54 protein-coding genes and 2 riboswitches (2 of these 56 cut by a window edge) are annotated in these 57,671 nt (G+C 34.1%); of the genes, 11 read left to right on the top strand and 43 right to left on the bottom strand.

Features of this window, described 5'->3' with window-relative positions; translation table 11 throughout:
* Together BN863_RS02015 and BN863_RS02010 are read right to left on the bottom strand one after the other, a co-directional pair.
* Positions 1-550 carry the 5' portion of a DUF547 domain-containing protein gene (locus BN863_RS02015; RefSeq protein WP_051774432.1) on the bottom strand. The gene continues 140 nt to the left of window position 1, outside the view, so only the first 550 of its 690 coding nucleotides appear in the window; it begins with the start codon at positions 548-550; the stop codon falls past the left edge of the window.
* Positions 551-730: 180 nt separating this feature from the next.
* Positions 731-1,549: an SdiA-regulated domain-containing protein gene (locus BN863_RS02010; protein ID WP_038526863.1), complete on the bottom strand. Its 819-nt coding sequence runs from the start codon at positions 1,547-1,549 to the stop codon at positions 731-733.
* A 315-nt stretch (positions 1,550-1,864) separates the two neighbouring features.
* On the opposite strand from BN863_RS02010, the gene BN863_RS02005 reads away from it, so the two are divergent.
* Both BN863_RS02005 and BN863_RS02000 read left to right on the top strand, forming a co-directional pair.
* Positions 1,865-3,019, top strand: coding sequence for a BamA/TamA family outer membrane protein (locus BN863_RS02005; RefSeq protein ID WP_084817448.1), 1,155 nt, complete (start codon positions 1,865-1,867; stop codon positions 3,017-3,019).
* A gap of 148 nt (positions 3,020-3,167) precedes the next feature.
* The gene (locus BN863_RS02000; protein ID WP_148304556.1) at positions 3,168-4,052 is read left to right on the top strand and encodes a hypothetical protein; all 885 of its coding nucleotides are present in this window, start codon (positions 3,168-3,170) and stop codon (positions 4,050-4,052) included.
* Between the two features lie 85 nt (positions 4,053-4,137).
* Here the strand turns inward: BN863_RS02000 and gldC are convergent, their stop codons facing one another.
* Positions 4,138-4,473, bottom strand: a complete 336-nt coding sequence (gldC, locus tag BN863_RS01995; RefSeq protein ID WP_038526858.1) for a gliding motility protein GldC — start codon at positions 4,471-4,473, stop codon at positions 4,138-4,140.
* Positions 4,473-5,438 (bottom strand): gliding motility lipoprotein GldB, encoded by a 966-nt coding sequence (gene gldB / locus BN863_RS01990; protein WP_038526855.1) that lies wholly within the window; start codon positions 5,436-5,438, stop codon positions 4,473-4,475. Before gldB ends, gldC begins: the two co-directional genes overlap by 1 nt.
* Positions 5,439-5,530: 92 nt before the next feature.
* Here gldB and nadE point away from each other — a divergent pair, with 92 nt between their 5' ends.
* Both nadE and BN863_RS01980 read left to right on the top strand, forming a co-directional pair.
* Entirely contained in the window at positions 5,531-6,319 is a 789-nt protein-coding gene (gene nadE, locus BN863_RS01985; protein WP_038526853.1) for an NAD(+) synthase, read from the top strand.
* Between the two features lie 102 nt (positions 6,320-6,421).
* Positions 6,422-7,048 carry a response regulator gene (locus tag BN863_RS01980; RefSeq protein ID WP_038526850.1) on the top strand — a complete coding sequence of 209 codons (627 nt, stop codon included), beginning with the start codon at positions 6,422-6,424 and terminating at the stop codon, positions 7,046-7,048.
* On the opposite strand, the gene dnaG is transcribed toward BN863_RS01980, so the two are convergent.
* On the bottom strand, positions 7,043-9,061 hold the full coding sequence (gene dnaG / locus BN863_RS01975; protein ID WP_038526849.1) for a DNA primase: 2,019 nt from the start codon (positions 9,059-9,061) through the stop codon (positions 7,043-7,045). The genes BN863_RS01980 and dnaG overlap by 6 nt on opposite strands.
* A 272-nt stretch (positions 9,062-9,333) precedes the next feature.
* Here dnaG and BN863_RS01970 point away from each other — a divergent pair, with 272 nt between their 5' ends.
* The gene (locus BN863_RS01970; RefSeq protein ID WP_038526846.1) at positions 9,334-11,145 is read left to right on the top strand and encodes a Xaa-Pro dipeptidyl-peptidase; all 1,812 of its coding nucleotides are present in this window, start codon (positions 9,334-9,336) and stop codon (positions 11,143-11,145) included.
* A gap of 61 nt (positions 11,146-11,206) precedes the next feature.
* Here BN863_RS01970 and BN863_RS01965 read toward each other — a convergent pair whose 3' ends face one another.
* The 12 genes from BN863_RS01965 to rsgA form a co-directional block, all read right to left on the bottom strand.
* Positions 11,207-12,304: a hypothetical protein gene (locus BN863_RS01965; RefSeq protein ID WP_038526843.1), complete on the bottom strand. Its 1,098-nt coding sequence runs from the start codon at positions 12,302-12,304 to the stop codon at positions 11,207-11,209.
* A gap of 43 nt (positions 12,305-12,347) precedes the next feature.
* Positions 12,348-13,076: a hypothetical protein gene (locus tag BN863_RS01960; protein WP_038526840.1), complete on the bottom strand. Its 729-nt coding sequence runs from the start codon at positions 13,074-13,076 to the stop codon at positions 12,348-12,350.
* Positions 13,063-13,638: an RNA polymerase sigma factor gene (locus BN863_RS01955; protein WP_242404063.1), complete on the bottom strand. Its 576-nt coding sequence runs from the start codon at positions 13,636-13,638 to the stop codon at positions 13,063-13,065. Before BN863_RS01955 ends, BN863_RS01960 begins: the two co-directional genes overlap by 14 nt.
* 54 nt (positions 13,639-13,692) lie before the next feature.
* Positions 13,693-14,670, bottom strand: coding sequence for a polyprenyl synthetase family protein (locus BN863_RS01950; RefSeq protein WP_038526837.1), 978 nt, complete (start codon positions 14,668-14,670; stop codon positions 13,693-13,695).
* Positions 14,671-14,872: 202 nt separating this feature from the next.
* On the bottom strand, positions 14,873-15,307 hold the full coding sequence (locus BN863_RS01945) for a HEPN domain-containing protein (RefSeq protein WP_148304554.1): 435 nt from the start codon (positions 15,305-15,307) through the stop codon (positions 14,873-14,875).
* Entirely contained in the window at positions 15,252-16,100 is an 849-nt protein-coding gene (locus tag BN863_RS01940; RefSeq protein ID WP_038526831.1) for an ApeA N-terminal domain 1-containing protein, read from the bottom strand. The genes BN863_RS01945 and BN863_RS01940 overlap by 56 nt, the downstream gene beginning before the upstream one ends.
* 60 nt (positions 16,101-16,160) lie before the next feature.
* On the bottom strand, positions 16,161-17,201 hold the full coding sequence (gene rlmN, locus BN863_RS01935) for a 23S rRNA (adenine(2503)-C(2))-methyltransferase RlmN (protein ID WP_038526829.1): 1,041 nt from the start codon (positions 17,199-17,201) through the stop codon (positions 16,161-16,163).
* Between the two features lie 112 nt (positions 17,202-17,313).
* Positions 17,314-18,363 (bottom strand): tRNA preQ1(34) S-adenosylmethionine ribosyltransferase-isomerase QueA, encoded by a 1,050-nt coding sequence (gene queA, locus BN863_RS01930; protein ID WP_038526826.1) that lies wholly within the window; start codon positions 18,361-18,363, stop codon positions 17,314-17,316.
* A gap of 172 nt (positions 18,364-18,535) precedes the next feature.
* Positions 18,536-19,771: a 3-phosphoshikimate 1-carboxyvinyltransferase gene (locus BN863_RS01925; RefSeq protein WP_038526823.1), complete on the bottom strand. Its 1,236-nt coding sequence runs from the start codon at positions 19,769-19,771 to the stop codon at positions 18,536-18,538.
* Positions 19,772-19,777: 6 nt separating this feature from the next.
* Positions 19,778-20,104: a nucleotide pyrophosphohydrolase gene (locus tag BN863_RS01920; protein WP_038526821.1), complete on the bottom strand. Its 327-nt coding sequence runs from the start codon at positions 20,102-20,104 to the stop codon at positions 19,778-19,780.
* A 43-nt stretch (positions 20,105-20,147) separates the two neighbouring features.
* Positions 20,148-20,600 carry a D-aminoacyl-tRNA deacylase gene (gene dtd, locus BN863_RS01915; RefSeq protein WP_038526818.1) on the bottom strand — a complete coding sequence of 151 codons (453 nt, stop codon included), beginning with the start codon at positions 20,598-20,600 and terminating at the stop codon, positions 20,148-20,150.
* The gene (rsgA, locus tag BN863_RS01910; protein WP_038526815.1) at positions 20,600-21,562 is read right to left on the bottom strand and encodes a ribosome small subunit-dependent GTPase A; all 963 of its coding nucleotides are present in this window, start codon (positions 21,560-21,562) and stop codon (positions 20,600-20,602) included. Before rsgA ends, dtd begins: the two co-directional genes overlap by 1 nt.
* 97 nt (positions 21,563-21,659) lie before the next feature.
* Between rsgA and BN863_RS01905 the strand changes: the two genes are divergently transcribed.
* Positions 21,660-22,109 carry a hypothetical protein gene (locus BN863_RS01905; protein ID WP_038526812.1) on the top strand — a complete coding sequence of 150 codons (450 nt, stop codon included), beginning with the start codon at positions 21,660-21,662 and terminating at the stop codon, positions 22,107-22,109.
* Between the two features lie 57 nt (positions 22,110-22,166).
* Here BN863_RS01905 and BN863_RS01900 read toward each other — a convergent pair whose 3' ends face one another.
* Genes BN863_RS01900 through BN863_RS01885 form a run of 4 tightly spaced genes read right to left on the bottom strand, consistent with a single transcriptional unit; the run spans position 22,167 to position 26,100 of the window.
* Positions 22,167-23,249, bottom strand: a complete 1,083-nt coding sequence (locus BN863_RS01900) for a bifunctional 3-deoxy-7-phosphoheptulonate synthase/chorismate mutase type II (protein WP_038526810.1) — start codon at positions 23,247-23,249, stop codon at positions 22,167-22,169.
* Positions 23,250-23,263: 14 nt separating this feature from the next.
* The gene (locus BN863_RS01895) at positions 23,264-24,115 is read right to left on the bottom strand and encodes a prephenate dehydrogenase (RefSeq protein WP_038526808.1); all 852 of its coding nucleotides are present in this window, start codon (positions 24,113-24,115) and stop codon (positions 23,264-23,266) included.
* A 6-nt stretch (positions 24,116-24,121) separates the two neighbouring features.
* On the bottom strand, positions 24,122-25,276 hold the full coding sequence (locus tag BN863_RS01890) for a pyridoxal phosphate-dependent aminotransferase (RefSeq protein ID WP_038526806.1): 1,155 nt from the start codon (positions 25,274-25,276) through the stop codon (positions 24,122-24,124).
* The gene (locus BN863_RS01885) at positions 25,273-26,100 is read right to left on the bottom strand and encodes a prephenate dehydratase (RefSeq protein ID WP_038526804.1); all 828 of its coding nucleotides are present in this window, start codon (positions 26,098-26,100) and stop codon (positions 25,273-25,275) included. The genes BN863_RS01890 and BN863_RS01885 overlap by 4 nt, the downstream gene beginning before the upstream one ends.
* A 289-nt stretch (positions 26,101-26,389) precedes the next feature.
* On the opposite strand from BN863_RS01885, the gene gldA reads away from it, so the two are divergent.
* A complete protein-coding gene (gene gldA / locus BN863_RS01880) occupies positions 26,390-27,286 on the top strand; it encodes a gliding motility-associated ABC transporter ATP-binding subunit GldA (protein ID WP_038526802.1) in 897 nt (298 codons plus the stop codon).
* Here the strand turns inward: gldA and BN863_RS01875 are convergent, their stop codons facing one another.
* From BN863_RS01875 to BN863_RS01795, 17 genes are all read right to left on the bottom strand, one after another.
* A complete protein-coding gene (locus BN863_RS01875) occupies positions 27,287-28,042 on the bottom strand; it encodes a head GIN domain-containing protein (protein ID WP_242404062.1) in 756 nt (251 codons plus the stop codon). It lies immediately after the preceding gene.
* Positions 28,043-29,134, bottom strand: coding sequence for an acyloxyacyl hydrolase (locus BN863_RS01870; protein ID WP_038526799.1), 1,092 nt, complete (start codon positions 29,132-29,134; stop codon positions 28,043-28,045).
* Positions 29,135-29,167: 33 nt separating this feature from the next.
* Positions 29,168-30,124, bottom strand: a complete 957-nt coding sequence (gene metF / locus BN863_RS01865) for a methylenetetrahydrofolate reductase [NAD(P)H] (RefSeq protein ID WP_038526797.1) — start codon at positions 30,122-30,124, stop codon at positions 29,168-29,170.
* The gene (locus BN863_RS01860; RefSeq protein WP_038526794.1) at positions 30,124-30,366 is read right to left on the bottom strand and encodes a hypothetical protein; all 243 of its coding nucleotides are present in this window, start codon (positions 30,364-30,366) and stop codon (positions 30,124-30,126) included. Before BN863_RS01860 ends, metF begins: the two co-directional genes overlap by 1 nt.
* A gap of 13 nt (positions 30,367-30,379) precedes the next feature.
* Positions 30,380-33,061 carry a methionine synthase gene (gene metH, locus BN863_RS01855; protein WP_038526791.1) on the bottom strand — a complete coding sequence of 894 codons (2,682 nt, stop codon included), beginning with the start codon at positions 33,059-33,061 and terminating at the stop codon, positions 30,380-30,382.
* A gap of 25 nt (positions 33,062-33,086) precedes the next feature.
* Positions 33,087-34,088, bottom strand: coding sequence for a homocysteine S-methyltransferase family protein (locus BN863_RS01850; protein WP_038526788.1), 1,002 nt, complete (start codon positions 34,086-34,088; stop codon positions 33,087-33,089).
* A 50-nt stretch (positions 34,089-34,138) separates the two neighbouring features.
* Positions 34,139-34,256, bottom strand: a riboswitch (SAM riboswitch).
* A gap of 77 nt (positions 34,257-34,333) precedes the next feature.
* On the bottom strand, positions 34,334-35,227 hold the full coding sequence (gene cysM / locus BN863_RS01845; protein WP_084817447.1) for a cysteine synthase CysM: 894 nt from the start codon (positions 35,225-35,227) through the stop codon (positions 34,334-34,336).
* Entirely contained in the window at positions 35,220-35,987 is a 768-nt protein-coding gene (epsC, locus tag BN863_RS01840; protein ID WP_038526786.1) for a serine O-acetyltransferase EpsC, read from the bottom strand. The genes cysM and epsC overlap by 8 nt, the downstream gene beginning before the upstream one ends.
* 91 nt (positions 35,988-36,078) lie before the next feature.
* Positions 36,079-37,131, bottom strand: a complete 1,053-nt coding sequence (locus BN863_RS01835) for an NAD(P)/FAD-dependent oxidoreductase (RefSeq protein ID WP_038526783.1) — start codon at positions 37,129-37,131, stop codon at positions 36,079-36,081.
* Positions 37,132-37,171: 40 nt separating this feature from the next.
* Positions 37,172-37,951, bottom strand: coding sequence for a uroporphyrinogen-III C-methyltransferase (gene cobA / locus BN863_RS01830; protein ID WP_038526780.1), 780 nt, complete (start codon positions 37,949-37,951; stop codon positions 37,172-37,174).
* Positions 37,938-40,046, bottom strand: coding sequence for a HEPN domain-containing protein (locus BN863_RS01825; protein ID WP_038526777.1), 2,109 nt, complete (start codon positions 40,044-40,046; stop codon positions 37,938-37,940). Before BN863_RS01825 ends, cobA begins: the two co-directional genes overlap by 14 nt.
* 13 nt (positions 40,047-40,059) lie before the next feature.
* Entirely contained in the window at positions 40,060-40,686 is a 627-nt protein-coding gene (locus BN863_RS01820; protein ID WP_038526775.1) for a phosphoadenosine phosphosulfate reductase domain-containing protein, read from the bottom strand.
* 110 nt (positions 40,687-40,796) lie between these two features.
* Positions 40,797-41,204, bottom strand: coding sequence for an RrF2 family transcriptional regulator (locus BN863_RS01815; protein WP_038526772.1), 408 nt, complete (start codon positions 41,202-41,204; stop codon positions 40,797-40,799).
* A gap of 26 nt (positions 41,205-41,230) precedes the next feature.
* Positions 41,231-42,397 (bottom strand): trans-sulfuration enzyme family protein, encoded by a 1,167-nt coding sequence (locus BN863_RS01810; RefSeq protein WP_038526769.1) that lies wholly within the window; start codon positions 42,395-42,397, stop codon positions 41,231-41,233.
* A 4-nt stretch (positions 42,398-42,401) separates the two neighbouring features.
* A complete protein-coding gene (thrA, locus tag BN863_RS01805) occupies positions 42,402-45,803 on the bottom strand; it encodes a bifunctional aspartate kinase/homoserine dehydrogenase I (protein ID WP_038526766.1) in 3,402 nt (1,133 codons plus the stop codon).
* A gap of 52 nt (positions 45,804-45,855) precedes the next feature.
* Positions 45,856-47,139 (bottom strand): O-acetylhomoserine aminocarboxypropyltransferase/cysteine synthase family protein, encoded by a 1,284-nt coding sequence (locus BN863_RS01800; protein WP_038533011.1) that lies wholly within the window; start codon positions 47,137-47,139, stop codon positions 45,856-45,858.
* Between the two features lie 120 nt (positions 47,140-47,259).
* Positions 47,260-47,383, bottom strand: a riboswitch (SAM riboswitch).
* A 93-nt stretch (positions 47,384-47,476) separates the two neighbouring features.
* Positions 47,477-49,024, bottom strand: a complete 1,548-nt coding sequence (locus tag BN863_RS01795; RefSeq protein WP_038526763.1) for a hypothetical protein — start codon at positions 49,022-49,024, stop codon at positions 47,477-47,479.
* A gap of 148 nt (positions 49,025-49,172) precedes the next feature.
* Between BN863_RS01795 and BN863_RS01790 the strand changes: the two genes are divergently transcribed.
* The 4 genes from BN863_RS01790 to leuB all read left to right on the top strand — a co-directional run bounded on the left by BN863_RS01790 (position 49,173) and on the right by leuB (position 53,557).
* On the top strand, positions 49,173-50,348 hold the full coding sequence (locus BN863_RS01790) for a 2-isopropylmalate synthase (protein ID WP_084817446.1): 1,176 nt from the start codon (positions 49,173-49,175) through the stop codon (positions 50,346-50,348).
* Positions 50,349-50,408: 60 nt separating this feature from the next.
* Entirely contained in the window at positions 50,409-51,791 is a 1,383-nt protein-coding gene (gene leuC / locus BN863_RS01785) for a 3-isopropylmalate dehydratase large subunit (protein WP_038526760.1), read from the top strand.
* A complete protein-coding gene (leuD, locus tag BN863_RS01780) occupies positions 51,792-52,376 on the top strand; it encodes a 3-isopropylmalate dehydratase small subunit (RefSeq protein ID WP_038526757.1) in 585 nt (194 codons plus the stop codon).
* Between the two features lie 62 nt (positions 52,377-52,438).
* Positions 52,439-53,557: a 3-isopropylmalate dehydrogenase gene (gene leuB, locus BN863_RS01775; protein WP_038526754.1), complete on the top strand. Its 1,119-nt coding sequence runs from the start codon at positions 52,439-52,441 to the stop codon at positions 53,555-53,557.
* Between the two features lie 85 nt (positions 53,558-53,642).
* Here leuB and azu read toward each other — a convergent pair whose 3' ends face one another.
* The 5 genes in view from azu to BN863_RS01750 are tightly spaced (at most 44 nt apart) and all read right to left on the bottom strand, a layout consistent with a single transcriptional unit that may run on beyond the window.
* The gene (gene azu / locus BN863_RS01770) at positions 53,643-54,194 is read right to left on the bottom strand and encodes an azurin (RefSeq protein WP_038526752.1); all 552 of its coding nucleotides are present in this window, start codon (positions 54,192-54,194) and stop codon (positions 53,643-53,645) included.
* Between the two features lie 22 nt (positions 54,195-54,216).
* Positions 54,217-55,494 (bottom strand): argininosuccinate lyase, encoded by a 1,278-nt coding sequence (gene argH, locus BN863_RS01765; RefSeq protein WP_038526749.1) that lies wholly within the window; start codon positions 55,492-55,494, stop codon positions 54,217-54,219.
* A 44-nt stretch (positions 55,495-55,538) separates the two neighbouring features.
* Entirely contained in the window at positions 55,539-56,603 is a 1,065-nt protein-coding gene (locus BN863_RS01760; protein WP_038526746.1) for a M20 family metallo-hydrolase, read from the bottom strand.
* On the bottom strand, positions 56,603-57,379 hold the full coding sequence (gene argB, locus BN863_RS01755; RefSeq protein WP_038526744.1) for an acetylglutamate kinase: 777 nt from the start codon (positions 57,377-57,379) through the stop codon (positions 56,603-56,605). Before argB ends, BN863_RS01760 begins: the two co-directional genes overlap by 1 nt.
* Position 57,380: 1 nt before the next feature.
* Positions 57,381-57,671, bottom strand: partial view of an N-acetylornithine carbamoyltransferase gene (locus tag BN863_RS01750; protein WP_038526741.1) — the 3' end only. 645 nt of this gene lie beyond the right edge of the window; 291 of the gene's 936 nt are visible here — the last part of the coding sequence; the start codon falls outside the window, past its right edge — the gene reads right to left on this strand; its stop codon occupies positions 57,381-57,383.

Raw genomic sequence — 57,671 nt, 5'->3', positions numbered from 1 at the left:
ATAATTTAGACGTGTGCACCGTATTTGTGTTGATATTTACAGATGTTTCTGAAGATAAAAAAGAATACATGGCTTCCTTTAATTGTTCATCTAAGGCATCTAAAGTATAAAAAGCAATAGGTGGACAACTTTTAGCTCCACAATTTAAAGCAAAATGAATACGATAATCTATGGTACTAACAGCCAACTTTTTTACGATACGCGATGCAAAAGGATTCCGAAAATAGCCTAAACTTTGTTTCCATCGGTAGCGTCTTAAAATGCCATGTTCAATATCATCTAAACTAAAATAAGTTTGCGCTATATTAATGTCCTTGTTTCTAAATATTGCTTTGCCTAATGTGGAATCGCGACTAAATAAAATCTGAAAATACGCATTATAAATATTGATCCAAAACGTGTTCTTTTCACTGTCAGTAATTAATTCTGAATACAACTCAGCCATGGATAGCATACCTAAAGTTTCCTCTAACTCACGACTTTCTTTTTTCAGTTTAACTTGTAATAGTAACGCTCCAGATATCGTGAGTAAACGATTTGAATTTTCCATGGATTTAAGTCTATCTATTTCCGATAATTAATCAAAGAAAAGATGCATCACTTATGTAACGTTTTTAAGCCACACTTTTGTAGAATAAGAAACACATGTTTACATATCAAAAATGTTAAAATTCTAAAATGACTCATCTTTTCAGATTAGTCGGAAAGAACCTTAAAACTAAACAGGAACTTAATTTAAATAATCGAATTTTAAAATATTACCTTTTCCTTTCCTGCCTTCGTTAGAGATATATAAATCTCCATTTTCTGTAAAAAAGATACCTTCTGGTTGTGTAAATTTAGGATAGTCTAAGGAACATTTATTTAGAATATTGCCTTCTAGACTCATTTCAATCATCAACTTCCCTACGGTCGATATAACAAATAACGTATTCGTCTTCGGATGAATGGCTAGACCACTAGGCGCAAAATCATGTTTCTTATCATTAAATTTAAAATGATCTTTTTCAATTGTAAATGCAGGTGTTTTATCTAAAGTTTTTGTTTCTAGATCAAATTCATAGATTACATTTTTATCGGCTTTGTCAATTTCTAGTTCTTCTTTACAAGCTACCAACAACCGATTTCCAGTTGTATCGAAAAACAAACCTTCGGTATCTGCTTTTTTATTTAAAAACGTATCGTACTCTTCTACTTCCGGATCTGTTCTAAAATTAGTAATCTGATAAATTGTTCCATTAGATTTCAAAACATAAACTTCATCGTCTTTAACAGCTATATCTTCATAATCGCCATCTTTTCCAAATTTATAACTATGCTCCAATGTGTTTGTTTCTAAATTATATTCGTAGAGCTTACCTTCTTCATCATTCACACTCAATATATTCGGAAAATTCAGGACTGAAATTCCAGAAATCTCGACTAATTTTTTCGGCATTTCCCATTCCTGAGAAGGTTCTTTTAAATTATAAATTGAACAAGTCTCCTGTTCAGGGTTCGGATTTTTACAAGTCCAAAAACATAAAAGAAGCAAAATTTTTTTAAACATACTATCGTGTTTACTCTTTAAAACATATGTGAATTTAGTGTTTTCTATTGAAACAGAAAGAATACGTTGCTTAGAACATGTAATCTTAAAAATAAAGTATCTAGAATACAAATTCAAAAACAGAAAACATGGAAACTTTAGAAAAACAACATATTAAAAGTATTATTATTGCACTTGCATCTGGGAATTCTATCTAAGGCTACTTTTTAATAGTATCGAATCAGATATAAAAAAAAGACCTTAATCAACTGGAAATTAAACGGTAATGCTTAACTTAATTATTATTTAACTGCCACTAGGCATTAAATCTAAACCATGAAAACCTCTAAAATAATTTTGCTTTTAGGGCTAATACTTTGTAGCACGTCTGGTTATTCTCAATTGGACAAAATTAAAGCAGCAATGGACAAACGTAAAGCTAGAAAAGCTGCAGCTATTGAAGCTAATGATCCTTTTTTAAGTATTCTAGCAGGTCCTGGTTATACACCCGAAAACGGATTACTACTAGGAGGCGGATTTTTATATACGTTTAAAACCAATAAAGAAGACAGTTTAATTCAACGCTCTTCTATTCCTATAAACACATTTTTTAGTACGAAAGGAAATTTTCAAGTCAGTACAGCTTTGCAATCGTTTTGGCTAGAAGACAAACTCAGATTGAATGCACGTTTTGTATACTCTAATGCCGAAGATCAATACTACGGTGTGGGTTTCGATAATGCAGAAAACACAGTACAGAGTGACTCTACAACGACTTATAATAGAAAATTAATTTCGTTTAAACCAACTGTTTTAACGCGAATACGAGAAAATCTGTATTTAGGTGTTGGAGTAGATGTTAATAATACTAAAGTTACCAATTCTAACCCTGTAATGGATCAAGACCCTGATTATTTGAAATTTGGTCCCGAGAACTTTAATAGCGGATTGTTATTCTCTTTAAATTACGACAGCAGAGACATCACTGTAAATGCGTGGAAAGGATGGTATGCTAAACTATTAACAGGTTTTTATGGCAATTATTTGGGTAGCGATAACGACTACCAAGTATACGAATTCGATATAAGAACCTATTTTCAAATCTATCGTCCAGGAAACATTTTGGCATTTAAATTATATGGCCGCATCACCGAAGGCGATACACCTTATCAGGAATTAACGGCGCTAGGAGGAACAAATGCTCTTAGAGGGTATATTACAGGTCAATATAGAGACGAGGCTGGAATATATTTTATTTCGGAATGGCGACACACCTTTGAAAAACAAGACAAGTCTTTAAGCAAACACGGTATGACGCTCTGGATAGCATCTGGAACCATGGCATCAAGTGTTAGTGAAATGAATCAATGGGTGCCTAACGGAGGTATTGGCTACCGTTTTGAAGTACAACCACGAATGAATGTTAGAATTGACTTTGGTATAGGAAGAGAATCTTCTGGATTATATTTCAATTTCACCGAAGCTTTTTAACGCATTATTTTTATATTGGCATAATATTTTTCTTTAAAACAAATTAATTTATAAAGCTTTAAAGATTATAAAAACCATAGAAACATGTGCTTTGGCTCATTTTTTGTAAAGCACCATAAAGAGTAAAACAAATTAAAAACTATAACTCATGAAAAAAATAGTTTCAATCTCATGCTTGGCATTAGCATTCACACTATTTAATTGTGGATCGACTACTTCAAGTACTTCAGATTATAATGTACCTCCACCGAATGTCACGGTTAACAATGCACCAACTTCTAACACAGTTACAACTACAACTACCGTTGAAGCCAATAGCACAGACATTAGTGATAATTTAGACCTTGAAGCCGTAGCTTCTGTTTTTGGAGAATCGAAAGATTTAGAAGATTTTGAAAAACGCCTTAACAATCCGGATACTCAAATTTCTAATTTAGATTTAAATGAAGATGGAAATGTAGATTACTTACGTGTTGTTAGTGTAGATAAAGGCGACGAAAAGATTGTAACCATACAATCTGTACTAGCAAAAGACGAGTATCAAGATGTTGCAACGATTGATGTAAAAAAAGAAAACAACTCGGTACAAGTTATTGGTGACCAAGATATTTATGGACCAGATTATTATCTTTATCCAACATTTGTTGCCACGCCATTAATTATGGATTGGTTTTGGGGACCTTATTTCTCACCATGGTTTTCTCCGTTTTATTGGGGATACTACCCACCTTATTTCCGACCTTGGAGACCATTTCCTCCGCACATTTATCATAACAACATTCACGGTCATATAAACCATAACAACCATTATCACCATAATAATTACAATCATCACAATAGCGATCATGTTAATCATCAATTAAAGAGAAACGATCATTTCTCTAATAATGGAAAAACGTTCCAAACACGTAATCCAGGCTCGTATAACAAGCATACGTTAGACATGAATCGTGGGTGGATCTTTTACCCGTTCAAATTTTGGAGGATCCTGGAGGGATTCCACGGAGGCGGTGGATTCCATGGGTGGTTTTAGAAGATAATAAAACACCTTTTACACATAAAAAAAGCGAAGATTTCATAGAAACCTTCGCTTTTTTTTATGGACCGATAATAAGTGATTACTCTTTATTCAACTCTAATTTTTCAGCAAAATAATCGCAGAAATCTTTCATTGTTGCAGTCATTTTTTCATCCTGAGTAGCGCGTTTAAACGTATCGCTCATGGCTACTAAAGTTTGATGAAAAAATACTTTCATTTCGTCTACAGGCATATCTTTAGTCCATAAATCTATTCGTAAAGATTCTTGCGCCTTGCTATCCCAAACAGAAAGCATCATCGCTTTAGCCTCTTCATTTTGTATTCCACCATCCTCAGCAGTCCAATTTAATTGTTCTGGAACACGGTTTTCGTCTAATTCAACAGTTAATTGAATTGTTGATTTAATCTTTGCCATTATTTTTTTGGTTTAAATTTTGAATGATTAAAAATATCTTCAGAACTCATGTTTAACATGGTTTTAAAAGATACATTCGTATTGTTTTCCATATACGCTTTAACAATTTGCCAACCCATATACGCTCCTACTCCTCCTGGCGAAGCGTTATCGATTTCAGCTAAATAAAACTTTGAAAAAGGTGCCGGATTAATAAAACGTCCAGGTAATTTAGAATCTGTACTATATAACAGTTCGCGATCTACAAAATATTGCCAAATATAAGCTTCGTTAGATACTACCCATTGATATTGTTCTTCTGTATATTCAATTTTTTCAGCATCTGTTTTAAACGGAATCATGAGGTCTTTAAAATATAATTTTTTACCAGCAGAAATCATTTCATCTAAAAGCGTCTTATTTTTAGTAGGTAAGATGTAGCGGTCTGCATAGGCTTCTGCTAAATCGACTACAATAAAAGCTTTATTAAAACTCGATTTAATATAATCTTGAACCCCTAAATAAAACTCATGATCAGGCCCTAAGTAAGTATCTAGAGCAATTAAATCTATAGAATCTGTAACGATAACTTTATTTCGGTAGTCTACATAAGACGTTGTTGTAATAACGCGTGGTGCTTGAAATTCTGGATAATGGTATTTTAAATGCTGAAATAAAGATGTTATTTCAACTTCTAGTTCTTCTGTAGTAGGAAAAGCTGCTACCACAGCCTCAGATAATTCTTGTTGTAAAGTGTCCTGAATTTTTTCCATCCAAAAAGCATCTGGATACGATTTTGAAAACATAAACGGATATGTAGCTTTTAATCCGTTTAAATCTGTAACAGTTGCTTTAGAAAATTCCACATCGAAACGCTCTATATTCACAGGCATTTCAATATTTGAAATTTCATCGGTTACTTTACTATCATTTTTACAAGAAACTGCTGTGATTATTATTAAAAGGAAAAAACTTAGATACTTCATAAAAAACTAGATGCCGTTAATTTTTATTACTTAAACGTTTCGTTTATTTTTGTTAGGCAAAGGTAAGATTCTTTGTATAAAATCCTTGAAAAATGCAAACAGAAAAAATTGTAGATCACATCGTTAATTGGTTAAAAGATTATGCCCAAAACGCCAAAGTTAAAGGTTTTGTAATTGGAATTTCTGGCGGAATTGATTCTGCCGTAACCTCTACATTATGTGCGCTTACAGGCTTAGATGTATTATGTGTAGAGATGCCAATTCATCAAGCACCTAGCCATGTTTCGAGAGCTGTAGAACATATTAAACAACTTAGCGAAAGATTTGACAATGTAAGAGACACACGCGTAGACTTAACACCCGTTTTTGAAGAGTTTAAAACAGAAGTCTCTTTAGAAGGTGCAGATGCTACCGTGGCCATGGCACTTGCCAATACCAGAGCGCGTTTACGTATGTCTACTTTATATTACTATGCAGGATTACAAGGATTACTAGTTGCAGGAACAGGAAATAAAGTTGAAGATTTTGGCGTTGGGTTTTACACCAAATACGGAGATGGTGGTGTCGATTTAAGTCCGATTGCCGATTTAATGAAATCTGAAGTCTATGCACTAGCTAAAGTTTTAAATGTTCCGGCCTCAATTATTGAAGCAGCACCTAGCGATGGTTTATTTGGAGATGCAAGAAGCGATGAAGACCAAATAGGAGCATCTTATCCGGAATTAGAATGGGCAATGACCATGTCTGACCAAGGTAAAACTGCCGATGATTTTTCTGGACGCGAACAAGAAGTTTTCACGATATACAAGAGATTCAACACCTCTAACAAACATAAGATGGACCCAATACCAGTATGTATTATTCCCGATAATTTAAAGTAAAACAAACCTTATAATAAATACTTTTTTCTATATTTACATTGACTGGATTTCTATATGAAATCTGCTGCCCCAACAGTCGTTAATTTTAAAACCACCTAAATTATGATTAAACTGTTGGTAGCCGACCACCACCCTATTATCCGGAAAGGACTAGAATTATTATTTTTAACATCACCTGTCATCCAAGTTGAAGGTGGTGTAGATGATGGTGAATCTATTTTCGATTTTCTAAAAAATAATACAGTAGACATTTTAATTTCTGAAATCGACCTGCCTAAACTTAACGGTATCACGGCATTAAGACGCTTAAAAAAAGAATATCCAAACGTTAAAGTCTTAATTTTTAGCACGCACCCTGAAGAAGTTTATGCAATGAGCTCTATAAAAGCTGGAGCCTCGGGTTATATTTCTAAAACAGCCAATATTTTAACCCTTCGTGAAGCCATTTTAAAAATTAATCAAGGAGGTATTTATTTAAGTAACGATTTAACACACCGTCTAGCATTTGGAGAACGTGTTAATAGAACAGGATCGTTCTATAAAAAACTATCCACTCGCGAGGTAGAAGTACTAAAATTACTTTCTATTGGGAAGAAAAATAAGGAAATTGCTCAAGAATTAGATATAAACGAGAAAACAGTAAGCACCTACAAAGCACGTTTAATGAAAAAACTAAATGCGTCTAACTTGGTCGATTTGCTTAACCAAGCTAAGCTTTTAGAATCATAACACCCGAGTTAATTTTCGAGACAATAACATTTTAAGACCGTAATAATCCTTGACTTCTTCAAGTATATTTCGGTTTGTGTCATGTTTATTTTCTAAGGTAACCTGCTGAAATTCTTTTACTTTCTGGTCGATTAAAAAACAACGCAAACTTAAAATTGTTTCACTTACAAGCTGTGCTACACCTTCAGTTTTCGATTTAGGGAAGATATTGTTACGTTCCCAATCGTGTAAGGTGTGGCGCTCATCCTCCATTAAAATACTTGTTATTTCTTGAGACAAATGCATGTCTACCGTATTTACAAATTGTTCTAAAACAAAATCTGGATTCTGGTTTAGCTTATCAATAATTGTATAATACAGCGTCTTAAAAGTTTCGTTACCAAACTGCATTTCATCTTCTTGAAGATCTAAAAATATTTTCTCAAACACTTTTGCTTGTTGCACTACGGGCTCCAATTCTAAATCGCCTTTGTCGTTTTCTTTTAAAATTAAATCTTCAAAATCTTCTTCTCTGTTTCCGTAAAGCAACAAGATTTCGATAATTTTTCGTTCTAAAAGATATTGCACATCAACCTTATTATTAGGTTGATCTTCATTTCTAATAACTTCAAAAAAATCTGGTGGTGGCTCTTGGCTACTACCTCCATAGCTACCGCCTCCACCATAACTACCACTGTTACTATTTCCGCCTCCACTAGATGGTTTTTTAGAATCTTTACTTCCCATTTGGGCTAAAGAACTAAACAATACCGATTCGCTAATATCCATTATTCTGGCACATTCTTGCAAATACACTTCTTGTTTAATACGATCTGGGATTTTAGAAATACTCTGTATAATATCGCGAATGGTTTCAGCCTTTTTTATAGGGTCATTTTTAGCGTCTTGAACTAATAATCCAGCCTTAAACTGAATAAAATCTTTTGCATTCTCTTCTAAATAGGTACGTAATTCTTCTTCTGTATTTTGTCTAGCAAAACTATCTGGATCTTCGCCTTGCGGAAAAGAACACACACGAACATTCATACCTTGTTCCAGAATTAAATCAATTCCACGAATAGACGCACGCATACCCGCAGCATCACCATCGAACAACACCGTAATATTTTTTGTCAGTCTATTTATTAATCGAATTTGCTCTGGAGTTAATGCCGTACCAGAAGACGACACCACGTTAGTTATTCCCGTTTGGTGAAACTGAATCACATCGGTATACCCTTCAACTAAAAAGCAATTATCTTCTTTTGCGATACTTTGCTTGGCGTGATAAATTCCGTAAAGGACTTTACTTTTATAATAAATCTCACTTTCTGGCGAGTTCATATATTTCGCAGCCTTCTTATCATTTGTTAAAATACGTCCACCAAATCCTAACACACGACCACTCATACTCTGGATAGGAAACATAACACGACCTTTAAAACGATCGAAATATTTCTCACCTTTCACTATAGTAAGTCCCGTTTTTTCAAGAAACTCTAATTTATAGCCTTTCTTTAAAGCTTCGTCTGAAAACCCTTGCCACTCGTCTAACGAATACCCTAAACCAAATGCCTTAATCGTTTCGGGTGTAAAACCACGTTCTTTAAAATAGCTTAAACCAATTGCCTGACCAGCATCGGTTTTATGCATAACTTTTTGAAAATGGGTATTGGCAAATTCACTAACCAAATACAAACTTTCGCGTGTATCTTGCTTTTCTTTTTCTTCGTTTGTTTGTTCGGTTTCTTCAATTTCAATTCCGTATTTTCTAGCCAAATATTTTATGGCTTCTGGATATGTAAAATGTTCGTGTTCCATTAAAAAGGCCACAACATTTCCTCCTTTTCCGCTTGAAAAATCTTTCCAAATTTGTTTCACTGGAGACACTACAAAACTTGGAGAACGTTCGTCACTAAACGGACTTAGTCCTTTATAATTACTTCCAGCTTTTTTTAATTGTACAAAATCACCAATAACTTCTTCTAATCGTGAAGCTTCAAATACAGTGTCTATAGAGGATTTTGAAATCAAGGAGATCGGGTTTTAAAATTATGAAAATTGAATTACAAAGATATTTTAAAAGATCGATTAAGACAATTATGAAGCCTAGTCTTAATCATTCAATGTTCACAATTAACATATCAATCAACTGTAAACCTAATAAAATTAGATTTTAATATAAAAACTCAAGTCTTATTAGATTTTCCTTAGTAAACAGTACATTTTATATAAAAATCGCACCCCATAATTAAGGACAATGTATTAACTTTATTAGCTAAACATAACCTTTCTAATAGCAACGAATGAAAAATACACTTTTTTCCCTACTCTGTATTTCATTTTTATTAACTCTTAATACCATTGCCCAAGACAAGGCTACACCTATATTTAAAAATGGTGAAGCCCAAATAGTAAAATCTTTTAACAATCCAGAAGATTGGATTAGACATGATCTATGGGTAGAAACAGAATTCGACACCGATGGTGATGGCAAAACAGACCGTATGCACGTTGCTGTTACTCGACCAAAACAAACAGATACCGAAGGTTTAAAACTTCCTATAGTTTATGAGTCTAGTCCATATTATGCTGGTGTAGCTTCGGACGTCCCTGGCTTATTTTGGGATGTAAATCATGAAATTGGAGCTGAGGAAAAACCTCGTGTTCACCCAGAAGTTGTTCGTGTTGGTGAGCGCCCAGTAATTTCTAATTCACAAATTAAAACGTGGGTTCCACGTGGGTATATCGTTGTACATTCATCTTCTCCAGGAACTGGTTTATCGCAAGGTGCTCCTACTGTTGGTGGTGATAATGAATCATTGGCACCAAAAGCAGTAATCGATTGGTTAAACGGCCGCGCCAAAGGTTATACCACCCCAGATGGTACAGAAACTGTAGAGGCATATTGGTCGACTGGAAAAGTAGGGATGACGGGAACATCTTATAATGGAACAATACCTTTGGCTGCAGCAACAACTGGAGTTGATGGTCTAGAAGCGATCATACCTGTAGCTCCAAATACATCGTATTATCACTATTACAGATCTAATGGTTTAGTTCGTTCTCCGGGCGGATATCTTGGTGAAGACATCGATGTTCTATATGATTTTATTCATAGCGGAGATGAATCGAAACGTGCTTACAATAATAAAACCGTTCGTGATACCGAAATGAAAAATGGTATGGATAGACAATCTGGAGATTATAACGATTTTTGGGCTGGTCGAGATTATTTAAACGATATGGAACCTATGAAAGCGGCGTTATTAATGTCGCATGGATTTAATGATTGGAATGTCATGCCAGAACACAGTTATCGGATCTATAAGGCTGCTAAAGAGAAAGGACTTCCAACACAAATTTACTACCACCAATATGGGCACGGTGGACCGCCACCAATAACTATGATGAATCGTTGGTTTACACATTATTTACACGGTATAGATAATGGTGTTGAAAACGATGCAAAAGCTTGGATTGTTAGAGAGGGTGATGCTCCCAGTGAACCAACAGCTTATAAAGACTTTCCTAATCCAAATGCTAAACCCGTTACATTGCACTTACATGCTGGCGGAACTAAGGCAGGTGAATTAAGCACTGTAGAACCAAAAGAAATTATACAAGAAACCCTTATAGACGATGCTAGTTTCTCAGGAAATTCTTTAGCAAACTCAAGCACATCTAATAACAGATTACTATATGTTACACCAAAATTAAAATCGGATGTACATCTTTCTGGTATTGCTAAAATCAACATAAAATTAGCAAGTAATAAACCTGCTGCAAACTTATCGGTTTGGTTAGTATCTTTACCTTGGAACGCCAATAAAAAAGCGCCAATTACCGATAATATTATTACCCGTGGATGGGCAGATCCACAAAATTATAAATCGATTCGTGACAGTGAACCTTTAATTCCTGGCCAATTTTATAATGTTGCTTTCGATTTGCAACCAGATGATCAAATCATAAAAAAGGGGCAGCAAATTGGCCTTATGATTTTTTCTAGTGATAACCAATTTACGTTACTACCAGAACCAGGAACAGAATTAACGGTAGATTTAAACGGAACAACCTTAGAATTGCCCGTTGTTGGAGGTATTAACTCCCTATAAACAACGACTGATTAATAGCGGAAAAGGCTTCAATTTATTTTGAAGCCTTTTTAATTTGTGTTTAATCCATATCGAAACGCAAACCTAACGATATATTGTTCTGATCGAATTGTTGATGTCTAAATATAGGTGATAAATCATATTTAAAATAAACTCCAACACTTCCAAAAGACACATAACTACTAACTCCATAGACAAAGCTATTTACAGCATCGTAATCTTTATATTTCTTTTTCTGATTATGGCCATCTTCATAATATTTTACTTTTTGAAGGGATGCAATATTAAATCCACCGTAACCACCAATTCCGAATTTAAATTTTTTATGTGTTGAGTATCTAAAATAATCATCATATTCTTTCTTTTTTGAAGGTCCGAATTCAAAATGCACTGGAAATACTAAATTTGTTGTTCTAAATTTCGATTTTTTCACATCGAAAGGAAATTCTTCAAAAACAACCTGATCACCATCTTCACGGAAGTACATATTATTTTTTATATCTAATTTATTCCATTGAAACGAGAATCCGTATTTTAAACGCAATGCATTAGAGTTTTCGAACACACGTGTTTTCCATGCCCAACCTAATTCTACAAACCCAGAACCACCAAGTTTATATGGAGAATCACCTAAGTTCTCGTCTTCAATAAGGGCATTATTAAAACCTATTGCAAATACTAAATCGCTAGTTGTTCGCTTATCGTATTTAGGACTAGGTTTAACTCGTGGCCCAATGTAAATTGAGGTATCTTCAATTGTATCTTTACCAAAACTTCTACCAATACGAATAATAATTTGGCCATCATCACTAAAAGTATAGCCTTCGTTATTACGTGCTAACAAATCAATTTTATTATCGATTATCGCAACGCGGTTTTCAATATTTAAGGCACGTTTTTTAGCGATTTCTTTCTTTAAAATTTCACCTTCTTCCATAGTAATATAACCCGAATCGACTTTCTCATTAATGGCTTCGACTTCCTGTTTCAGCAATTCTTTTTCTTCATTGCGCACAGCTTCTTTCTGGGTTTTTAAAACTTCAATTTCATTAACATTTAATGAATCGGTGGTTACCTCAACACTTACTTCCTGAGCTATACCGAGTTGAAAGGTAAAAAATAAAATGAGGGCAAGAATAAATTTAGTAATGATGTTCATACTGTTCGTTTTTTGATTAATGGTTGATTTATGATGAAATATTTTAATTATTACGTTCTACAACAGCGGTTTTCACTTTTTTGAATCCCGATTTCACAGCATCGAAAACAGTCTCTCTAAAACCATGCTCAATATCGTTTTCTACATGCTCTAAAAGTTTTTCTGCATCTACAGTCTGTTGTGCTTGTTTTATAGATTTATCTGCAAGAACATCTTGTTCTGCCTGCTGCAATAAGTTCTCTATATAATCTTCTGTTGCAATAGATTCTTGCGCAACTAAACTTGAATTGTCTTCTATTTCTGACACAGAATCTTGTAAAGCGGACTTCATTTTATTCTGAATTTCAGCCACTTCATTAGTATCAGAATTTAATTTTAATGCCTTTGTGTTTACTGTTTTCTTAAGCTGATTCACAACGCTATCATCAGAAACAGATTCAACGATATGTATTTTCTGAAGTTCTTCAACCTCAGTTATTGCTTCATCATTACCCAAAGAATCTGTATCAACTACAGTGGTTGTATTTGATATTGTTTCAGTATTCACAACCGGTAAATCTGTAGTAGAATTAGAATTAAAAAATAAGGCACTAAACAATAACACACCTATAAAACTCGCTGCAATGGCCATTACCCAATAGCGTTTTGAATTCTTTTTTTTCTGCGGAGCATCTAATTGAGATTGCAATTTGTCCCACGAATTAGAAGATGGCTGTAAACGGCGTTCTTCTAGAGACGCTTTTATTTTATTTTCGAAATTATTTGATGCCATAACTATCGGAATTTAGTGCATTTACCTGCTGTTGAAGCAATTGCCTTGCTTTATACAATTGCGATTTAGAAGTCCCTTCTGAAATGTTTAGTAGTTCGGCAATTTCATGATGTTTATAGCCTTCTATAGCGTACATAACAAACACCATTTTATAACCTTCGGGCAAACTATCTATAAGCATCTGAATATCTTCAACTGCAAAATTATCGTCGCTAGATAATGGAGAAACATCTCCCGTTTCTTGTTCAACTTCGGCAAAAACGATTTGCTTCTTTTGTCTTAAAAATGAAATAGACTCCCGAACCATAATTCTTCTAATCCACCCCTCAAAAGACCCTTTGTCTTGAAACGTATGTAATTGTGTAAACACTTTATAGAAACCATTCAGCATCACTTCTTCGGCGTGGTGTACATCTTTAATGTAATACCTGCAAACGCTAAGCATTTTGGGCGCATGACTACTATACAACGTTTGCTGAGCTTCACGGTTGTTTTGACGCGCCTGTTTTATAAGCTGATTTTGGTTTTTATGCAACTGAATGACTTTCAAAAGCGGTTTCATTTGGTCTTCTATTTATAAAGACGCAAAAACAAAGTAAAAGGTTGCCTGAAGATTTTATTTTTTTCTTTCGATGACATAATTCACCATTAAAATCAATGATGATTTGTAAGGCGATTCCGGATAAGGTTCTAACATTTTTAAAGCTTCTTCCTGAAATGCTTTCATTTTGGTTACGGCATAATCCAGTCCGCCTTGCTCCCTTACAAAAGCAATCACTTCTTTTACGCGTTTAGCATCTTTGTTATGGTTTTTAATAGAATTAATTAACCATTTACTGTCTTTTTTAGAGACTTTATTGAGCACATGAATTAGGGGAAGTGTCATTTTTTGCTCTTTAATATCTATTCCTGTAGGCTTACCTATTTTTTCTTGACCGTAGTCGAATAAATCATCTTTAATTTGAAAAGCCATTCCAATAAGCTCTCCAAATTTGCGCATGGTTTCTACATGAGTAGATTCTGGTTTAACCGAAGCCGCACCTAAACTGCAACATGCAGCGATTAAAGTTGCTGTTTTCTGACGGATAATTTCGTAATAAATATCTTCAGTAATATCTAAACGACGTGCTTTCTCTATTTGAAGTAATTCGCCTTCGCTCATTTCGCGAACGGCAATAGAGATAATTTTAAGTAAATCGAAATCGTTATTATCTATAGACAATAACAAGCCTTTGGACAACAAATAATCACCAACAAGAACGGCTATTTTATTTTTCCAAAGCGCATTTACAGAGAAGAATCCGCGACGTCTATTACTATCGTCCACCACATCGTCGTGCACTAAAGTGGCGGTATGTATAAGTTCGATAACCGAAGCACCTCTATAGGTACGCTCACTAACCTCTCCATTAGACACCATTTTAGAGACTAAAAACACGAACATAGGTCGCATTTGTTTCCCTTTTCTATTTACAATATAGTGGGTAATTCTATTTAGTAAAGCGACTTTCGAAGACATAGAAAGTAAGAACTTTTGTTCGAAAAGTTCCATTTCGTAAGCGATGGGTTGCTTTATTTGCTCTACTATTTTCAACTAGAAATCTTAGGGATTAGTAATCTATACAAACCTAATAAAAATGAATGTTATAAACTACATTTAAAATGTGCATTAACGGTCTTAAGTATGATTTCGTTGTGACTATGAACAACTATATTAGTAAATAGAAAATTAATGAGGGTTTTCTTATGTAAGCAAGTATTAGTAATGAATCAAAAACATTGATGTGATTTACTTTTTAATTATTTAATTCTATTATATACCTTTCAACGTTATGTGGTATTAACGCTTTATGATCAATTCCAATTTCTCTTAGAAATATTTCACGGATTACAAATTCAAGTAAATAATTCGTTTTTAGAATCTCTTCACTATCTAAACTCTTTTCTTTATGTTTTTCTTCTAAATGAGCATGATAATTTCTTGTGGTTTTTAACCTTTCTGAATATTTATCCATTTTTTTGAAATGTAATGCTAAACTTGATTCATTTAATAGATATTCTAAACGTGTTTTCAAATAACCATTTTTATCAATATGGTTTTTATGATAGTTTTCTAAAATTGAGATATAAGTAAGAAACTTATTTTCAATCAAAACACCCCTTTGACCATAAACACTAAAAAAATTTATAATTGCTAATTCTAATGTTTTTTTTTTTAAACCATTTTTCAAATATTTCATCTGAATTACTAGTAAAAATTTCAAATTCAATTTCTTTACCCAAACCATAATCAAGTTTATTTAATTTTTTTATGTCTTTATATGTTGTTTGACCTACAGTTCTAATTTCAGTAACATTAGATAAAAATGGTTTGAAGAGAATCAAACTAAAAAGTCTCTCTATTGATTTTCTAATTTTTGATAATTCTTTTATTTCAAAAGGTTTATTAAACTCAATATTTATAAAAACAGTTTCTATAATGTGTGATTTTCTGCGTCTCTGGAAATTTGTAGAGGCTCGAAAATATAAATAAACACTAAAATCATTATTCTCAAATAACTCAATAATATCTGGTTGAATATACAAATGGCTTATCTCGAATTTCCCATCTATATTTGTATTAAAATCAAAACCAGTTACTGGGATCCAATCACTTAATTCATCAGAACTAAGCATTAATATCTTGTAAAGATTTGCTTCAATTTTCGCATCATATACGGTAGCAATTAATGTGTTGTCTGATTTATACTTGATTCTGTCTAGCGAACCAATTGATTGGGACGATTTATATGTTTTATAAAGTTTTACTGAATAAGTTTTTGAATTGCTATGACAATTTATATAACCTAAAACCAATTCTATTTCACCCCATTTATCAGTTATATCGGTTTCAGTTTCGAATGGTTGCAAGGAAGAAATGGTTGCACTGCCATCCTTATCTATAAATAAAGTAGCAATAATTTTTCTTTCATTTCTGCCAGGAATCCAAAAAACCCCATCAAAATATTGATTGTAATAATTCAATTGTCAATTATATTAGGTTTTATCTACTTCCTTTTGGAGTAATTAAATCTGGCGCTATAATTAGCTTTTATTCGCCAATTGCCCGCAAGCAGCATCGATATCTTTACCTCTAGAACGTCTAATGGTTACCGTAATGTTGTTTGCTTCGAGTACTTTTACGTACATATTTATAGCATCGTCTGGAGCTTGCTGAAATTGTCCGTCGTCAATAGGATTATATTCTATTAAATTGACTTTACTCGGAGCGAATTTACAAAACTGGACAAGCGCATCGACATCTTTTCTTTTGTCGTTAATTCCTTTCCAAATTACATATTCGTAAGTAATTCGGCTTTTAGTTTTACTGTACCAATATTCTAAGGCTTCACGTAAATCGGCTAAAGGGAAGGTTGCGTTAAACGGCATAATTGAGGTTCTAACCTCATCGATTGCAGAATGCAGAGACACCGCAAGTTTAAATTTAACCTCGTCGTCTGCCATTTTTTTAATCATTTTTGGCACACCTGAAGTAGACACCGTAATACGTCTTGGAGACATGCCCAAGCCTTCTACATCTGTAATCTTATCAATGGCCTTAATCACATTATTGTAGTTCATAAGTGGTTCTCCCATACCCATAAACACAATATTACTTAGTGGTCGGTCTTGATACAATCTACTCTGATTATCTATAGCAACTACTTGGTCGTAAATTTCGTCTGGATTTAAATTACGCATACGTTTTAAACGTGAAGTAGCGCAAAACAGACAATCTAAACTACATCCCACCTGACTAGAGACACAAGCGGTAGTTCTGGTTTTAGCTGGAATTAAAACAGACTCGACTACTAACCCATCGTGCAACTGAACCGCATTTTTAACTGTACCATCGCTACTACGCTGCATGGTATCGACTTTTATGTGGTTAATTACAAAATTATCCTCTAACATTTGTCGGGTCTCTTTCGAAATGTTGGTCATATCGTCGAAACTATGAGCGCCTTTACTCCATAACCATTCATACACTTGGTTTCCACGAAATGCTTTATCGCCTTGAGATTCGAAAAAATCTCTAAGTTGATCTTTTGTTAATGCCCGAACGTCCTTTTTCTTGTTTGCCATAATACTGCAAAAGTAATTAAATTGAAATTAGCATCTCTTATCTTCATCGACTTAGATGCTATAAAAAAAGCCTTGACGAACAAGGCTTTTTAATATTTTGATTTGTGATAACTTAGATAATTAACATCGCATCACCATAACTGTAGAATTTGTACCCTTCTTTTACAGCCTCATCATAAGCACGCTTAAGAAAATCGTGACCTGCAAATGCAGACACCATCATTAGAAGCGTCGATTTTGGCGTATGGAAGTTTGTAATCATACAATTGGCAATACTAAAATCGTAAGGCGGGAAAATAAACTTATTTGTCCAACCATCAAATTCATTTAATGTACCGTGAGACGATACAGAACTTTCAATGGCACGCATAGATGTTGTACCTACAGCACACACACGTCTCTTTTCTTTAATTCCTGTATTAATTATGTTTACGGCTTTCTCTTCGATAATAGCTTCTTCGCTATCCATTTTATGCTTAGATAAATCTTCTACTTCTACTGGGTTAAAAGTACCTAAACCAACATGTAAAGTAACATCTGCGAACTTAACACCTTTAATTTCTAAACGCTTAAGTAAATGTTTAGAGAAATGTAATCCTGCTGTTGGTGCAGCTACTGCCCCTTCTTTTTTAGCATAAATAGTTTGGTAACGCTCTTCATCTTCTGGTTTTACCTCACGCTGAATGTATTTAGGAAGTGGTGTTTCTCCTAAAATTTTAAGTTTGTTTCTAAACTCTGTATAAGACCCATCGTATAAGAAACGTAATGTACGTCCTCTAGAGGTTGTGTTATCAATAACTTCAGCAACTAATGTATCGTCATCTCCAAAATATAATTTGTTTCCGATTCTAATTTTACGAGCTGGATCTACTAAAACATCCCAAAGGCGTTGTTCTTCGTTTAATTCTCTTAATAAAAATACTTCGATACGTGCTCCGGTTTTTTCTTTGTTTCCAAATAAACGTGCAGGGAAAACTTTTGTATCGTTTAAAATCATCACATCGTCCTCATCAAAATAATTAATGATGTCTTTAAACTGTTTGTGTTCAATAGTTTGATTTTTTCTATCTAATACCATTAAGCGAGACTCATCTCTATTCTCTGACGGGTCTTCTGCTAATAATTCTGGTGGAAGATTAAAATTAAAGTGTGATAATTTCATTTTCTGATATTTTGTTTTTAAATATTGAAAAAAAGAATACACTCGTTCTTCAATATTGTTAAAAGGAAATGCAAATATACAATCTGAAGATAGGCCTTGTCAAGTAAATCGCTATTTATTATTGACTTATTTGACAAATCCCATCCAATAATCGCTTTATTTTCGAAAATTTTTAGTTTTTTATAATTTTGAAGCCTATTTTTTCTAAATCAGACCAAAATTCTGGGTAAGATTTCGATACCACTTCAGCATCATTTACGCGTAATTTTGTACAAAGTGCTAAAGGTGCAAATGCCATAGCCATTCTATGGTCGTTATAAGTATCGATTGCAACATCTTCTTGTATTACTTCTGAAGCATCTAAAACAAGTGTTTTATCGGTAACATATACGTGTCCTCCTAGTTTTTCAATCTCTGTTTTTAGCGCTTCTAAACGATCGGTTTCTTTAATTTTTAAAGTATGTAAACCAGATAAATCACATGCAATTCCTAATCCGAAACAAGTGACTGCAATAGTTTGCGCAATATCTGGTGCGTTTACTAAATCTAAAGTGATTACAGTGTCTTTAGAAACAAGACTCACTTTTTGAAGCGTAATCGTATTGTCTTTAAACGTCGTTTCTACACCAAACTGTTTGTAAATTTTAGCTAAAACAGAATCGCCTTGTAACGACGAATCTTTGTATGCCGATAATGTAATGGTTGTGCCAATTGCACTTAAAGCCACAATACTAAAGAAGTATGATGCCGAAGACCAATCGCTCTCCACTATTAAAGTTTGTTTATCTACCGGATCTAGTTTAGGTTGTACTGTAATAACCTGTCCTTCGAATTCGGCATCAATTCCTAATTGATGTAACAAATTCAATGTCATTTTTATATAAGGCACAGATGTAATTTCTCCATCTAAAGTCAGTTTTAAACCATGCTCTAAAGACGACCCAATTAACATAAGTGCAGAAATATACTGACTACTTACGTTTGCTTTAAGCGTTACTTCATTTTGAGTAATTTTTTTTCCTGAAATTTTTATAGGTGGAAAGCCGTCGTTTTCAACATAAGTAATATCTGCTCCAAGATCACGAAGGGCATCGACTAAAATTTTAATCGGACGCTCTTTCATACGTTTAGATCCAGTTAGCGTTACCGATTTCCCAGCTTGACTAGAAAAGTAAGCGGTAAGAAAACGCATAGTTGTACCTGCATGATGAATATCGACTATATCGTCTGTAGATTTTAAAGCCATTTGCATCACATCAGAATCATCTGAATTAGATACATTTTCTAATGAAATATTTGGAAATAAAGCTTGTAAAACGAGTAAACGGTTCGATTCACTTTTCGAACCTGTAATGGTAACGTGTAGTGGTTCTTGTATAATTTCAGACTGCTCTAAAGTGATATTCATTATATACTATTTTAATTTTTTATTATTGTGATGTCTGTCGTGATCACGCTTTGTTTTTAGGTCTAATTTTTTATCGAACGCTTCTTGGAGATTAACTCCTGTTTGATTGGCTAAACATAGCACGACAAAAACAACATCGGCTAATTCTTCGCCAAGATCTTTATTCTTATCACTTTCTTTTTCACTTTGTTCGCCATAACGTCTTGCTATAATTCTAGCCACTTCTCCAACCTCTTCGGTAAGTTGTGCCATATTAGTAAGTTCGTTAAAATAACGTACACCGTGTTCTTTAATCCAAGTATCTACGGCTAATTGTGCATCTTCAATATTCATTTGTAATAATTTTCTAAGCGATATAAACCCATTAATTGTTTAATTACTCTTTGTTTTTGGTATCTATAATTATGGTTACAGGACCATCGTTTAACAGCTCGACTTTCATATCTGCGCCAAACTCACCAGTTTGCACTTGCTTTCCTAAATCTAACTCTAACTGACTTACAAAAGCTTCATACAAAGGTATGGCAACTTCGGGTCTTGCCGCTTTAATATAACTTGGTCTGTTTCCTTTTTTGGTACTTGCTTGAAGTGTAAACTGACTAACAACAATGGCATCTCCACCACAATCGATTAATGAGGTATTCATAACACCTGCTTCATCTTCAAAAATGCGAAGGTTTGCTATTTTTTTTGATAACCAAGAAATGTCTTCTTGAGTGTCTTCGCCTACAATACCTAATAACACTAAAAGTCCGTTAGATATTTTTGCAACAATGTCTCCTTCTATAGTTACACTCGCTTTTGATACGCGTTGAATTACTGCTTTCATTAAAATCCGTCTTGTTCTTTATCCCAAATATCGGTACGATAATGTTCGTCTTCACCTTCTACAATTTGCACATAACTTCTGTACCGTGAGAATGCTATCTCATCACGATCTAAAGCGTCTTTTACAGCACATTTAGGCTCTTCGATATGAAGACAGTTATTAAATTTACAATCTTGTTTTAATGCGAAAAATTCAGGAAAATAATCTCCTATCTCTTCTTTTTCCATATCTACCACACCAAACCCTTTTATACCTGGAGTGTCAATAATTCTTGCGTCAAAACTTAAATCGAACATTTCAGCAAAGGTTGTTGTATGTTGTCCTTGCATATGTTGCGAAGAAATGGCTTTTGTTTTTAAATCCAACGTAGGTTCTAAAGCATTTACTAAAGTAGATTTTCCTACTCCAGAATGGCCCGCAAACATACTCACTTTTCCAAGCATTAAATCTTTTACCTTATCAATATTTTTGCCTGTTTCTGCAGATATTCCAATACATTCGTAACCTATAGCTCTATATACCGAAGCTAAGTAACGCACTTCTAATATAGTCTCTTCGTCGTATACATCAATCTTATTGAACAGTAAAACCGTTTTAATAGAATAGGCCTCTGCGGTGACTAAGAAACGATCTATAAAACTTGTAAGTGTAGGCGGATTATTAATAGTAATTAATAAAAATACCTGATCAATATTAGATGCGATGATGTGCGTCTGCTTGGAGAGGTTTACAGATTTACGAACAATATAGTTCATACGATCATGGATATGATGTATTACTCCTGTAGTGACATTATCTAAAGTTTCAATTTCAAAATCGACGACATCTCCAACAGATATTGGATTGGTACTTTTAATGCCTTTAAGTCTAAATTTCCCTTTTATACGGCAGTCGTATGTCTCACCGTTTGGTGTTTTTACGGTGTACCAGCTTCCTGTTGATTTATATACTGTTCCTGTCATGAACTACAAAGATGCCACAAAAATTGAAGACTAAAAAATAATTTAATTAGTACAAAAACTTTTATATTCGATATCATTAATATTAAAACATTAATTCATGAATCGAATATTATTTACTACTCTCTTTTGTCTAATCTGCTTTACAGAGATGATAGCACAAGTGGAATACAAAATTATCACATCTGTTGAATCTATAGTTCCTAACGGAATAGGACGGTCTCGATTAATATCGTCTGTTGATGAACGTGATTACAAAGATTTTACATCAGAACAAACTACTGAGGAATCTAAAAGAAACAAATCTGACCGAGGAGATTTACGTGTGAAGAATTATGAAGAAACTAAACTTCTAAATTTTTATAATGTTGCAGGAATTCGTTTTCAAAACATAGCTTCTAATGACGCTGTTGTGAGTTCTAAAATAAATACTATGACTGAAGAAGGTTGGGAATTGGCTTTTGTAACTAGCGCTGTTGAAAGTGATGCAGGAACTAACGATGGACAAGGTATTTTTGTGACACGCTACATTTTTAAAAGAACAAAATAATACCTACTAAAAAGGGCCCGCAATTGCGAGCCCTTTTAATATACATAAAAAAGAGTCTTATTTATTAACTATTTTTTCTTGGTGATTGATAGATTCTTGGTGAATTGCCTTGAACATTTTTAAGATAAATTCTTCACTTAAACCATGCTCTTGACCTTCCATAACCATTGCTCCTAAAATCTCATTCCAACGCTTGCTTTGTAATACAGATACGTTTTTCTGACGTTTTAAAGTACCAATACCATCTGCTACAACCATACGTTTTCCTAATAAATCGATAACTTGATTATCGATAACGTCAATTTTAGCTCTCAGGTTACTTAAAGCAGCCATATAATCTGCTTCTGTATCTGTTTCTTTTCTAATCTTAAGATCTTTCATGATTTGAACTAACGCAGAAGGTGTAACTTGCTGTGCAGCATCACTCCATGCATTTTCTGGATCGTAGTGTGTTTCAATCATTAAACCATCAAAGTTTAAATCTAAAGCAGTTTGACATACATCAAAGATCATATCACGTTTCCCTGTAATATGCGATGGGTCGTTAATTATTGGTAAATCTGGGAATTTAGATTGTAATTCAATCGCTAATTGCCATTCTGGATTATTTCTATATTTAGATTTTTCGTACGTTGAAAATCCTCTATGAATAACACCTAAGTTTTTAATATTAGCTGTTGCTAAACGCTCTACAGCACCTAACCACAATGCTAAATCTGGATTTACTGGGTTTTTAATTAAAACAATTTTATCTGTTCCTTCTAAAGCATCTGCAATTTCTTGAACAATAAATGGACTTACTGTAGAACGTGCACCAATCCATAATAAATCGACATCATGCTCTAAAGCTAATTTTACGTGTGCTGCATTTGCTACCTCTGTAGCTATTTTCATTCCCGTTTCTGCCTTAACACGTTGTAACCATTTAAGACCTAAAGCACCAACTCCTTCGAACATTCCTGGTCTAGTTCTTGGCTTCCAAATTCCTGCTCTAAAATAGCTTACATCTGTATCTTTTAACTCGTTAGCAATTTTTAATACTTGCTCTTCTGTTTCTGCGCTACAAGGACCTGCTATTACTAATGGATGATCTAATTTTAAATCGTCTAACCAGGTTCTTAATTCTTTCTTGTTTTCCATAATGTTACTACTTTTTAAGCAATTCCTTTTAAAATATCTTTAATTCGATTTGTGTTTTTCATCTCGTTAAAAATAGCTTCAAAGTCATCTTTCTCTAATAAAATTTTAAATTGATTAAGGTTGTTAATATATTCATCTAATGTCTCAATGACGTTAGTTTTGTTTTGTTTAAAAATAGGTGTCCACATATTTGGTGAACTTTTAGCCAAACGTACTGTAGAAGCAAATCCACTGCCAGCCATATCGAAAATATCGCGTTCATTACGTTCCTTATCGATAACCGTTTTTCCTAACATAAAGGAGCTAATATGCGATAAATGTGAGACGTATGCAATATGTTTGTCATGAGATTCCGGATTCATGTATCGAATACGCATCCCAAGGTCAGAAAATACACGCAAACCTCTTTCTTGTAATTTGAATGCTGTTTTTTCTACTTCGCAAATTATATTTGTTTTGTCTTTAAACAAACCATTTATAGCCGCTTGAGGTCCTGAAAATTCTGTACCTGCAATTGGGTGACATGCTAAATAGTTTCTTCTATTTACATGATGTTCTACTTTATTACAAAAATCTAATTTGGTAGAGCCAACATCTATAACCAAGGTATGATCTGAAACTAAGTCTAAAACTTCTGGCAGTAAAGCTACTGAAGCATCGACAGGAATAGACAAAATAACAAGGTCTGCATCTTTTACAGATTCTAAAGTTCCTTTTTTATCTATTAACCCACTTACTAAAGCTTGATTAATATGTTCAGGATTTTTATCTACACCTATTATTTTAGTTTCTGGATGAACCTTTTTAAGATCCTTCACCATACTTCCGCCAATTAAACCAATACCTATTACTACAATATTATCCATAAGTATTTAATTTTGAAATTTAATTCGCGTTATCGCCTCCTCTAATTCTTGCTCTGATGCACATAAAGAAAAACGGATATATCCTTTACCTTGACTACCAAAAATAATTCCTGGTGTTATAAATATAGAATTCTCGTATAAAATTTTATCAATAAACGTTTCGGCATCTACACCTTCTGGTAATTTAGACCATACAAATAATCCTGTTGCATTTACATCGTAAGTGCAACCTAATAAATCGGCTAGCTTCCAAACTAAATCACGACGTTTTTGGTAGACACTATTTAAGCTTTTAAACCACATATTTGTGCTTTTTAAAGCTTCAATTGCTCCTTTCTGAATACCATAAAACATACCAGAATCCATATTACTCTTAACTTTAAGCACAGCACTTAAATGTTCTGCATTTCCTAAAACCATTCCTACACGCCAACCTGCCATGTTAAAGGTTTTACTTAACGAATTAAGCTCGATACAAATATCTTTTGCTCCAGGAACACTTAAAATACTCTTCGGTTTTTCGTTTAATACAAAACTGTATGGATTATCGTTAACAATTAAAATGTCATTACGTTTTGCAAATGCAACCAATTCTACATATAGTGCTTCGGTTGCATTTGCTCCCGTTGGCATATGTGGATAATTAACCCACATCACTTTTACTTTACTTAAATCTGTTTGCTCTAAAGCCTCTAAATCTGGCAACCAACCGTTGGTTTCATCTAAATCGTAAGTCACCGCTTTAGCTTCAACTAATTTAGTAACCGATGCATATGTTGGATATCCTGGATTTGGAATTAAAACCTCATCGCCTGCATTTAAAAATGCCATAGAAATATGAAGAATTCCTTCTTTACTCCCCATTAAAGGCAAAATTTCTGACGCTGGGTCTACATCCACACCAAATTGTGCTTTGTAAAATTCGCCCATGGCTTCACGTAATTCTGGCAAGCCTTGATAACTCTGATATTGGTGTACATTTGGGTGTTTAAAACTTTCGGTAATAGCATCTATTACACGTTGTGGTGGCATTAAATCTGGGCTTCCTATCCCAAGATTAATTATCGGTTTTCCACTTGCTTTTAAGGCATTTACTTCTCTTAATTTCTTAGAAAAGTAGTATTCCTCGACCGTTTGTAACCTGTTTGCTACAGTTATCATAATTTTGCATTTTTATATTCGCCAAGTACTTTAAATTCTTTCACCATAATATCTAATATGGATTTTGCTTTCTCGAAATTGCTATATTTTAAGAAGGTTACGTCTACAAAAAAAGCATATTTCCAAGGCGTTTCTATTTTTGGTAACGACTGTATTTTGGTTAAACTCATTCTACAATCGCTTAATACATTTAAAACACTTGCTAAGCTACCACGTTTGTGTTCTACCACAAATCGGATAGAGGCTTTAGTAATTTCACTTTCATCCAAAACAGAATTCTGTGTTTTTACAATAACAAATCGTGTTTCGTTTTCTTTTATTGTTTGAATACTTTCAGCTAAAATTTCTAATCCAAAAATTTCTGCTGCAGTTTTACTTGCAATGGCAGCAACACCCTTTAATTGTTTTGATGTAATGCGTTCGGCAGTTTCAGCAGTATCTTTATCTTCTACCAGCTTAATGTGCGGATAATCTTTAAAGAATGTTTTACATTGTAATAACGCCATTGGGTGCGAATACACTTCTTTAATATCTTCAATCTTCTGACCAGGATAAGCCATTAAATTATGCTGAATATCTAAATAGTGTTCTCCAATAATATGAAGATTAAACTTATCTATTAATGCGTAATTTGGTAAAATTGATCCAGCTATAGTATTCTCTAAAGCCATAATCGCCACATCACTTTTTTTATTAATAAGATTGTCGACTACAGCGTCGAAAGACATGCATTCATCAATTTCTACATCGTTATCAAAATACGTTCTAGCAACGATGTGATGGAATGACCCCTTTATACCTTGAATTGAAACTGTTTTTACCATATATAAAAAAAGTCCCGATTTACATCGAGACTTTATATTAAAATTTATACTTATAAATTACACATACAATGCCTCATTCCCTTTGCTAAAAAAGAAATAGAAAAAATTAAAATATGTGAAACTTGTGTTTTGCATGTATTGCTTTTCTTGGGCACTAAAGTAATTAATAATTTTACATTACAAAACCTTTCATTTATTTTTTTTCAAATTGTTGTTATAGTTTTAAAGATTTTAAGGTAATTCGTAAAATAAATTATATAATGTTTACTTTTGAACAAAGTATAGTAAAATGTCAATAAAGGTAGAACAGCTTAGTAAAGTGTATGGTACACAAAAAGCTTTAGATAACGTTTCTTTTTCTGTAGGCAAACCCGAAATTGTTGGTTTCCTTGGTCCAAATGGGGCAGGAAAATCTACAATGATGAAAATATTAACCACGTTTATAGACCCCACATCTGGTGAGGCTGAAGTGAATGGGTTTAATATTAATACTCAAACTAAAGCGGTTCAACAAAGTGTAGGTTATCTTCCAGAGCATAATCCGCTATACCTAGACATGTATGTGAAGGAGTATTTAAGTTTTAATGCCGAGATATATAAAGTCTCTAAACAACGTATTTCCGAAGTTATAGAACTTACTGGCTTAACACCAGAATCGCATAAAAAAATTGGGCAACTTTCTAAAGGTTATCGTCAACGTGTAGGTTTAGCCAACGCCTTATTACACGACCCTGAAGTTTTAATTTTAGATGAACCTACAACAGGATTAGATCCAAATCAATTGGTTTCTATTCGAGAATTGATTAAAACCATCGGACAAACAAAAACTGTTTTTCTTTCTACCCATATAATGCAAGAGGTTGAAGCTATGTGCGACCGTGTTATTATTATCAATAAAGGTCAGATTGTATCTGATAAAAAATTGAAAGATTTACAAGCTGGAAAAGCACAAATTGTTTTGGTAGAATTTGACTTTCGTGTAGAAGATGCTTTTTTATTGCGTTTACCGCACGTAACATCGGTAGTTAACACCTATGGATTTGTATATGAGATTACCTTCTCAACTACTGAAGATATGCGTCCGAAGGTATTCGATTTTGCACATGATAACGAATTGAAAATTTTTCAACTGACTCAGAAAAATGAAAGTTTAGAAGAATTATTTAGAACGATGACACAAGATTAATTACTCTTGAAAATATAATTGGCCCTTATATTTTGTGTCAACTTCTACAATTTCAGGTTTATTTTTAGAGATTACATCTCCTGTACTTACAAGTTCTCCTGTTAATAATTCTTGCGGATTAACAATGATATCGTTACTTCCTCTGTGAAAAATGTTTACCGATTGTGCAATTAGATTTGCACCTTCAAAACGACCTGCTCCAGCATAAAACCCTACGGTTAATTTATTAGTAGTTCCTGAAATATAAAACACTGAAATATTATTAGACACAACTATCAGTTCTTCAACATCTAACTGCAACCTAAAATCGCCTACATTAAAGCTTTCTTCAGCATTAAAATCTTCAGAAAACAACTGTAATTCATCAAGTGTTAACACACCTTCAGATTTCACTTCAAACTGTGTTGAACTTCTAATCTGATAAAAAGATGTTGGCGTTGTTATTGTTATTTTTGTTGGATCGTAATTTCTAAATAAATTACACGTGTTATTATCTGTAAGTTGCAATTCACCATCGATAACATGAACCTCTACATCGTTCATTAAATTTTCACCAGTTTCTATAAAGGCTTTTAATTCTGAACCTTGAATTATGGTCAATTCAATATTTCTATTAACTAAAATTCTATCGAAAGTATCAATACCAATGGTTTTAGACGTTAGTTCTCCGGTGGTCTGAAAGCAATCAGACGCATCTTCGCTATCGCAAGAACACAGTAAAAACACTACAAATATGGCTATTATTTTTTTCATCATCTACAATCGTATTCCTACTCCAAATTCAACACATTCTGCTTTTGCTCCGTGAGTTTTTAAACTAAGTGCTGCAAACCATTTTTCTCCAAAATAACGCTTTAAACCGATTCTTAGATACGTTCTTCCTTCAAAATCGAACGGATAATACACATAATAGCCGACTTGAGATTCTACAGACATTTTATTGATAAACAATTCGTGCCCAACAAATAAACCTACACGCTTATAATCGGTATCTGGGTCTATATTATTTTCTGGAAAAGCTACAGCGTTATAGTCAATTAAATCTTTTAAGAAATTTGAAAAGAATATATCTGTTCCAAATTGCACAGCACTCTTTTTAGACAAACGTTTATCGGCATATGCAGAAAGCACATAGAATGCAGATTGCCCCATGCCAATAACATCGCTTTCATTTACACCACTACGAAAAGCAAAATTATACTTTATAGGTTGCGTAAAATTTTCTTTTACAACTGTATGCTTATACTCCTGATCTTCATCGTCTAAATTATATGTTAGACCCACATTTAGTGTGACTGAATTTATACTCGAATTTGGCGCCACTACATTGGCATTAGAATAATGAATAAGCGATACACCCGCTTGAAGTCCAAAACGGTCGAAAATACGTTCCCGCTTATAATTCAGCATAAAATACGTACTACTTAAAATTGTAGAGCCGAAGGCGATGTTTTTATAATTATCGTATTTATCGTACGGATTGGTATTATAGGCTAAACCTTGACCAATACGAAACATTAAATGCCTCTTAAAGAAATAAAAATTATAATGCGCATAAAGCGCATAGTTATTTCCTAAGGTTTCACTTTTTAAATTCTGATACGAAAAAGAAGCACCATAGTCTGGATAATTATACCCTTCTTGCCAATCTTCTTGTCCGAACGTTTTTTTATTCCAACTTACAATAACACCTTCAGGATGACCTTCAATAAGATGTAAAATATAGTTGTTATGAAGCGCTATATTACCTTGAAAATAGTTAACATCGACATAAGATGATTTGAATGTCTCTTGAGAATACATCATCAACGATGTCAGGAAACACAATAAAAGTAGCAGTTGCTTCATAAAAATAAATAAGGGGCAAAAGTAACCGAATTCTTAGAATAAAGCGGATGCTATGGCTTTTATATTATCACTTTTTCCCATAGAATAATAATGTAAAAATGGTACACCTGCAGCTTTTAATTCTTTAGATTGCTGAATAGCAAACTCGATACCTACTTGTCTAACAGCTTTATTGTCTTTACACCTTTCTACAGCATCTATTAAATCTTCTGGTAAATCGATTTTAAACACTTGAGGAAGAATTTGTAAATGACGTTTTACGGCCAAAGGTTTGATTCCCGGAATAATTGGAACCGTTATACCAATCTCTCTAGCTTTTTCTACAAAATCGAAATATTTCTGATTGTCGAAAAACATTTGTGTCACCACATAATCTGCACCAGCATCTACCTTCGCTTTTAAACGTTTTAAGTCCGTATTTAAAGACGGGGATTCCATATGCTTTTCTGGATATCCAGCTACACCAATACAGAAATCGTAATTATGCTCTACTTTAATATCGTCGTGAAGGTATTTTCCTTGATTTAAATTTGAGATTTGCTCCACCAATTCACTAGCAAAATGGTTTCCACCTTCTGTGGCTATAAAATACGACTCATCTTTACGTGCATCTCCACGTAAAGCCACAACATTGTCTAAGCCTAAATAATGACAATCTACTAGCACATATTCGGTTTCTTCTTTAGTAAATCCACCACAAAGTAAATGCGGAATAGCGTCTACTTTATATTTATGCATAATTGAGGCACAAATCCCAACAGTTCCAGGACGCATACGCGTGATTCGCTTATCTAAAAGTCCGTTACCTTTATCGACATACACATACTCTTCGCGAGACGTTGTAACATCTATAAATGGTGGTTTAAACTCCATTAACGGATCTATATTATTATATAAATCTTGAATATTTTTACCTTTCTGAGGCGGAATAACTTCAAAAGAGAATAATGTTTTTCCGTTGGCTTGTTTTATGTGATCTGTAACTTTCATTATTTCGTCAATGCCTTTTTAATCGTTTCGTAGTCTTCTTTATATTCCCAATAAACAAGTCGACCATCTGTATAATCTGTTAATATAAAATTTTCACTAACCGATTTAATGCGTGAAATTGCTATAATTTTCTTGGTAAAATCTTCAGCTTCTACACGTTCTGTAATTTCTTTATTATGAGCATCGAAACCATGAATAATAACGTGGCCACCCAAATGTATTTCTATAAATTTCTTACTCATAATTATTATAAATTTAATCGGCTAATGTTGGACTTAACCACTTCTCTGCTTCTTCGTTACTAATACCTCGACGTTTGGCATAATCTACCAATTGATCGTTGGTAATTTTTCCTAAGCCAAAATACTTTGCTTCTTTATTAGCAAAATAATATCCGCTTACACTAGCAGCTGGCCACATGGCTAAGCTGTCTGTAATTTCTACCCCAATTTCTTCCTTAACCTTAAGAAGTTTCCAAATGGTTTTCTTTTCTAGGTGATCCGGACATGCTGGATATCCTGGTGCAGGACGCACACCTTTATAGGTTTCTTTAATTAAATCTTCGTTAGAAAGTGTTTCATTAGAATCGTAACCCCAATAATTGATTCTAATTTCTTTATGAAGATATTCTGCAAAGGCTTCTGCTAAACGATCGGCAAGCGCCTTAATCATAATTGAATTATAGTCGTCGTGCTTCGCTTCGAATTCTTTTGCTAATTCTGCAGTTCCAAAACCTGTACTTACACAGAAACATCCCATATAATCTGTTATTCCAGTATCTTTAGGTGCAATAAAATCTGACAACGCAAAATTAGGAACACCTGCACGTTTATCTAACTGCTGACGTAAGGTTAAAAAGGTAACTTTTGGTTTGCCATCTTCACCATAAATCTCAATATCATCATCGTTAACGCTGTTTGCAGGAAACAGTCCGAAGATTGCTTTAGCGCCCAACAATTTCTCATCGAATACGCGTTTTAATAATTCCTTTGCATCGGCAAATAATTCTGTTGCTTGTTCGCCCACAACCTCATCGGTTAAAATATCCGGATATTTCCCGTGTAAATCCCAACTTCTAAAAAACGGACTCCAATCGATAAATTCCTCCAGTTTAGTAATGTCGAAATCTTGAAGCACTTGAACTCCTAACTGATTCGGTTTTACAATGTCTGAGGTATTCCAATCAATTTTAAATTTACGCTTTCTAGCCTCTTCAATCGTGACAAAGTTTTTCTTCTTACCACGTTTTAAGAATTGCTCACGGAACTTCTCGTACTCTTCACGAATTTGTTCTTTATATATTTTATTGTCTTTATTCAATAAATTCCCAACTACGGTAACTGCTCTAGAGGCATCATTAACATGCACTACAGCATTGGTATAATTAGGCGCGATTTTAACAGCCGAATGTGCTCGCGATGTGGTTGCACCACCAATAAGTAATGGAATGGTAAACTTCTGACGCTCCATTTCTTTAGACAAATACACCATTTCGTCTAACGATGGTGTTATTAATCCGCTTAATCCAATAACATCTACATTTTCAGCTTTAGCGGTTTCTATAATTCGCTCTGGCGGCACCATAACACCAAGGTCTACGATCTCATAATTATTACACCCAAGTACCACACTTACAATATTTTTACCAATATCGTGTACGTCTCCTTTAACTGTCGCCATTAAAATTTTACCAGCAAACTCTTGCTTACCGTCTTTTTCTGCTTCAATGAAAGGTTGTAAATAGGCTACGGCTTTTTTCATCACTCGAGCAGACTTAACCACCTGAGGCAAGAACATTTTTCCGCTTCCGAATAAATCTCCAACCACATTCATTCCAATCATTAAATGGCCTTCGATAACTTCGATAGGCTTTGCCGATTCTTGACGTGCTTGTTCTACGTCTTCAATAATAAAGGCATCAATTCCCTTTACTAGAGCATGCGTAATTCTATCTTGTAACTCGTGACTACGCCATTCTAAAATTTTGGCTTCATCAACTTTTTTATCTCCTTTTACAGTTTCTGCGAAGTCTAATAACCGCTCTGTTGCATCATCACTACGGTTGAATAATACATCTTCTACATGTTGTAAAAGATCTTTAGGAATTTCGTCGTAAACCTCCAACATGGTCGGGTTTACAATTCCAATATTTAATCCATGTTTGATGGCGTGGTATAAGAATGCAGAGTTTATTGCTTCACGAACAACGGTGTTTCCTCTAAACGAAAACGACACATTACTCACTCCTCCAGAAACATTGGCGTACGGTAAATTTTCTCGAATCCATTTTGTTGCATTAAAGAAATCTAATGCATTTAAGCGATGCTCTTCCATTCCTGTAGCCACAGGAAAAATATTTGGATCAAAAATAATATCTTGAGGTGGAAACTTAACTTTATCGACCAAGATATCGTAAGAACGCTTACAGATATCTATTCGACGCTGATAGGTATCGGCTTGACCATCTTCATCGAATGCCATTACAACCATGGCAGCACCGTAACGTTTCACCAATTTAGCATGATGAATAAACGCCTCTTCTCCTTCTTTTAAACTGATTGAATTTACTACCGATTTTCCTTGAACTACCTGAAGTCCAGCTTCAATAATATCCCATTTCGAACTATCGATCATGATAGGCACACGAGCAATATCTGGCTCTGAAGCAATTAAATTCAGGAATTTTACCATGGCTTCTGCACCATCTAACATTCCTTCATCCATGTTCACATCGATAATTTGCGCACCACCTTCTACTTGGTCGCGGGCAACATCTAGAGCTTCATCAAATTTTTCTTCTTTAATTAATCGTAAGAATTTTCTAGAACCGGTAACATTAGTTCGTTCTCCTACATTTATAAAATTACTTTCTGGAGTCACGATTAATGGCTCTAATCCAGAAAGACTTAAATATTTAGGCTTATTATTTTTTGACATGCTGTTTTTTCTTTTCGATTCTCAATTAAGCGCTAACAACGGCTTGTCTAGGTTTATATTTTGCAGCAACTTCTGCAATTAGTTTAATATGTTCTGGTGTCGTACCGCAACATCCTCCAATAATATTAACGATGTTTTCTTTTAAATAACTCTCGATAAGCTCTTGCATTTGCTCTGCCGTTTGGTCGTATTCTCCAAAAGCATTTGGCAATCCTGCATTAGGATGTGCAGACGTATAAAACTCTGTTTCGTTAGATAAACGACTTAAGTAAGGCTGTAATTGATCGGCTCCTAAAGCACAATTAAACCCAACACTCAATAAAGGGATGTGAGAGATTGACAATAAAAATGCTTCAACAGTTTGACCAGACAATGTTCGGCCAGAGGCATCAGTTATCGTACCTGAGACCATAATCGGAATTTTAATACCGCGTTCTTCTTGTACTTGATCTATGGCAAACAATGCCGCTTTAGCATTTAAAGTATCGAAAATAGTTTCAACTAAAAGCATATCTACACCACCGTCTAACAACGCTTCTGTTTGCTGATGATAGGCCTGTCTTAATTCTTCGAACGTTACTGCGCGATATTCCGGACGTTCTACATCTGGAGATAAACTTGCAGTACGGTTTGTTGGACCAATACTACCTGCAACAAATCTAGGTTTATCTGGGTTTTCTTTAGTTATTTCGTCTGCTACTTGCTTTGCAATTCTAGCCGATTCGAAATTAAGTTCGTACACCAAATCTTCCATGTCGTAATCTGCCATAGCGATTGTTGTTCCCGAGAAGGTGTTGGTTTCTACAATATCTGCTCCAGCTTCGAAATATTTACGATGAATATCTGCAATAGCTTGCGGTTGGGTTAACGACAATAAATCGTTATTTCCTTTTAATGAAGATAGGTAATCTTTAAAACGCTCTCCTCTAAAATCTTCTTCAGAAAAATTATAACGTTGCAACATGGTACCCATAGCACCGTCTAGTACTAAAACACGTTCTTGTATGGCTTGATAAATATTTGACATTTTTGATGTTTTATATCAGTATGTCATCAGGAAAGAAAGGGATTTCTCTTGGGTTATCTGCCCCTTTGAAAATGGTTTCATTGAGTAGAATGTAGCACCTTCTTTAAGTGTGGTAAAGGGTTGCTAAGGCTTCACCGGGTCTATCCCCTCTGCCTTTCGTGATAACGAATTATTATGATTATGAACTAAGCTGCAAATAAAGGTAATATATATTTATTTTCCTCATATTTACAGCAATTATTATGCTAATTATCGAATAATGGGGACGATAAATAACGATCTCCGCGGTCGCAAATTATAGCTACGACAACTCCGGATTCTAAATTTTCTATAATTTTTAAGGCACTTGCTACAGAACCTCCACTGCTCATGCCTGCAAAGACACCTTCTTCTTTGGCTAAACGCTGCGTGATCATTTTGGCATCTTCTTCACTAACATCAACAACTTGATCGACTTTAGTTTTATCGAAAATTTCTGGCAAGTACGCTTCTGGCCACTTACGAATACCCGGGATTTTAGCACCATCTTTAGGTTGTGCTCCTACTATAGTTATGCTTTTATTTTTTTCTTTTAAATATGTAGATACGCCCATTATGGTTCCGGTAGTTCCCATTGCAGAAACAAAGTGCGTAATTTCACCTTGGGTTGCGTCCCAAATTTCTGGTCCCGTAGTTTTATAATGTGCTTTCCAGTTATCTGAGTTCGAAAATTGATTCAGCATAAAATAGCCTTTCTCCTCATGTAATTTTATGGCATAATCACGAGCACCTTCAATACCAACATCACTAGAGGTTAAAATTAATTCTGCACCATAAGCACGCATGGTTTTAATTCGCTCTTCGGTTGAATTTTCTGGCATAATAAGCACCATATTCACACCTAATAAAGGCGCAATAAATGCTAAAGCAATTCCGGTGTTTCCACTAGTCGCTTCAACTAAAGTATCGCCTTTTTTAATATCGCCACGCTTTAAAGCTTCGTTTATCATATTAAACGCAGCTCTATCTTTTACACTTCCTCCTGGATTATTTCCTTCTAATTTCAGAAATAATTTTACATTTTTATTATCATGTAAATGTGTAACTTCTACTAAAGGTGTTTTCCCTATTTGATCTAAAATACTTTCAGATTTAATCATTCTTTCTAGATCTTATGTTAAACTCCTTTTGGTAAGTTAAGATTGAACCTTGCGGAATAGAAACTGTAACACAAACATTTGCACCTATTATAGTATCTGCACCAATTACCACATCGCCACCTAATATAGTAGCGTTGGCGTAAATGATAACATTATCTTCGATAGTAGGATGACGTTTTGTTGCAGACAAACTCTTTTTAACCTGAACACCTCCTAAGGTTACCCCTTGATAAATCTTCACATTATTTTTTATAATAGATGTTTCTCCAATTACAATTCCGGTGGCATGATCTATGAAAAAAGAATCTCCAATTTCTGCACCAGGATGAATATCTGTACCTGTTATACCATGAGCATATTCACTCATCATTCTAGGAATAGTTGGTACATTTAACTTATGTAATTCATGACTTAAACGGTAGATTGCAATAGCATAAAAACCAGGATACGCTAAATACACTTCTTCTAGACTTTTAGCCGCTGGATCATGCTGCTCGATAGCAATAGCATCTAAATCTAGACGACGTCTTGTACTTGGTAAATTAAACTTAAACGTTTCCCAAATATTAAATGCATCGTCTATACTTAGTTTTCTACACATGTCTAGAAATAGATTCTCTAGATGCTGTAATTCTGTTGCAGGCTCATCGTCGAACATAACATAAAACAAATGTTTTGTGAATGTTGCAATGGAGTCTTTTAATCTAACATTATATGTTTTTGAAACTAGTTTATTTTGCAATTTTGTATCTTCTATCATAAAAAAACGCCTTATTATTTTAAATAACAGTCGGAATTAGTTCAACTAATTTACAGTCTATTTTACAAAACGACTAATTTAAAATTAGATTTTATACAATAGCTTGTACTACTGCTTTTGGAGCTTCTTTACGTGTACCGTCAAAACCATCAATTCCACTCACCGTTGTGTATTTAAGCACATACTTTTTACCTGGATTAATAATTTTATACGCTGATTGACACATTAATGTAGCCTCGTGGAAACCACAAAGAATTAATTTTAACTTCCCTGGATACGTATTTACATCTCCAATAGCATAAATTCCAGGTATGTTTGTTTGATAATCTAAGGCATTATCTACTTTAATTGCATTTTTTTCTATCTCTAATCCCCAATTTCCGATAGGTCCTAATTTTGGAGATAAACCGAATAATGGGATAAAGTAATCTGTATCTATTGTAAACTCTTCATCTGCTTTTTTAACAGTCACACCTTCAATATGATTTTCTCCAGCAACGCCAACAACTTCTGCAGGTGTTACTAAATTTATTTTCCCTAGAAGTTTTAATTCTTGAACTTTTTCTACAGAATCTAAAGCGCCACGGAATTCGTTACGTCTGTGAATAAGTGTTACTTCTGAAGCGATATCGGCTAAAAAGATACTCCAATCTAGAGCAGAATCTCCTCCACCTGAAATTACAACACGTTTATTTCTATATTTTTCTGGATCTTTAATAAAGTAATCTACTCCGTGATCTTCGTAATTTGCAATATTTTCAATCAATGGTTTTCTAGGTTCAAAAGACCCTAAACCACCTGCAATAGCAACTACTGGCGCTTGATGTTGAGTACCTTTATTTGTAGTGACAATAAACGACCCATCTTCTTGTTTTTCTATAGTTTCAGCACGCTCTCCTAAGGTAAACCCAGGTTCGAATTGCTTTCCTTGCTCTAACAAGTTTTTAGTTAAATCTCCAGCTAATACTTCCGGAAATCCTGGAATATCGTATATCGGCTTTTTTGGATAAAGTTCTGAACATTGTCCACCAGCTTGTGGCAAAGCATCAATTAAATGACATTTAAGTTTTAATAATCCTGCTTCAAACACAGTAAATAATCCTGTCGGCCCTGCTCCTATTATTAATATATCTGTTTGTATCATTACTAAATATTTTTTACTGAAATATGATTTTATTTTTTTTCTAAAACGCCGATTTTAACTCGTGCAATTCGGTTTTTATTCGATCTAAACTAGTGCGTTCACTTACCACCTCACCAATTACTATTATAGCTGGAGACGTTAACTGTTGTTGTTTAACCACATCTTGGATAGATTGTATGGTACCAATTCCTATGTTTTCGTTAGCATAAGTTCCGTTCTGAATAATTGCTACGGGAAGGTCTTTCTTATTTTCGTTTGAAAACAATTCAACAATTTCCGGCAGTTTACTCATTCCCATTAAAATCACTACTGTGGCAGACGACTTGGCTGCTAGTGCTATATCGCTAGATATTTCGTGATTCTTGGTTGTTCCTGTAATTACCCAAAAACTTTCGGAAACACCACGTTTTGTTAACGGAATACCTTGGTTTGTTGGGACCGCTAAGGCAGACGACATTCCTGGAATAACATCTACTTTAAGTTTTTTTGATTTTGCATATTCGATTTCTTCTGCTCCACGTCCGAAAACAAATGGATCTCCTCCTTTTAAACGAACCACATGCCCAAAGCTCTTTGCACGTTGTACAATAAGCTCATTAATTTGTCCTTGTTGATACGCGTAACACCCTTTACGTTTCCCAACAAAAATAACTTCCTTAGTGGGTGAAGCGTATTTAAGTAAGTCAACATTTATAAGTGCGTCGTACAAGATTACATCTGCAGATTCAATTGCTTTTACCGCTTTAAGCGATATTAAATCTGGATCTCCTGGACCGGCACCTACTACCGTTAGTTTAGGTATGTTGTTAGTTGTTTGCATAGACTAATTCGCGTGTTCTAAAAACGTCGATGGTGTTGAAAAAAGCTTTGGTTTGGTTAATATATGTGGTTGCAAATTCTTTTGTTGGTTCGTTTTTATTGATTTCATAAATAAAATCTGAAAAACTACTATTTGTATCTAATGTAATTTTATTAGAAGCAATAAATGTTTCGTCGAACAACCCTATAATGTTTGCTTGAGAATTGGTTTTTACATCTTCTGAAAGCAATAAAGCTTTAGCCGCATTTACACTTGCTGTATAAGCTAAGTAAATGGCATCTGCCCATTTTGTTGTAGATCCGTATACCTCTTCTGCCTTTTCTAATTTCTCTTTAGCTTCTAACAATAAAGTCGCTACTAAATCGATAACAACACCTGCACACTCTCCTACTCCAACTTCTTGCTTGTATTCTTCTTTATTACCCCAATCGATAAAATCGCTAGGTTGTAAGTTTTCTGTATCTGATAACGTTACTAAGAAATTATAAAAATATTTCTGTCCGTCTCGACGGTCGTAATATTCTAAAAATGATTCTCCTGGATTTCCGTTAGTTTCAAAATCATCTAAAATTAAACGTAATGCTTGAGGTCCTCTTTTAGAAGGTAACTTGATTACTTTATCTGAAAAACGACCTTCTCCATTTCCTAATACACCACCACCTAATAATACTTGTACAGCAGGCGCTACTAATTTATCTTTAGTACGAATAGACATCCCTTGAAAACCAATGTGTGCCATGTTGTGTTGGCCACAAGCATTCATACATCCACTAATTTTAATAGCGATATCTTGGTTGTTAATGTATTGTGGATATTCTGAATATAAAACTTTCTCTAACTCATCTGCCATTCCTGTACTACTTGCAATACCTAAATTACAGGTATCTGTTCCTGGGCATGCCGTAATATCTGTAGTTGCATTATATCCTGTTGCTACAAAATCTAAAGCCTTTAATTCTTGATAGAAGAATGGTAATAACTCTTCTTTTACGTGACGAATTAAAATGTTTTGTCTTAATGAAAAACGTAACTCATCGGCTGCATAGTCTTTAATTAAAGCGGCAAGTTTTCTTGCTTTATCAGTATAAAAATCACCTAATTTCACTTTAATTCCTATAGCATATAATCCGTCTTGTTTCTGAGGGATTACATTTAAAGCTCTCCAACTATTGTAAGCATCCTCATCTTCTATATGCACTTCAGGGATAGCAACATTGCTTAACTTTATAGCTTCATCTTTTACTTCGATGTGTACTTCTTGATTAGATAATGCTTTTTGTTCAGCTTCAACTAATTCTAAGAATTTTTCTAAACCTTCATCTTTTATTAAGAATTTCATACGTGCTTTCATTCGTCTAGCACGTTCACCATGACGATCAAAAATACGTAATACACTTTCTATTAAAGGAATAACTTTATAGGTTGGTAAGAACTCATAAATTAAATCTGCACTTCTTGGTTGAGATCCTAAACCACCTCCAAGTAAGACTCTAAACCCGCGTTCTCCATCTTTTATCTTCGGAATAAATCCTAAATCATGAATATAACTTAAAGCTGTATCTGCATCTGAAGACGAAAACGACATTTTAAATTTACGACCCATTTCTTGACAAATAGGATTACGTAAAAAGAATTGGAAAGCCGCATGCGCATATGGCGTCACATCGAAAGGTTCATTTACATCGATTCCTGCAGTTTCGCTAGCGGTTACATTTCTTACGGTATTACCACAAGCTTCACGCAAGGTTACATCGTCTTGTTCTAATTGAGACCAAAGTTCTGGAGTATCATCAATACTTACGTAGTGAATTTGAATATCCTGACGTGTTGTAATATGTAATCTCCCTGTAGAAAAACGATCCGAAACATCAGAAATTCTTAATAACTGATTAGAAGTCACTTTTCCGTAAGGTAATTTTATACGTATCATTTGAACGCCTGGTTGACGTTGCCCATATATACCACGAGCTAAACGTAAACTTCTAAAACTTTCGTCGGTTATACTACCTTCATTAAATAATCGAATCTTTTTTTCTAATTCAATTATATCCTGTTCTACAACTGGGTTCTCTATTTCTGATCTAAAACTTTGCATGATTCTTTTTCATTTATTGAAAGTGGATTCCACACTCTCTATTTTGTAAGGCTTTTGTTGGGTCAAAATAAAATTGGTTTTTAGGAAGATTTTGTTCTACGATATACGCATCTAAATCTTCGTCTGACCAATAGTAAAATGGACTCACTTTTAAAACACCATCTTTACTCCAGCTTAAAATATCTTTAGACTTTCTGTATTCAGTTTGTCTTACACGGATATTTGTAAACCAAAGTTCTGGAGCTTGTTCGGCTAGAGCTCTACTAAATGGCTCTAGCTTTACAATCTCTGTAAATTCGGCATGTTTTGGACTGGTTACGTCTGGGATTCCTATTGTTGTTTCAACTACCGATTTACTCAACAAAGGCTCATATTTTTGAACATTTAAGTTGTACGTCTCAATTAGATTTTCTGCATGGTCATACGTTTCTGGTGTATTAAAAAGCGTATCACACCACACTACTTTAATGTCGTTATCTTGTTTTGAAATAGTACTTAACAACACTGCAGAATATACTCCAAAGCTTGTAGTAACTATTTTCTTATCTGTTAACGCCAAAGCCCAATCAATTATCTCTTGAGGGGTTTTGTGTCTTAATTCCTTATTCCAATACGAAATATCTATTGTACTATCCAACATAATTTCTTCTTTAACTTAACTACATCTGTTAATCCTATCGATTTAGTAGGTTATTTGACAAATGTATATGTTGTTCCCAACATATGCAAACTAATTTTAAAAAAATAATGTTAAACTAAATCGGCTAACGACTTATTATTGAAGATGTCTAGTGTTTTGTCACGCACTTCTGCCATTAAAGTATGCACGCCGCAAAGGGTCTCATCTGGGCAATCGTCGCACTTTTCGTAGAAATTTAAACTTACACATGGCACCATGGCAATTGGCCCTTCAAGGGTTCTCATTACCAAAGACATTTTTATGTCTTCTGGAGCTTTTAGCAAATAATACCCACCGTTTTTTCCTTTCTTAGAACCTAAAACGCCTATTTTCCGAAGGGTTAACAGTATGCTTTCCAAGAATTTTTGTGAAATATTTTCACTCTTAGAAATCATACTGATTTGTACTGGCGTATTATTTTCTTGACGCGCTAAAAATAGTAAGGCCTTTAGACCGTATTTGGTTTTCTTTGAAAGCATGATGCAAATATACTGATTTTTAAAACTTAATCTAAAGCCTGTTTTAAATCCTTAATAATATCATCTGTATGCTCTAATCCCACAGAAATACGAACTAAACCGTCTGTAATACCTGTTTCTAATCTGTCTTCGGTACTTAGTTTACTATGTGTTGTAGATGCCGGATGTGTTACAATAGTACGTGTATCTCCAAGGTTTGCCGATAAGGACAATACTTTAATTTTGTTTAAGAATGCACGACCACCTTCTACACCGCCTTTAACTTCGAACGCGATAATATTACCACCTTGTTTCATTTGTTTTTTAGCAATGTCGTATTGTGGATGCGACTTTAAAAACGGATATTTTACAAGTGTTACATTATCATGCCCTTCTAAAAATTCGGCAACTTTTAATGCATTATCGCAATGTTTATCTACACGAACCGCTAAGGTTTCTAAACTTTTAGACAACACCCATGCATTGAATGGAGATAGCGCTGGACCTGTATTTCTTGAAAACAAATAGATTTCGCGAATTAAATCGGCACGACCTACAGCAACGCCTCCTAAAACACGACCTTGACCATCCATTAATTTTGTAGCAGAATGAATAACGATGTCTGCTCCAAATTCTATTGGGTTTTGTAAATACGGTGTGGCGAAACAATTATCTATCACCAATAAGATGTTATGTTTTTTTGCAATAGCACCTAAAACTTCTAAATCTATAATATCTACAGCAGGGTTTGTTGGACTCTCTGCATATAAGATTTTTGTATTTGGAGTAATTAGGCTTTCAATTTTATCGACATCATTGACATTAAAGTATGATGTTTCTATATTCCACTTCGGAAGAAATTTAGTAAACAGCGCATGTGTAGAACCAAACACAGAACTTGCCGACACAATATGATCGCCACTGTTTAAAAGCGCTGCAAAAGTTGAAAACACGGCAGACATTCCCGTAGCAAATGCATAACCACTTTCGGCACCTTCCATTTTACAAACTTTATCTATAAACTCTGATGTATTTGGATTTGTAAAACGGCTGTAAATATTACGTTCTTTTTCTTCTGTAAATGATGCACGCATATCCTCGGCATCTTCAAAAACAAAGCTTGAACTTAAATATAAAGGTGTTGAATGTTCTAAAAACTGAGAACGCTCTGTTTGTGTTCTAATAGCTTCTGTTTCGAAATGATTATCTTTCATGGTACTAATACGTGTTTTTTTCTGTTAATCTTAAAATATCTCCAAATACACCACGAGCGGTAACTGCTGCTCCTGCACCTGCGCCCTGAATCACTACGGGCTGATCGCCATAAGACTCTGTGTAAATTTCGAAAATTGAATCGGATCCTTTTAAAGATCCTAATGGTGAGCTTTCTGGAACAGATACTAATTTTACTTCTAATTTAGCACCTTTTTCATCGGCTAAATCACCGTGTAAATCACCTATATATCTTAAAACATGACCTGATTTTTGTTGGTCTTTAATGCTTTGATATAAATCGTCCATTTCTGTAAACGATTTTAAAAAGGCTTCTTTATCTATACGTCGTAAATCTTCAGGAATTAAATTCTGAATATCAACATCAGTAATTTCGTTATGTAAGTCCAATTCTCTTGCCAAAATTAATAATTTTCTAGCAACATCGTTCCCACATAGGTCTTCTCTTGGATCAGGCTCTGTAAATCCTTGGTCTACGGCTTCTTGTAGTACCTTTGAGAATGGTTCGTTTTTAAGCGAATAATTATTAAATAAATAACTTAACGACCCTGAGAACACACCTCTAATTTTAGTAATATTTTCTCCAGATAAATGCAAGAGCTTAATCGTATCGATTAACGGTAACCCTGCTCCAACATTAGTTTCGTAAAGATAGTTTTTCTGATTTTTAGCCAAGACTTGTCTCAATTCACTATAGAATTTAAAATCGACTGTATTTGCTATTTTATTAGATGAAACAAGGTCGAAACCATGCTCTACTAACGGAATATAATTAGAGACAAAAGTTGCACTCGCTGTGTTATCAATTGCAATTAAGTTTTCTAAATGATGCTTTTTGGTATATGCCACTAAACCTTCGAACGTAAAATCTTTTCCGTTTTCTTGCAAGTCGGCTTTCCAATTAGCACTTATCCCTTTTCTATTTAACAGCACTTGTCTTGAATTTGCAATCGCAAAAATATTCAATTTTATGCCTTTACGTTTTTCAATATCTTTAGCCGAAGCAATAATCTGATCGATTAATGTTCCACCTACTAATCCATGACCAAAAATAGCCAAGTTTATTTTTTTAGATATTCCAAAAATCTCTCCATGAATCACATTTAAAGCTTTATGAAGTTGTGATTTTCTAACCACCAAACTCACGTTTTCACCTGTAATGGTATTGTTGAAAAGCAACGGAACAATCTGATTTTTAATCAGTGCATTAAACGGTTTGTGGAACGTACTTAAATCTTGACCTACAATTGAAATTACAGCAACATCATCTATAATTCCAATTCTATTAACATCTTGAACATAAAAATCGGTTTCAAACTCACGCTCTAAAGCAATTACAGCTTGCGATGCTTTATCGGCATCGACCACCAATCCTAATCCACGTTCAGACGAGCCTTGCGAAATAATACTTACACTAATATCGTTTGCACTTAATGTTTTAAACACACGCGCATCGACACCTACTTTTCCTAATAAACCGCGGCCTTCTAAATTAATTAACGCCACATTATCTAAAACCGATAATGAACGAATGCCTTTAGAAGCTGTTTTAGCTGTTATTAAAGTTCCTTGGTCGCCGCTATTAAAAGTATTTAAAATACGGAGTGAGATATTTTTCTCTAATAACGGAATAATCGTTTTGGCATGTAAAACCGTTGCACCAAAATTAGCCAACTCGTTCGCCTCTGCAAACGATAATTCTTCAATCTTTTTGGCATCTGGAACCAAGTCTGGATTTGCCGTATAAATTCCGTTTACGTGTGTATAATTCTGCAATTCTTCAGCATCTAAGAAATTAGCTAAAAGTGCTGCCGAATAATTACTTCCGTTTCGACCTAAAGTCGTTGTTTTATTATCTTGATTAGAGGCGATAAATCCTGTTATAATATTTACCGTATCTCCATTATATTTTTTAAAATGCTTTAAAACATTCTCTTTAGACACTTTGGTATTTGGCTGTGCATTACCATAAGTATCATCTGTTTTAATAAGTAATCTAGAATCTGTTGCATGGGCATTAACACCGCGTTTATTGAGTAATTCTGCTACTAATTTAACCGATAATAATTCACCTTGAGCTAAAACTTCATCTTTAATTTTCTTACTGTAATCTCCTAATAACTTTACACCACCGAACACTTTATCTAGAACTGAAAACTCTTCAGAGAAATCGATTTCCGGACAAGGTTCAATTTGATAGGCTTTAAAGGTTTCTAAATCTTTTTTATAAGACTCATCATTTTTAGCCTTCTTAAGGATATTTTCCAACTGGTCTGTAGACGAGCCTCTAGCCGAAAGTACAACTGCTATTTTTTCATCGTTCTTAACTTTATTTTCTATAATATTAAGAACCGTTTCTAGGCCTTCTCCATTGGCGAGAGATTTCCCTCCAAACTTCAAGACTTTTAAACGTTTATTTTTCAATTCCGGTTTAAATATGCCTTCTACAATGGTTTCTAATTGTTCAAATTCAATTAAAAATGCATCATGACCGTGATCGGAATGAATTTCGTTATACGTTACATTTGGATGTGTAAGTGCTAATTTTTTTTGTGTTTCACGATTCTCTTCAGCTGTAAAAAACAAATCAGAATCCACACCAACGATTGCAATATTAGATTCTATAATATCCAAAACATTTACATCTTCAGGTCGCCCTTTAGTGACATCAATAGTACGTAACAATTGATTCATTAATTTATATGCTGAAAGCTGAAAACGCTCTTGTAATTTGTTTCCGTGATGCAATAACCAACTCTCGACATTAAAGATTTCTAAATCTTCATTCTTACTTCTATGAAAGCGTTCTTTAAACGATTTTGGTGTTCTATAACACAACATGGCATGCATACGCGCATCGTGAACAGGGTTATTAGAGTTCATTAAAAACTGCTCCTGAATTTGACAGTTTGCAATTAACCAATCTGTAGATTTCCAGTCGGTTGCCACCACAATTAAATTCTCGGCTAACGTAGGATGAATAACAGCCATTTCCCAGGCAATACCACCACCTAAAGAGCCTCCAACCATAGCAAAAACCGAATCTATTTTTAATAATTCAAGCCCTTTTAAAAAGATATTTGCCATATCGCGAGCTACGAAATCTTTATAATTCTCGATAACAAATCCGTCATATCCATTACCTGGAATATTAAACGACAGGACCGTAAATTTCTTAGTATCTATAATTTTATTATCACCAATAAGATCACTCCACCAGCCGCCTTCACCAGCAACGTTACTGTTTCCGGTTAGTGCATGATTTACTAAAACAATTGGCGCTTCGTGTAGGGGTTGCCCAAACACTTCGTAAGACAATTGAATAGGTAAGACTGCACCACTGATGGTTTGGTAGGAATCTAGAGAAATAAATTGTAAATTTTTCATGTCGCAATATATAAAAGCTTCGAGTTAAAAGGGCTTAATTTAAAAGAAACTGTTAGGCGTTTTTAACAGCTTCGAAGGCTTGTTTTAAATCAGATTTTAGATCTTCTAAATCCTCTATTCCTACAGATAAACGCACTAAATCTTTAGTCACTCCAGAAGCTGCTTGAGCCGCATCATCTAACTGCTGATGCGTGGTACTTGAAGGGTGAATGATTAATGATTTGGTATCTCCAATATTTGCTAAAAGTGAGAATATTTGAGTTTTATCGGCTATAATTTTAGCAGCATCAAAACCACCTTTATGCCCAAATGTTACCATACCGCTTTGGCCTTTTGGAAGGTATTTATCTGCTAAAGCTTTATATTTACTACTTTCTAAACCTGGATAATTTACCCAAGCAATTTCGTCTTGTGTTTCCAACCATTGTGCTAAAGCCAAAGCATTTTCACTATGTTTTTTAATACGTAATTCTAAAGTTTCTAACCCTTGAATAATTTGAAAGGCGTTAAACGGACTTAAAGCACTACCATAGTCACGTAAGCCCTCAATTCTAACTTTAGCAATAAACGCGGCTTCTTTTAAAACCTCGCTATATACTAACCCGTGATATCCTGCAGATGGTTCTGTAAATTCAGGGAATTTTCCGTTTGCCCAATTAAATGTTCCAGCATCGACAATAACACCTCCTAAACTTGTGCCGTTTCCGTTAATGTATTTTGTTAACGAGTGAATAACAAGATTTGCACCGTATTGAATTGGATTTAATAAGGCTGGAGAAGCCACTGTATTATCTACAATTAAAGGAATATCATTCGCTTTAGATACTTTGGCAATAGCTTCAATATCTAAAACATCTAATTTCGGATTCCCTAAAGATTCAATAAATACAGCTCGTGTATTATCTTGTACTGCAGCTTGAAAATTTTCAGCCTCAGAAGGGTCTACAAATGTGGTTGTAATACCGTGTCTTGGTAAAGTAACAGCCAATAAATTGTAGGTTCCGCCATACAAACTACTAGATGCTACAATATGATCTCCAGCTTTTAATAATGTTAATAAAGCTGTAGAAATCGCCGCCGTTCCAGAAGCAGTAACAACTGCTGCAATACCGCCTTCGATTGCTGCTAGACGCTGCTCTAAAATATCGTTAGTAGGGTTGTTTAATCGTGTGTAAATGTAACCTGGTTCTGCCAGCGCAAATAAGTTTGCTGCATGGTCTGAATCGTTAAACACATAAGATGAAGTTTGATAAATTGGCACCGCACGTGTTCCTCCATTTTTTGTAACATCGTGTCCTGCGTGCAACGCTTGTGTTGCGAATTTTTGTGTACTCATTTTTCTTTCTTTTTGAGTTAATAAATTAAAACTAAAAGCCAAATGCACCCTAATTTTTAAGGCATACCTAATAGAAAAATGTTAAAAAGAAAAATTAAAATTACTGCTAGCAATTTCGTTTAGTTATCTATCTAAATCCCCGATAAATGAATCGGTTTTTAAGTAGAATTTAGCACCTTCTTTATAAGTTAAAGGGTTGCTAAGGTTTCAGCGGGTCTAATCCCTCCACCTTTCTTGATAACATTTCAATATGTAATTGAACTTTGTGAGTACAAATATTCAGTTAGAAAAGTTGATTTTCCAAATTATTTAGAACATTTTTATGAAATTATCTTTTTTAGCTCTTGTTATTCGCCAAATATTTATCTTTAATAATCTGACCTACAGGCTTGTTTTCAATCTTACTTTCCAACCAAGAAATAATGTCTAAATATAAGAATGCACGTTTTTCATACGGGTGATCTTCGTAGGTTTTTAACGTATCTCGTAACTTCATAAAAGCTTTTTTAATATCCTGCGGATACACGTCTTGCAAGCCTTTTATAAATTTTATCATCTCTTTTTGAACTTCATGTAAATCGTTCATCTTGATTAAAAACTTATATGTACTACGTAATAATGTTTCTATATGATAATCCAGTCCAGCCTCGTAATGTGCTACTAAATTTAAGACTCTAGAGAAGCACAATAAGTCTTCACGCATGGACAAACTTTTGTTAGAAATAATTTTATCGAGATACGTAATACACTTTTTATTGTCTCCCGCCCCAAAATACAAACTCGCAAATTTGTAATAGAAAATCATGGTGTGATGTTCGTCTATTCTATTTGAATACTTCTTTAAATCGGCTTCAATTTTAGGAATCAATTTTAAGCCTTCTTCAAAAGAACCATCTATAAAATGTAAATTCACTTTATTTAAATTCAAATATAAAAACGCCAAAGCTTCAACGTTTTCATCTCTTAAAAATGTTTTATCGCTCACTGTTTTTTCTAAACGGATAAGAGCTTCTTCAAATTTATCTCGACTTCTAACAAAGAATAACGCTTCTAATAAATAGTTTTTTCCCTTTAAAAAGAAAACCGGATTTAGATTAATCATGTTTGGATTATCGTAAAATAATTCCACCCATTTAGAAGCATACCTGTAACAGTTTTTAAAATCTTGAGTTAAAAAACTAAACCACAAATACGCATTGTATAGCCATAATTTTTCGCGAAATCCTAGATTCTTAATATCGTATTTTGGTAATCTTTTGTAAAAATAAGAAGCTACTTGTTCGCCTTCATCTTCATTTTTAACATAACCTGTTTTTAAAAACAAACCATATAACTGAAGTGACAAATTAGATAATTTACTAGCTACAACATTTAATGCACTAAGTTCTTTTGCCTGAATTGTAAGTTCGTCTGCACGTCCTCCTATACTACGTGTAATATACTGAGATTCTATTAACTTCTCGAATTCTACAATCTCGAAAGCCAAGTTTTTCTCTTCATTCTGAATGGCTAAATCTTTCGATTTATCCAGAATTTTTAAACTTTGTTTATATAACCCTTTGTGATATAAAATTGAAGCAAAATCTAATTGCTCACGAATTTGAGACCTAATATTTTGGTGCGAAGGGTTTAACTTTAAACTAATTAGAATTTGCTTGTACAAATGCGCTTTTACATTTGCCAACTGTTGTTTTTTAACGTCACCGTTTTTTAAAATAAAATCTTCGTCGTAGACAGATAACTTATCTAAGATATTAAAAAGGTTCAAAAATTTTGAATCGTTATTTACACCTAGTCTTCCTACATAAAGTTTAAACTGTCGCTTTTCGGACTTAGTTAGAGACTTTACTAATAAAAATAAATTATCTTTTTGGTCTTTTATCATCAAATAAAAATAGTTCTAACTTATTGAATTTCAATTATTTACATATACAAAAATGCTTTTAAACATCGTAAAAGCACCATTATGAGGTATTGTTTAACAAAAGTATAATATAAATTCGTAGAACAATAAAGAAATTAAATTTAGATATATGTCACATTCTAACATTCAAATATTTGACACAACGTTACGCGATGGCGAACAAGTCCCTGGTTGCAAGTTAAACAAAGAGCAAAAATTAATCATTGCTGAAAGACTTGACACGCTGGGAGTTGACGTTATTGAAGCGGGCTTCCCGGTGTCAAGTCCTGGAGATTTTGCTTCGGTTGAAGCCATTTCAAAAATCGTAAAGAATGCAACGGTTTGTGGTCTGACAAGGTCTGTAGAAAATGATATTAAAGTTGCTGGTGAAGCGTTGCGTTATGCAAAAAAATCTAGAATTCACACAGGAATTGGAACATCTGATTCTCATATAAAATTTAAATTCAACTCTAATCGCGATGCTATCATCGAGCGTGCTGTAAGAGCCGTTCGTTATGCTAAAACATTTACAGAAGATGTAGAGTTTTATGCTGAAGATGCAGGACGAACAGACAACGACTATTTAGCAAGAGTATGCGAAGCTGTAATTGCAGCTGGAGCAACGGTTTTAAACATTCCAGATACTACGGGGTATTGCTTACCAAACGAATATGGTGCTAAAATTAAGTACTTAATGGAAAACGTTAAAGGTATAGAAAAAGCCATTTTATCTTGCCACTGCCACAACGATTTAGGTTTAGCAACAGCAAACTCTATAGAAGGTGTAATTAATGGTGCAAGACAAATAGAATGTACTATTAATGGTATTGGTGAGCGTGCAGGAAACACTGCTTTAGAAGAAGTTGTAATGATTTTAAAACAGCATCCTACTTTAAATTTAGACACAAACATTAATACATCTTTATTATATAGCACAAGCCAAATGGTTTCAGAACATATGGGTATTTACACCCAGCCAAACAAGGCTATTGTTGGAGCTAATGCTTTTGCACACAGTTCTGGAATTCACCAAGATGGTGTAATTAAAAATCGTGAAACGTACGAAATTATAGACCCTAAAGATGTTGGAGTTACAGAATCTGCAATTGTTTTAACCGCTAGAAGTGGTAGAGCTGCTTTAGCGTATAGAGCTAAAAATGTAGGTTACGAGTTAACAAAATTACAGTTAGATGTCGTTTACGCAAGTTTCTTAGATTTTGCAGATGTAAAAAAAGAAATAAATGATTCTGATATTCATCAAATCATTGAAGGTAGTAGTATTTACAGTCAAATTATTTCAGCTTAAAAAATAAGCCTGAAGTCTATTTTAGATTAATATACATTTGAAATAGCAAAAACTTAAAAAATGAAAAAAACATTATTCGATAAAGTTTGGGATGCGCATGTTGTAGACGCCATAGAAAATGGGCCACAAATCTTGTACATCGATAAGCATTTAATACATGAAGTAACAAGTCCTCAAGCTTTTAATGAGTTAAAAGACAGAGACATTCCTGTATTTAGACCCAACCAAATTGTGGCCACAGCAGACCACAATACACCAACAACAAATCAACATTTACCAATACAAGATAAATTATCTAGACATCAGCTTGAGCAGCTGTCACAAAACTGCGCCGACAACGGAATCACACTTTTTGAATTAGGTCACAAATATAATGGAATAGTCCATGTTATGTCTCCCGAATTAGGTATCACACAACCTGGGATGACAATCGTATGTGGAGATAGTCATACCTCTACACATGGTGCATTTGGTACTATTGCTTTTGGAATCGGTACAAGTCAGGTTGCTCAAGTTTTTGCTAGTCAATGTTTACTTTTAACTAAACCTAAAAGTTTACGCGTTTCTGTAAATGGAACATTAAAAAATGGCGTACTTCCTAAAGACGTTATTTTATATATTATTGCAAAATTAGGAACAAATGCTGGTACAGGATATTTCTGTGAATATGCCGGAGATGTTTTTGAAAATATGAGTATGGAAGGCCGTATGACGGTTTGTAATATGAGTATTGAAATGGGCGCTCGTGGTGGAATGATTGCACCAGACCAAACGACTTTCGATTATGTTGAAGGCCGTGAATTCGCACCAAAAGGTGAAGAATTTGAAAATAAAGTTGCCTATTGGAAAACCTTACCTACTGATGAAGGTGCTGTATTCGATAAAGAATATGTCTTCGATGCAGAAGATATTGAACCTATGGTTACTTATGGAACAAACCCAGGTATGGGGATAAAAGTATCTGAAAACATCCCTACACTTAACGATGCTTCATTTGAAAAGTCATTAAAATATATGAATTTCAAAAAAGGCGAATCTCTTATAAACAAACCAATTAATTTTGTCTTTATTGGTAGCTGTACCAACTCTAGAATTGAAGATTTTAGAGTAGCTGCTAATTATATAAAAGGCAAACAAAAAGCCCCAAATGTTACCGCATGGCTAGTTCCAGGAAGTAAATTAGTGGAAGCACAAATTATTGAAGAAGGACTTAAAGACATCTTTACAGATGCAGGTTTCGAACTTCGCCAACCAGGTTGTTCTGCATGTTTAGCCATGAACGACGATAAAATTCCGCAAAACGAATATTGCGTTTCTACTTCCAATAGAAATTTTGAAGGTAGACAAGGTCAAGGTGCCAGAACAATTTTAGCAAGTCCATTAGTAGCTGCAGCAACAGCTATAGAAGGAAAAATTATTGACATTACAAAACAATTAAACTAAATGGAAAAGTTTACAACATTTCAGTCTAGAGCCATTCCATTAGACATAGAAAACATAGATACTGATCAAATTATTCCTGCACGTTTCTTAAAAGCTACAGACAGAGAAGGTTTTGGAGATAATGTATTTAGAGATTGGAGATTTAATAAAAACGGAGACTTAAACGAAGACTTTCCTTTAAACGACACCACCTACATGGGAAGTATCCTTGTAGCCGGCGATAATTTTGGTTGTGGTTCTAGTCGTGAGCATGCCGCTTGGGCCATAGCCGATTACGGATTTAAAGTTGTTGTTTCTAGTTTCTTTGCCGATATTTTTAAAGGAAATGCCTTAAATAATGGTATTCTTCCTGTGCAGGTTTCGCCAGCGTTTTTAAAAGAATTATTTAATCACATTACAGCAGACCCTGAAACAATAATTAGTGTAAATTTAGAAACACAAATCATTTCTATAAAAGATACAGATTTTAAGGAGTCTTTCGATATTGATCCTTACAAAAAAACCTGCCTAATAAATGGTTACGATGATATTGACTATTTATTAAGTAAAAAAGAAGATATTTTAGCTTTCGAAAACAAAGCCTAAATATTAACTTGCAACCATTACCAATTAGTTCTGCTTTTACAGCAAACTAAAAAATAATTCTTATGAAACTAAACATAGCAGTATTAGCAGGAGACGGAATTGGACCAGAAGTCACTGCACAATCTATAAAAGTTCTTAAAGCCATAGCTTTAGAATTCGATCATTCTTTTAATTTTAAATATGCTCCAGTTGGTGCTGTTGCTATAGACGAAACTGGTGACCCATTACCAGAAGCAACTTTAGAGCTTTGTAAAAATAGCGATGCTTTATTATTTGGTGCGATTGGTGACCCTAAATACGATAATGATCCTTCTGCAAAAGTACGTCCAGAGCAAGGTTTATTAGCGTTAAGAAAGTCTTTAGGTTTATTTGCAAACATAAGACCTGTAAAAGCTTACGATGCTCTTTTAAGTAAATCGCCTTTAAAAAAGGATATTATTAAGGGTACCGACATTAGTATTTATCGCGAACTTACGGGAGGTATTTATTTCGGAAAGAAAGAACTAAGTGAAGACGGAAATACAGCTTCAGATTTATGTGAATACTCACGTAATGAAATAGAACGTATTGCACATTTAGCATTTAAAGCTGCTCAGTCACGTAGAAAGAAACTAACTTTAATTGATAAAGCAAACGTATTAGAATCGTCTCGTTTATGGCGTAAAGTGGTTAAAGAAGTTGCCACAAACTATAAAGATATAGAATTAGATTTCTTATTTGTAGACAACGCTGCAATGCAAATGATTTTAAACCCAAAACAATTTGATGTTATTTTAACTGAGAATATGTTTGGAGATATTATTAGTGACGAAGCTAGTGTTATTGGTGGATCTATCGGATTATTAGCTTCTGCTTCTGTAGGAGATAAATATGCGATGTTCGAGCCTATTCACGGATCTTATCCACAAGCTACAAACAAAGGTATTGCAAACCCTATTGCTTCTATTTTATCGGCTGCTATGCTATTAGATCATTTCGATTTAAACGATGAAGCTGATTTAATTAGAACGGCTGTAGATAAATCTTTAGCGCTACATATTACAACTCCAGATTTAAATACTAAATACGACAATATTACAACAACTAAGGTTGGAGATTTCATTGCTGATTTTATTAGTAATCCTACAGATTCTAATCATAATTTTTCTAATATTCACTTAGGACAATCAACAATAATATAACTTACAGCAAAGTTTAATAATTAAAAAAGCGTCTTAGTTTAAATACTAAGACGCTTTTTAATTTTACTATGTTTATAAATTGAATTTACTCAACAATAAATTTACCTTTCATTAAAGCGTAATGTCCTGGGAAACTACATAAGAAATCGTAAGTTCCAGCTTCTGGAGCATCGAACTCAATTACATCAGATTCTCCACCACCAAGTAATTTAGTGTAGACAATAACATCTTCAGAACCTTCTGGTACATATTCATGATCTGCTGCAGAAGCTGCTTTAGAAGCAAAGGTAGATAGCTCTACGCCTTTATTAAGAAGCACAAAATTATGTCCCATTACATTCTTTGGCATTTTTCCTGTATGCATTAAAGTTAATTTCACTTTCTGACCTGCTTTAACTTTAATTTCTTTTAAATTAAAAGTCATTTTATCGTCTCCATGAAGCATAATTTCTACTACACCATCTGTTGCCTCGGCTGTATCTGCTGTGGTTGTTTCAGGTGTTGTTGCAACTGCTGGTGTTGCTGGTGCTTCAACTTCTGTATCGTAAGAAAAGCTTTTTTTCTTTTCTTCTTTTCCTCCACAATTCATTAAGAATGTAGAACTTAACATCAATACTGTTAATTTTAAATATTTCATAATTTCGCTTTTAAAGTTTGTTTTAAAGTTTCGGAAATTTAAGACTTATTTTATCTAATCCCAAATTATGGATGCTTCCTAAATGGGTGTGTTTTTTAGAATCGTATGGCACATAAGTTCCCGCCTCTACTTCTCCTCCAATTTTTTTATAAGCATCTCTAAACGACATCCCTTCTACCACCAAAGTATTGATATTATCTACAGTAAATAAGAACTTATATTTCTCGTCGTGTAAATCGATATCTTTCACCTTAACTTGAGCAATAGAGAAATTAAAAATGTCTAGAATATCTTTCATATCTTCAAGAGCCTGAATCATATTCTCTTTTAATAATTGATAATCACGATGGTATCCACTAGGCAAGTTATTCGTGATTAACACCATTTCGGTTTGAAGTGCTTGTATCTTATTACTCTTTCCACGAATCAATTCAAACACATCAGGATTCTTTTTATGTGGCATAATACTACTTCCCGTTGTTAGCTCGTCTGGGAAGGCTATAAAACCAAAATTCTGACTATTATACAAGCAAATATCCATGGCGAAACGTGACAGCGTATTTGCTAAACTTCCTAATGAAGCTGCAATGGTACGTTCACTTTTTCCACGGCTCATTTGCGCGGCCACCACATTATATTTTAAGGTTGAAAAGCCCATTTCTTTAGTCGTTAATTCACGATCTATTGGGAACGAACTTCCATAACCTGCAGCAGAACCTAACGGATTCTGATCGGCTACTTTTTGAGCAGCTTGTAACATATACACATCATCGATTAACAACTCTGCGTAAGCAGAAAACCAAACACCAAAAGACGACGGCATTGCCACTTGTAAATGTGTATAGCCGGGTAATAAAGCATCTTTATGAGTTTCGGCCAATCCAATTAGAGTATCGAAAAACGTTTTCGTTTTATCCTGAATAGTTTTTAATTCTTCTTTAAAATACAATTGAAGCGCCACTAAAACTTGATCGTTTCTAGAACGTGCAGTATGTATTTTTTTACCAACATCGCCTAAAGTTTTTGTCAGTTCAAATTCTATTTTAGAATGCACATCTTCAAAACTTTCTTCAATAACAAATGTACCGTCTTCTATTTGAGCCTCTAAAACATCTAAACCTCCTAATAATTGTTCTAACTCTTCGGCTGTAATAATATTTATACTCTGTAACATTTTGGCGTGAGCCTTAGAAGCAATAACATCGTATTTAGCAATATGTATATCTATTTCTCTATCGTTACCAACAGTGAATTGTTCTATTTTTTTATCTATTGAAAGCCCTTTATCCCAAAGTTTCATAAGTAAGATTTTTATAGTTTAAGCTGAACATTCAACTTAAATAATTAAAGTATTTTTTCTAATAATTGAATGTAAATTGCAACACCTTCTTCAATTTCATTTAAATAAATAAATTCGTCGGCAGAATGTGATCGTGTACTATCTCCTGGTCCTAATTTTAAAGACGAACAACTTAAAACAGACTGATCTGATAATGTTGGTGACCCATAAGTAGTTCTTCCTATTTCGATACCTGCTTTTACCAATTCGTGATCTTTAGGAATTGAAGATGAATTTAATCGTAAACTACGTGCTACAATCTCTGTGCAAGGTGCTTCCTTTACTAAAATATCGTTAATCTCTGCATTAGTATATTTATCGTTTACACGTACATCGATTACTAATTCTACTTCGGCTGGAATGGCATTATGTTGTTTACCCGCAGAAATTTGAGAGACTGTCATTTTTACGTCACCTAAAGCTTCTGATGGTCTATCGAACTTATAATCTTTAAACCAATTAAGCACTTCAATAGTATTATAAATGGCATTATCGTTATTTGGATGCGCCGCGTGACTAGGCGTTCCTTTTACCTTAGCATCGAACACCACCAATCCTTTTTCTGCAATGGCTAAATTCATTAATGTAGGTTCCCCGACAATAGCCACATCTATTTTTGGAATTATAGATAACATACTGTTTAAGCCATTAGGCCCACTACTTTCTTCTTCGGCAGAAGCGACTATAACCAAATTATATTTTAAGTTTGGTTTATCGTAAAAATACGTGAATGTTGCAATTAAGGACACTAAACATCCTCCGGCATCATTACTACCTAAACCATATAATTTACCATCTTCTACAATAGCTTTTAAGGGGTCTTTAGTGTATCCGTTATTCGGTTTAACAGTATCGTGATGCGAGTTTAGAAGCATCGTTGGCTTGCCTTCTGTAAAATATTTATTTGTTGCCCAAACGTTATTTTTAGTTCGTGTATACGGAATGTTTTTCTGTATAAACCAAGCTTCTATAAGTTGCGCTGTTTTATCTTCTTCTGAAGAGAATGATTGGGTTTCAATCAAACGCTTTAGTAATGAAATAGCTTCTTCTGTTAATTGTTGCGTTGTCATTAGGCTTGAATGGTTGTATGTTTTGTGTTCTGATTAAATAGCATCTCTGGTTTTCCTAAACACACTTTACTTACGTGATTAGTAATGGCATGAAAACAATTATCTAACTTAGGTAGCATGCCGTCTGTAATTACACCGTCTGCTTTTAAAGTCTCATAATTTTTGGTATTGATATCTTCAATCACTGAATTCGCATCATCGACATCTAATAAAACCCCGTCTTTCTCGAAGCAGTAATAAAGTTCTACCTGATATAAATCTGCAAAAGCGATAGCCAATTCAGATGTTACAGTATCTGCGTTTGTATTTAATAATTGTCCGTTTTCGTTATGTGTTATCGCACAAAAAACGGGTGTAATATCGTTTTCTAAAAGCACTTTAGGCACTTTGGTATTCACGTGTTTTACATCGCCTACAAATCCGTAATCTATAGTTTTTACCGGGCGTTTTTCTGAAACAATTACGTTTCCATCTGCACCCGTAAACCCAACGCTATTACAGTTATTAGCTTGTAATTGCGCAATAATATTCTTGTTGATTTTTCCGCCGTAAACCATCGTAATAATATCTAAAGTATCTGCATCTGTAATGCGTCTTCCGTCTACCATTTGCACTTCGATATTCATAGATTTAGCCATTTTAGTAGCTAATTTCCCTCCACCGTGTACTAATATTTTCGGACCTTCAAGTGCAGCAAAACCTTTTAAAAATTCAGCTAAAGCGATATCATCATCAATAATATTACCACCTATTTTTACAACTTTTAGTGTTTTCATATTATAGGTTTTCTAAAATTTCTTTCATAACAATTTGTGCAGCGTACGTTCTATTATTAGCTTCCTGCATCACTATAGATTGTTCACTATCTAGAACAGCATCTTCTACAATTACATTTCGTCTTACCGGCAAACAGTGCATAAATTTAGCCTGTCCTAGTTTCTCTTTAGTAATCATCCAATTCGGATCTGTATTCAAAATCTTTCCATAATCTGAAAAACTACTCCAGTTTTTAGCATATACAAAATCGGCATCTTTTAACGCTTCTTCTTGATTATGATTAATTGGCGT

This window comes from Formosa agariphila KMM 3901, assembly GCF_000723205.1.
Lineage (GTDB): Bacteria > Bacteroidota > Bacteroidia > Flavobacteriales > Flavobacteriaceae > Formosa > Formosa agariphila.
This window is presented reverse-complemented; position numbering and strand designations above follow the sequence as displayed.

Coding starts and splice junctions, on each gene's coding strand:
- leuB (WP_038526754.1), top strand. CDS start 52,439: ATGAAACTAAACATAGCAGTATTAGCAGGAGACGGAATTGGACCAGAA.
- BN863_RS01920 (WP_038526821.1), bottom strand. CDS start 20,104: ATGAATATTGAAGATGCACAATTAGCCGTAGATACTTGGATTAAAGAA.
- BN863_RS02000 (WP_148304556.1), top strand. CDS start 3,168: ATGAAAAAAATAGTTTCAATCTCATGCTTGGCATTAGCATTCACACTA.
- BN863_RS01835 (WP_038526783.1), bottom strand. CDS start 37,131: ATGATACAAACAGATATATTAATAATAGGAGCAGGGCCGACAGGATTA.
- BN863_RS01870 (WP_038526799.1), bottom strand. CDS start 29,134: ATGAAGCAACTGCTACTTTTATTGTGTTTCCTGACATCGTTGATGATG.
- BN863_RS01895 (WP_038526808.1), bottom strand. CDS start 24,115: ATGGATAATATTGTAGTAATAGGTATTGGTTTAATTGGCGGAAGTATG.
- BN863_RS01860 (WP_038526794.1), bottom strand. CDS start 30,366: ATGAGTAAGAAATTTATAGAAATACATTTGGGTGGCCACGTTATTATT.
- BN863_RS01795 (WP_038526763.1), bottom strand. CDS start 49,024: ATGATAAAAGACCAAAAAGATAATTTATTTTTATTAGTAAAGTCTCTA.
- rsgA (WP_038526815.1), bottom strand. CDS start 21,562: ATGACAGGAACAGTATATAAATCAACAGGAAGCTGGTACACCGTAAAA.
- BN863_RS01850 (WP_038526788.1), bottom strand. CDS start 34,088: ATGTCAAATATTTATCAAGCCATACAAGAACGTGTTTTAGTACTAGAC.
- BN863_RS01905 (WP_038526812.1), top strand. CDS start 21,660: ATGAATCGAATATTATTTACTACTCTCTTTTGTCTAATCTGCTTTACA.
- metF (WP_038526797.1), bottom strand. CDS start 30,124: ATGAAAGTTACAGATCACATAAAACAAGCCAACGGAAAAACATTATTC.
- BN863_RS01820 (WP_038526775.1), bottom strand. CDS start 40,686: ATGTTGGATAGTACAATAGATATTTCGTATTGGAATAAGGAATTAAGA.
- nadE (WP_038526853.1), top strand. CDS start 5,531: ATGCAAACAGAAAAAATTGTAGATCACATCGTTAATTGGTTAAAAGAT.
- leuD (WP_038526757.1), top strand. CDS start 51,792: ATGGAAAAGTTTACAACATTTCAGTCTAGAGCCATTCCATTAGACATA.
- BN863_RS01965 (WP_038526843.1), bottom strand. CDS start 12,304: ATGAACATCATTACTAAATTTATTCTTGCCCTCATTTTATTTTTTACC.
- epsC (WP_038526786.1), bottom strand. CDS start 35,987: ATGATAGAAGATACAAAATTGCAAAATAAACTAGTTTCAAAAACATAT.
- BN863_RS02005 (WP_084817448.1), top strand. CDS start 1,865: ATGAAAACCTCTAAAATAATTTTGCTTTTAGGGCTAATACTTTGTAGC.
- BN863_RS01885 (WP_038526804.1), bottom strand. CDS start 26,100: ATGGTAAAAACAGTTTCAATTCAAGGTATAAAGGGGTCATTCCATCAC.
- BN863_RS01760 (WP_038526746.1), bottom strand. CDS start 56,603: ATGACAACGCAACAATTAACAGAAGAAGCTATTTCATTACTAAAGCGT.
- BN863_RS01925 (WP_038526823.1), bottom strand. CDS start 19,771: ATGAATATCACTTTAGAGCAGTCTGAAATTATACAAGAACCACTACAC.
- gldA (WP_038526802.1), top strand. CDS start 26,390: ATGTCAATAAAGGTAGAACAGCTTAGTAAAGTGTATGGTACACAAAAA.
- BN863_RS01890 (WP_038526806.1), bottom strand. CDS start 25,276: ATGATAACTGTAGCAAACAGGTTACAAACGGTCGAGGAATACTACTTT.
- BN863_RS01810 (WP_038526769.1), bottom strand. CDS start 42,397: ATGAAAGATAATCATTTCGAAACAGAAGCTATTAGAACACAAACAGAG.
- rlmN (WP_038526829.1), bottom strand. CDS start 17,201: ATGGCAAACAAGAAAAAGGACGTTCGGGCATTAACAAAAGATCAACTT.
- metH (WP_038526791.1), bottom strand. CDS start 33,061: ATGTCAAAAAATAATAAGCCTAAATATTTAAGTCTTTCTGGATTAGAG.
- BN863_RS01900 (WP_038526810.1), bottom strand. CDS start 23,249: ATGGAAAACAAGAAAGAATTAAGAACCTGGTTAGACGATTTAAAATTA.
- BN863_RS01790 (WP_084817446.1), top strand. CDS start 49,173: ATGTCACATTCTAACATTCAAATATTTGACACAACGTTACGCGATGGC.
- thrA (WP_038526766.1), bottom strand. CDS start 45,803: ATGAAAAATTTACAATTTATTTCTCTAGATTCCTACCAAACCATCAGT.
- cysM (WP_084817447.1), bottom strand. CDS start 35,227: ATGATTAAATCTGAAAGTATTTTAGATCAAATAGGGAAAACACCTTTA.
- BN863_RS01800 (WP_038533011.1), bottom strand. CDS start 47,139: ATGAGTACACAAAAATTCGCAACACAAGCGTTGCACGCAGGACACGAT.
- argB (WP_038526744.1), bottom strand. CDS start 57,379: ATGAAAACACTAAAAGTTGTAAAAATAGGTGGTAATATTATTGATGAT.
- BN863_RS01980 (WP_038526850.1), top strand. CDS start 6,422: ATGATTAAACTGTTGGTAGCCGACCACCACCCTATTATCCGGAAAGGA.
- cobA (WP_038526780.1), bottom strand. CDS start 37,951: ATGCAAACAACTAACAACATACCTAAACTAACGGTAGTAGGTGCCGGT.
- BN863_RS01815 (WP_038526772.1), bottom strand. CDS start 41,204: ATGCTTTCAAAGAAAACCAAATACGGTCTAAAGGCCTTACTATTTTTA.
- BN863_RS01960 (WP_038526840.1), bottom strand. CDS start 13,076: ATGGCATCAAATAATTTCGAAAATAAAATAAAAGCGTCTCTAGAAGAA.
- BN863_RS01955 (WP_242404063.1), bottom strand. CDS start 13,638: ATGAAACCGCTTTTGAAAGTCATTCAGTTGCATAAAAACCAAAATCAG.
- BN863_RS02010 (WP_038526863.1), bottom strand. CDS start 1,549: ATGTTTAAAAAAATTTTGCTTCTTTTATGTTTTTGGACTTGTAAAAAT.
- BN863_RS01970 (WP_038526846.1), top strand. CDS start 9,334: ATGAAAAATACACTTTTTTCCCTACTCTGTATTTCATTTTTATTAACT.
- azu (WP_038526752.1), bottom strand. CDS start 54,194: ATGAAATATTTAAAATTAACAGTATTGATGTTAAGTTCTACATTCTTA.
- queA (WP_038526826.1), bottom strand. CDS start 18,363: ATGAAATTATCACACTTTAATTTTAATCTTCCACCAGAATTATTAGCA.
- gldB (WP_038526855.1), bottom strand. CDS start 5,438: ATGAAGTATCTAAGTTTTTTCCTTTTAATAATAATCACAGCAGTTTCT.
- leuC (WP_038526760.1), top strand. CDS start 50,409: ATGAAAAAAACATTATTCGATAAAGTTTGGGATGCGCATGTTGTAGAC.
- dtd (WP_038526818.1), bottom strand. CDS start 20,600: ATGAAAGCAGTAATTCAACGCGTATCAAAAGCGAGTGTAACTATAGAA.
- BN863_RS01825 (WP_038526777.1), bottom strand. CDS start 40,046: ATGCAAAGTTTTAGATCAGAAATAGAGAACCCAGTTGTAGAACAGGAT.
- BN863_RS01875 (WP_242404062.1), bottom strand. CDS start 28,042: ATGATGAAAAAAATAATAGCCATATTTGTAGTGTTTTTACTGTGTTCT.
- argH (WP_038526749.1), bottom strand. CDS start 55,494: ATGAAACTTTGGGATAAAGGGCTTTCAATAGATAAAAAAATAGAACAA.
- gldC (WP_038526858.1), bottom strand. CDS start 4,473: ATGGCAAAGATTAAATCAACAATTCAATTAACTGTTGAATTAGACGAA.